Origin of the sequence: Duganella rivi (assembly GCF_009857435.1) — a bacterium.
GTDB lineage: Bacteria > Pseudomonadota > Gammaproteobacteria > Burkholderiales > Burkholderiaceae_D > Rugamonas > Rugamonas rivi.
The window spans coordinates 112,930-170,600 of record NZ_WWCK01000006.1 but is presented as its reverse complement, the minus strand read 5'-3'; the positions used below and the strand labels follow the sequence as shown (position 1 = coordinate 170,600).

Here is a 57,671-nt window from a genome sequence, read left to right as displayed (position 1 = left end):
TGTCGTCGCGGTGGTGGCCCAGTGCGATTTTGTTGCAGCCCAGTTCGTCGGCCACCCGGTACAAGATGCCGCGGCGCAGGCGCGAGCACAGCGAACAAGTGGTTTTGCCTTCCGGGATCAGGCGCTTGACGATGCTGTAGGTGTCCTGGTTTTCGATGTGGAACGGCACGCCCAGTTTTTCCAGGTAGACCGGCAGGATGTCGGCCGGGAAGTTCGGCTGCTTCTGATCCAGATTCACTGCCACGATCTCGAAGTTGATCGGGGCGCGCTCGCGCAGCGTCATCAGGATATCGAGCAGCGCGTACGAGTCTTTGCCGCCGGACAGGCAGACCATCACCTTGTCGCCGTCTTCAATCATGTTGAAGTCGCCGATGGCTTGGCCGACCAGGCGGCACAGGCGCTTGTGCAGCTTGTTGTTTTCGTGGGCGATTTTTTCAGCGCTCTTGGCGCTGATCTCTTCAATAACGGCGTTCATGCTGCTTCCTTAATTTTGAATACTTCCACGCCCACGCCTTCGCAATCCGGGTAGACGTCCGGCTTCATGGTCGACACGCGCGCGGCGCGCACGCTTGGGTGCTCCAGCATCGAGCGCACGATGTCGTCGCACAGGGTTTCTTGCAGCTGCACGTGGCCGCGCGCCATGCGCTGGGCGATGGTGTTGCGCATGAAGTCGTAGTCCACCACTTCTTCCAGCTGGTCGTGGGTCGGCGACGATACCGCCAGCGGGATGTACAGGTCGACGTTGATCAGCAAGCGCTGCTCGCCTTTTTTCTCGAACTCGTAGACGCCGATGTTGATCATGACTTCGTAGTTGCGCAGGAACAGGCGGCGGCAGTCGTTCAATTGCGGGTGGATCAGGGCGGACAGCATGAAGAACCTTCTTTCAAATCGAATTAAATTATTTGGCCAAAAACATCACGTCGCGCGACAGCGGCTGCAAGTGCTGGCCGCCATCGACCAGCAGCGTGGTGCCGGTCAGGGCGCGCGCCGACGCGGCATACAGCACGGCGTCGACGATGTCTTGTGGGGTGCTGGAACGGCCCAGCGGCGTTTGCTGGTGCGCGTTGGCGAAACCGGCTTCGGTCTGGTCGCCGGACACCATGGTGATGCCCGGCGCTACGCCGACCACCCGGAGCTTGGGCGCCAGCTGCTGCGCCAGCATGGTGGTGGCGGTGTGCAGCGCAGCCTTGGACAGGGTGTACGACAAAAAATCAGGATTGAGATTGTACAGCTTCTGGTCCAGCAGATTGATCACCACGGCTTGCCCGCCGTGCGGCGTGGCCGCGTGCAGCGCTTGCGCCAGCAGCAGCGGCGCGGCGACGTTGGCGCGCATGTGGGCGTCCAGCCTGGCGCTGGTGAAGTCTTCGGCGCTGTCGTAGTCGAACAGCGAGGCGTTGTTGACCACGCAGTGCACCGCGCCCAGCGCAGCTACGGCGCGCGGCAGCAGCTCGCGTACCGCCGCTTCGTCGGCTAGCTCGCATTGCAGCAGCATGGCGCGGCGGCCGAGCGCGATGATCTGGTCGGCCACTTCACGCGCTTCGGCTTCGGATGCGCGGTAGTGCACGGCCACGTCCCAGCCGGCTTGCGCCATGCCGAGTGCAATGGCGCGACCGATGCGGCGGCCGGCGCCGGTGATCAAGACGGCGCGTGCGCCGGATGTTGAGTTGTCCTTGGCTGTCATCATTTTGAACTGGATATAATGCCGGGATGTCCTTACCCGTACCTTCTAGCGACGCGCTGGCCGCGTCCCACGCCCTGCAGAACCTGATCGCCGCCGAGATCGAACGCAATTCAGGTGCTATTTCCTTCGCCCGCTACATGGAGCTGGCCCTGTACGCGCCCGGTTTGGGCTACTACAGCGGCGGCTCCGCCAAATTAGGCAAAGATGGCGATTTTACAACTGCTCCCGAGCTGTCGCCCTTGTTCGGCGCGGCGCTGGCGCAGGTTGCAGCCGCTATTATCGCCCAAAGCGCGCCGGTCATCCTCGAATTCGGCGCCGGCACCGGCAAGCTGGCGTTCGATATCCTGACTGAGCTGGCTGCCGCCGGCGTCAAGGTGGAGCGTTACAGCATCGTCGAACTGTCCGGCGAACTGCGCGGCCGCCAGCAGGAAAAGCTGCGCGGCTTCCCGCAAGTGGAGTGGCTGGACAGCATGCCGGAGTCGTTTGACGGCGTGGTGTTTGGCAACGAGGTGCTCGATGCGATGCCGGTGCACCTGGTGATCAAGAATCCGCAAGGCTGGCAGGAATTGCAGGTAACGGTCAGCGACGGCCGCTTCCAATATCTCGAAGTGCCGGCCAGCGTGGAACTGCTGGCGCAAGTCGAGCGCCAGATTCCCGAGCATGAAGCGCTGCCGGTCGGCTACGTGACCGAGCTGCACGGCGTAGCCTGCGGCTTCATGGCAACGCTGGGGCGCATGATGGGCAAGGGCGCCGCCTTCCTGTTCGACTACGGCTTCCCGGCGCGCGAGTATTATTTCGACCAGCGCGCCACCGGCACCCTGATGTGCCACTACCGCCACCACGCCCACCCGGATCCGTTCTATTACCCGGGCCTGCAGGACATCACCGCCCACGTCGATTTCACGGCGATGGCGCTGGCGGCGCAGGATGCGGGCGCGGACGTGCTGGGTTATCTGAACCAGTCCGGCTTCCTGCTCGGCGCCGGCATCGGCGAGCTGTTGCTGCGCACCGACCCGGCCGACGCCGTCAACTACCTGCCGCAGGCGCGCGCCATGCAAAAGCTGGTGTCGCCGGCCGAGATGGGGGAGCTGTTCAAGGTGCTGGCGGTGGGCAAGGGCGTCGAGCTGCCCGATGCCATCGTCGCCCAGGATCGAACGCATCGCCTGTAGACGGAAAAACACAATAGGCAGAAAAGCAAGTCAATTCCGTGCATGCTCCGCGAGTTGCATGCGTTAAGATGGGCTATGATGACTGATTTCGCGTCAATTTCCGTTTATGGCCAAGATACATACTCACTATGACAACCTGAAAGTGTCGCGCATGGCGCCGCAGGAAGTCATACGGGCTGCGTACAAGGCGCTGAGCCAAAAATACCACCCTGATAAGAATCCGGGTGATGAGAAGGCTGCGCGCATCATGGCCATTCTCAACAGCGCCTACGAGACCTTGTCCGACGCCCAGCGCCGCAAGGAGCACGACGAGTGGATCGCCTCCGAGGAATGGGAAATCGAATGGCTGGAGAGCACCCGCAACGAGGACGGCCACGGCCACGCGCACCGGCACGACAAGCACAAGCACGAGCGCGACTGGCATCCCGAACACGTCAATGAAACCGCGCGTCCGCGCGCGCCCCGGCGCGACTGGAAAGTCTGGGCCGGCCTGGCCGTGTGCCTGGCGCTGGGCTGGGCCGGCGGCGCCACCATGGTGGCCGAGCCGCAACTGCTGTCGAATATGCTGAGCGCCGCGTGGGGCGGCAAGGGCGGCATCAACGCCAACGCCGCCACGCCGGACAGCATCGCCGCGCGCAGCACGCACGACCCGCGCGCCGACGCCAAGGCTGAACTGCGCGAAGCATGGGCCACGGTGCGCCTGGTGGACGCCCACGTCGCCAAGCCGACCCCGATCAAGGTGGTCGCCATGTCGCAAGTGGTGCTGCCCGCGGCCGGCACCGAGTGCGATAGCGAAACCCCGACCCAAACGCTGGTGGCGCCGAACGGCGAGCCATGGCCGGCCCGTTCCGGCTATATGGAAGGCTTCCCGGTCGGCAATCGCGGCGACGACATGCAACTGACGCTCGACAACGCCGGCAACGCCTCGCCGGTGTTCATCAAGGTCTACGACATGGAGCGCCGCGCCAACGTGCGCTACGCCTACGTGCAGGCGCACGACAAGCTGCTGGTCGACAAGTTGGCCAACGGCAAATATGAAATTCGTTACCAAAACCTCGATGCCGGCGCCAATCCCGGCGCGTGCGGCGCGGCCAGCCGCACTGCCGTGGCCGGGGCGGAAGCAGGGGCGTCCCCGGTCAACAACTAGGGCTTCTGGCGACGCCGATAAGAGTTGTCACAGGGGGGGATTCTGATTATCCTAGGGTAACAACAGGAGATTGCGCATGACCGATTCCAACGCCGCAGACGACAACTGGTTGATCGACGAAGACGAGGACGAGCTTCCTGCAAGCGGCCTCGGCGCGCCAGACCAGCGCCTGTGGCGGGTGCTGATCGTTGACGACGACGTCGATGTCCACGCGGTCACGCGGCTGGCGCTGCGCAATGTCAGCTTCAAGGGCCGCGAGCTGGAGCTGTTCTCGGCCTACAGCGGGCGCGAAGCCTACGACATCCTGCGCGACACGCCGGACATCGCGCTGGTGCTGCTGGACGTGGTGATGGAAACCGACGACGCCGGCCTGCTGCTGGCACGGCGCATCCGCGAAGAGCTGCACAACTCCATCGTGCGGGTGGTGCTGCGCACCGGCCAGCCGGGCCAGGCGCCGGAGCAGCGCGTCATCATTGAATACGACATCAACGACTACAAAGCCAAGACCGAGCTGACCACGCAAAAGCTGTTCACTACGGTGATCTCGGCGCTGCGCGCGTACGAGAGCTTGAACATGCTGGAGCGCAGCCGCATCGGTCTCGGCAAGATCCTGGCTGGCGCCACCAATCTGTACCAAATCCATTCGCTGCGCGAGTTTGCCTCGGGCGTGCTGAACCAGGTCAGCGCCATCCTCGACGTCGGCTCGGACGGCGTGCTGTGCCTGATGCAGGGCGACACCGGCGTCACCACCGTGGTGGCGGCGACCGGCAACTACGCCACCCTCAACGAAGCCGAACTGATGCCGACCACGCACCCGCTGTGGCCGACCATCTGCAAAGCTTTCGCGGAGAAGAAATCGCAGTTCGAGCATCCGGCCAACGTGCTGTTCATCCACACCCAGGAAAACCGCGAGGTGGCGATTTCGGTGACGCCGCCGTGGCCACTGGCGCAGATCCAGCGCGACTTGCTGGAAGTGTTCTGCCAGCGCATCGCGGCCGCGTTTGACAACCTGTACATGTTCGGCCAGCTGCGCAAGGCGCAGGAAGCGACCGTGGTGGCGCTGGCCGACCTGGCCGAGTTCCGCGACAGCGGCACCGGCGGCCACGTGCGGCGGGTGCAGATGCTGTCGTCAACGCTGGCGCAGCGCTTGCACGAGCGCGGCTCGTACCCGGACGAGGTGACGCCGCAGCTGCTGGAAATGATCGGCCTGGCCTCGATCCTGCACGACGTCGGCAAGGTGGCGACGCCCGATCACATCCTGCTCAAGCCGGGCATCCATACGCCGGAAGAACGCGCCGAAATGCAGCAGCATGCGGCGGTCGGCAAGACCATCCTGGAGCGCGCCGCCAATATGGTGGACGGCGTGAGCTATCTGACCTATGGCGCGGAAATCGCCGGCGGCCATCACGAGCATTGGGATGGCAACGGCTATCCGAACCAGCTGAAGGAGCGGGCGATTCCGATTTCGGCGCGGATCGTGGCGGTGATCGACGTATTCGATTCGCTGCTGCACGAGCGCCCGTACAAAGAGCCGTGGCCGCACACCGAGGCGGTGGCTTACATCAAGGATCGCGCCGGCAAGCAGTTCGATCCCGAGGTGGTGGCGGCCTTGCTGGAGATGATCGAGCGCGATCCCTCGATCGGCCGCACGCCCGACTAAAACCGGGGTCAGTTCTGCCAAACGGACACGGGCTCTACCGTAGCGGTCGCTACGGTAGAGCCCGTGTCCGTTTGGCAGAACTGACCCCGAATTATGCGGCGGCGGCGGTGGCGTTACGCACCATCGCCTCGAACTGCGCCACCGGCATCGGGCGCGCGAACAAATAGCCTTGTGCTTCGTCGCATTGCTTGGCGCGCAGGAAGTCGCGCTGCGCTTCGGTTTCCACGCCCTCCGCAATCACCTCCAAGCCCAGCGAGTGCGCCAGCGCAATCGTGGCGGCCACGATCACCGCATCGTTAGGATCGCTCTCGATGTCTTTCACGAAACCGCGGTCGATTTTGATGCGGTCGATCTCGAACAGTTTCAGGTAGCTCAGCGACGAGTAGCCGGTGCCGAAGTCGTCAATCGCTACTTTGATGCCGCGCGAACGCAGTTCGATCAGCAGCGCGCGGCTGCGTTCTGGATCTTGCATCGCGGCCGATTCGGTAATCTCCAGTTCCAGCAAGGCCGGATCGATGCCGTGGCTGTGCAGCATGCGATCCAGATGCGGCAGCAGGCCGGGACCGTGGCACTGGCGCGCCGACAAGTTCACCGCCAGGCGCAGGTGCGATAGCTCCGGCGTGCGCCACGAATCCAGCAAACTGGTTGCCCGCTGCAAGACCCAGTCGCCCAGCGGCAGGATCAACCCGGACTCTTCGGCAATCGGAATGAAGCGGTCCGGCCCCACCATGCCCAGCTCGGGATGGTGCCAGCGCAGCAGCGCCTCGGCGCCGATGATGCGCTGGGTCGCCAGTTCGATTTGCGGCTGCAGGTACAGCTCGAATTCGTTTTGCTCCAGCGCTTGCCACAGGCGGTTTTCCAGCATCAGGCGTTCATGGGTGGCGCTGTTCATTTCTTCCGAGAAGAACTGGAAGTTGCCGCGCCCCTGGCTCTTGGCCGCGTACATGGCGGTGTCGGCGTGGCGCATCAGGGTGCCGGCGTCTTCGCCGTCGTCCGGGAACATGGCGACGCCCACGCTGGCGCCGCTGTGCACGGTTTTGCCTTGCAGATGGTAGGGCGCGGTCAAGGCATCGACGATGCGCACGGCGATGTTGGAGGCTTCGTCCGGCGTGATGGCGCCGTCGGTAACCACGATGAATTCGTCGCCGCCCAGGCGCGCAATGGTGTCGACTTCGCGCAGCAGTTCTTGCAGGCGCTGCGACACGGCGACCAGCAGCAAATCGCCGGTGGCGTGGCCGTGGGTGTCGTTGATTTTCTTGAAGTGGTCAAGGTCGATGAACAGCACCGCCGCTTGGCCGCCGCTGCGGCGCGTTTGCGCCAGCAACTGCTCCAGTCGCAGGTTCAGCGACAGGCGGTTGGCCAGGCCGGTCAGGGTGTCGTGGTGGGCCAGGCGGTGGATGCGTTCTTGCGCCAGGTGCTGCTCGGTCAGGTCGTGCAGGATGGCGACGAACAAATGTTCGTCCGGTAGTTCCACTTCCGACACCGACATCGCCAGCGGGAATTCGCTGCCGTCACTGCGCCAGCCCGGCAGTTCGTATTCGTGGGTGACGCCGCAGGCGATCATACGCAGCAAACCTGCTGCATCAAGGCCCGCTGCTTCGCCGATGCCGACCGGGATCAGTTTGTCGAGCGGCAGCGCGGTCATTTTTTCCGGCGCATAGCCGAACAGGCGGCCGGCGGCGGCGTTGGCCGACATCAGCGCGCCGTTGCTGTCGATGGTGAGGATGGCGTCGGCGGCCTTGTTCAGGATCGCTTGCAGGCGCGCTTCGCGCTGGCGCAGGCGCGAGGTGGAGTCTTTGACCTCGGCCTGGATGCGCGCGCGCTCGCCGGAGATCAGCATCATCAAGGTGCCCAGCAGGCCGGTCAGCAGCAGGCCGCAAGTCAGCACTGTCCAGCTTTGCCAGCCGCGCTGCTGTTGCAGGTAGGCCGGCGTCGGCGCCAGGGTCAGCTCGTAGATGCGGCCGCCAAAGTGCAGCTGGCGCTGGTAGTCGCCAGCGTGCGCCGGGCGGCCCAGCGTGTCTTGCACCACGCGGCGCGGGCCGTCGTCGTCGGTGTCTTCAAAGCGCAGCAGGAAGTGCGGGAACTCGGAGCGCTTCAGGGCCTGGCTGAGGTAGGCCTCGAACTGCATGGCGATCAGCAGCGAACCGACCGCCTGCTTGTGGTTGTTGTTCGGGTGTACAGTTTGCAGTAACAGTAAGCCGGTGCCGGGCAGGGTGCGGGCAAATTGCAGCGGCGCGGTGGCGGTCGGCTGGCCGGACTGGATGGCGCGCTCCAGCGCGGCGGCGCGGCGTTCTTCGGACAGGAAGTCGAGGCCGACGTAGTCGCGCGCGGCCGCCGGCTCGACAAAGGTGACGGCAAAGTAGCGCTCGCGCTGGGCCGCCGCCGGCATCGGTTCGGACTGGTGGCCGAGATCGCGGATGGAAAATTTCGGATCGACTTGCTGGCGCGCCCACGCTTCAAAAGCGCCGCGCTCGCTGCCGGCCACCGGCATCAGCCAGCCCATCGACAGCAGCTCGGGGCGCTGGTCGAGGTAGCCGTGCGCGAGGTTGCTGAAATCATCGGGATTGATGCTGCGGCGCGGGTCGTTCAAGGCCTTGGCCATGGCGTAGATAAAGCGCTCGTGCTCGCTGAACTGCGATTGCAGCAAGTCGCCGGTCTGCTGCGCCTTAAGGCGGAAGGTTTGCAGCTGCTGGCTGTTTTCCCAGCGATCCGCTTGCAGGTAGATGGCAATGAAGGCGGCGGCCGACAGCATCAGCGGCAAGCCGACCAGGGTGCGGCGGCGCGCCCACAGCGCGCGCGGACGGCCGATCACGATCCAGGTCAGCGGCGCCGCCAGCAGGATGCCGATGGTGTCGCCCATCCACCACGCCAGCCAGTCGTTGGCCACGAAGTCGCGCTGGATGATGCCCAGGAACAGCATGCCGGACAGCGACACCGTGCTCGACACCACGGTCACGCCAGCCGCCAGCAGAATGAAGCGCACCACGTCGCGGCCGGAGCCGATGGCCTGGTCGATGTAGCGGCGGAACAGGGTGCTGCCGACCCACGCTTGCAGCGCGGCGCCAACCGCCGGCGCGCAGGCGCCCAGCACGGCGATACGGGTGATGCCGCTCGGGCTCAGCGCCGGCATTACCAGGTTCACCGCCAGCGAACCAAGCGCCACGGCCGGCAGCAGGCGCGCGCCGCCCACCACGCAGGCGGCCAGCGCGATACCGGCGGGGAGGAAGATGGGAGAGGCATAACCGGGCGGCAGCGCCAGTAGCAGGCCAAGACGGCCAGCAAGGAAATACACGGCCCACAGGGCCAGGTTGGCAAGCAGGAAGGTAGGCCAGCGACCGCTACGATTGTTCAAATGCACGGCTCCAAGAATCTCCAGGGACCGGACGATTGTATAGGAAAACATGCAACGTAAAAACAACACTTGCACAATCGCAGTCTGTGCGTTTAAAATCTCGCCCCGAAGCAGACGTTACTCTGTGAAACGCCGAAAAAGATTCACGCGGTGTTAAAAACAGGGTTGACGGGTCAGAAAAATTGCTTCATACTCTGCGGTTCCTCGCGGAGGGGTGGCCGAGTGGTTAAAGGCGACGGACTGTAAATCCGTTCTCTCAGAGTACACTGGTTCGAATCCAGTCCCCTCCACCAAGTTTTTGCAAAAAGACTGAGTGGCGCAGTAAGTGAAATGAATTGAACCAGTACCTCGCGGGTGTAGCTCAATGGTAGAGCAGAAGCCTTCCAAGCTTACGACGAGGGTTCGATTCCCTTCACCCGCTCCAGTGTTGTTGCAATTCAGATGCGCAAGCATCGCAGTTGTAAAGCGCAGTACCTTAAGCCCTTGTAGCTCAGTGGTAGAGCACTCCCTTGGTAAGGGAGAGGCCACGTGTTCAATCCACGTCAAGGGCACCAGAATACGCAATACGGCAGTACGGTAGCACTATCAAAGTTGGGCAGGGTTCCCTGCCAATCACACCAAAATCGTTAGGAGTCTAAAATGGCAAAAGAGAAATTCGAGCGGACCAAGCCGCACGTTAACGTCGGCACCATCGGCCACGTCGACCACGGCAAGACCACCCTGACCGCAGCAATTGCAACCGTTCTGTCGAAAAAATTCGGCGGCGAAGCTAAAGCCTACGACCAGATCGACGCTGCTCCAGAAGAAAAAGCACGCGGTATTACCATTAACACCGCTCACGTCGAGTACGAAACCTCGGGCCGCCACTACGCTCACGTTGACTGCCCAGGCCACGCCGACTACATCAAGAACATGATTACCGGTGCAGCGCAGATGGACGGCGCGATCCTGGTTTGCTCCGCCGCTGACGGCCCAATGCCACAGACCCGCGAACACATCCTGCTGGCCCGCCAAGTTGGCGTTCCATACATCATCGTGTTCCTGAACAAGTGCGACCTGGTTGACGACGCAGAACTGCTGGAACTGGTGGAAATGGAAGTGCGCGAACTGCTGTCGAAGTACGAGTTCCCAGGCGACGACCTGCCAATCGTAAAAGGTTCGGCACGTATGGCGCTGGACGGCGACACCGGCCCACTGGGCGAACAGGCGATCATGCAACTGGCCGACGCGCTGGACAGCTACATCCCAACCCCAGAGCGCGCAGTTGACGGCGCCTTCCTGATGCCAGTGGAAGACGTGTTCTCGATCTCGGGTCGCGGTACCGTGGTTACCGGTCGTGTTGAGCGCGGCATCATTAAAGTCGGCGAAGAGATCGAAATCGTTGGTATCACCGACACCGTGAAAACCACCTGCACCGGCGTGGAAATGTTCCGCAAACTGCTGGACCAAGGTCAAGCAGGCGACAACGTTGGTCTGCTGCTGCGCGGCACCAAGCGTGAAGACGTTCAGCGTGGTCAGGTTCTGGCGAAGCCAGGCTCGATCAAGCCGCACAACCACTTCACCGGCGAGATCTACGTTCTGTCGAAAGATGAAGGCGGCCGTCACACCCCGTTCTTCAACAACTATCGTCCACAGTTCTACTTCCGTACGACTGACGTGACCGGTTCGATCGAACTGCCAGCGGACAAAGAAATGGTTATGCCAGGCGACAACGTGTCGATCACCGTTAAGCTGATCAACCCGATCGCTATGGAAGAAGGTCTGCGTTTCGCTATCCGTGAAGGTGGCCGTACCGTAGGCGCAGGCGTGGTTGCTAAGATCATCGCCTAATAGGAAGCAAGATTGCCACCCGGGCGTCCGGGTGGTATAATCCGACTCCTTTGTAGTTTCAGGGTTTATGTAGGGGCGTAGCTCAATTGGCAGAGCGTCGGTCTCCAAAACCGAAGGTTGGGGGTTCGAGGCCCTCCGCCCCTGCCACCGAATCTGGTGCAGGGCACCGAAAGTAAAATATAAATGTCTAATCAATCCGTGCAGACCGTCAGCACGTCGAATGACAAGATTAAGGTTGTACTGGCCATCGCCATTGCAATCGCAGGCGTGATAGGTTTTTACTACCTGTCGGACAAACCAGCTCTGGTACGCGCAGGCGCACTTGTGGCTGGTTTGGCTTTTGCCGTTTTGATCTTGTGGACTTCGTCGACTGGCCGTGATTTCCTGAATTTCGCCAAAGAAGCCGTTCGCGAGACGAAAAAGGTCGTGTGGCCTACCCGCCGCGAAGCCGCCCAGATCACCGGCATCGTGTTTGCCTTCGTGCTGGTAATGGCGATCTTCCTGTGGGGCACGGATAAGACTTTGGAATTCCTGTTGTACGACGTCATTCTGGGCATACGAAAATAATGAGCGAAAATGTGCAAGACGACGCTCAGGGCGCGGCCCCTGAGCAAGAAGCTGGCGCAGCGCCAATCAGCGTACCGGTGAGCAACAAGCGCTGGTACGTTGTGCATGCGTATTCCGGCATGGAGAAAAGCGTGCAGCGCGCGCTGACCGAGCGCGTCGAACGCGCCGGCATGCAAGAACAATTTGGCCAGATCCTGGTGCCGACCGAAGAAGTGGTCGAAGTCCGCAATGGCCAAAAATCGGTTACCGAACGCCGTTTCTTCCCTGGCTACGTGCTGGTGGAAATGGAAATGACCGACGAAACCTGGCACCTGGTGAAAAACACCAGCAAAGTGACCGGCTTCATCGGCGGCAAATCGAACAAGCCTACCCCGATTCCTGCGCGCGAGATCGACAAGATCATGCAGCAGATGCAAGAAGGCGTCGAGAAGCCACGGCCAAAAGTGCTGTACGAAGTGGGCGAGCAAGTCCGTATCAAGGACGGCCCGTTCACTGACTTCAACGGCAACGTCGAGGAAGTCAACTACGAGAAATCGAAAGTGCGCGTCTCGGTCACCATTTTTGGCCGCGCAACGCCCGTCGAACTCGAATTCGGCCAAGTCGAAAAAGTATAAGACCGTTCGCCAGAACGGGCGACGGTGTCAAAACCCTAGTGAATTCTGGCAAAAGAGGAGCCCCGCCCTGCAGTTTCGCATGGTGGGGCGCTACTACTCATATCCAAGATAGGAGCCATCATGGCAAAGAAAATCATTGGTTTTATCAAGCTGCAAGTGCCAGCTGGTAAAGCAAACCCATCCCCACCGATCGGCCCAGCACTGGGTCAGCGCGGTCTGAACATCATGGAATTCTGCAAAGCGTTCAACGCGCAGACCCAAGGTATGGAACCAGGCATGCCGATCCCAGTGGTGATCACTGCCTTCGCGGACAAGTCCTTCACCTTCGTGATGAAGACCCCACCAGCGACCTTCCTGATCAAGAAGCACTCGGGCGTGCAAAAAGGTTCGGCCAAGCCACATACCGACAAGGTAGGCAAGCTGACCCGCGCGCAAGCTGAAGAAATCGCTAAACTGAAAACCCCTGACCTGACCGCTGCTGACCTGGATGCTGCTGTACGCACCATCGCTGGCTCGGCTCGTTCGATGGGCATCACCGTGGAAGGTCTGTAATCATGGCAAAACTGTCCAAACGCGCACAAGCCATCAAGGCCAAAGTTGACACCACCAAGAACTACTCGTTCGACAGCGCTGTTGCTCTGATCAAAGAACTGGCGACCGCCAAGTTCAACGAATCGATCGACGTGTCGGTACAACTGGGTGTGGATCCTAAGAAGTCGGACCAAGTGGTTCGCGGTTCGGTCGTGCTGCCAGCTGGCACCGGCAAAACCGTTCGCGTCGCTGTGTTCGCTTCGGGCGACAAGGCCGAGCAAGCTAAAGCTGCTGGCGCTGACGTTGTTGGTATGGAAGACCTGGCCGAGCGCGTCAAAGCCGGCGACATGCCTTTCGACATCGTGATCGCTTCGCCAGACACCATGCGTATCGTTGGTACCCTGGGTCAGATCCTGGGCCCACGCGGCCTGATGCCTAACCCGAAAGTCGGCACCGTAACCCCTGACGTCGCTACCGCCGTGAAAAACGCGAAAGCCGGTCAAGTTCAGTACCGTACCGACAAAGCCGGTATCATCCACGCGACCATCGGCCGCAAATCGTTCAGCGATGCAGATCTGAAGAGCAACCTGGTTGCCCTGATCGACGCCCTGAACAAAGCCAAGCCAGCTTCGTCGAAAGGCGTGTACCTGCGCAAAGTGTCGATCTCGTCGACCATGGGCGCCGGCGTTCGTCTGGACCAGGCTACCCTGGCAGCTTAAGTTTCAAATTTAGTCGCTGAGCTGAAAAGCTTGGCGCAGTTCTTTGGGATGGCTGCTGCGCAAGCAGCAGCCGCAATCAAAGACCGTTGGGCTAGGCGCATCAGGCAGGCGCCCGGTTAATTGAATGTTTCACCCAACGCAGATGGTGTTCCCGATCAAGTTTTGCAGTCCATTGGACTCCTAACCTCGGACGCCGTTGTTCGAACCGATGGCCGGCAATTCAGCTGGTTATCATTTAAGGAGATTGACCGTGGGTCTCAATCTGAATGACAAAAAGGCCGTTGTTGCCGAAGTTTCCGCAAAAGTAGCAACTGCGCAAACTATCGTCGTGGCCGAGTATCGTGGCATCCAGGTTGCTCACTTGACGCAACTCCGTGCCAAAGCGCGCGCTCAAGGCGTGTACCTGCGAGTGTTGAAAAACACCCTCGCACGTCGCTCCGTTGAAGGCACGCAATTTGCCGCCCTGGCAGACAGCATGACCGGTCCGCTGATCTACTCGATCTCGGATGATGCCGTTGCAGCAGCTAAAGTCGTAGCCGACTTCGCTAAAACCAACGACAAACTGGTTATCACTGCCGGTAACTACGCAGGCAAGCAGCTGGATAAAGCAGCTGTTGCAGCGTTGGCGAGCATTCCTAGCCGTGAAGTCCTCATCTCGCAGCTGTTGGGCGTTATGCTGGCTCCGGTATCGGGCTTTGCACGTGGTCTGGCTGCTCTGGCAGCGAAAAAATCCGAAGGCGCTCCAGCTGCTGAAGTTGCAGCTGAAGAAGCCCCAGCAGCGTAAAGACGCTGTTTCGACTCTCGGGTCGATGGTTTTTTCCCATCAAGTAGCATTCTGAATTAACGTATCAAAAAATTATTGGAGTTTCAAATGGCAATTAGCAAAGAAGACATCCTGAACGCAGTTAGCGAAATGTCCGTCATGGACCTGAACGAACTGGTTAAAGCATTCGAAGAGAAGTTCGGCGTTTCGGCCGCTGCAATGGCTGCTCCAGCAGCTGGCGGCGCAGCTGGCGGCGCAGCTGCTGCTGAAGAGCAAACCGAGTTCAACCTGGTTCTGTCGGAAGTTGGCGCTAACAAAGTTGGCGTAATTAAAGCAGTTCGCGAAATCACCGGTCTGGGCCTGAAAGAAGCCAAAGATCTGGTAGACGGCGCACCGAAGACCGTGAAAGAAGCTCTGTCGAAAGCTGACGCTGAAGCCGCTAAGAAGAAGCTGGAAGAAGCTGGCGCCAAGGCCGACCTGAAGTAATTAGCTGTACCGGTGGCTAAGACATGTGCTTAGCAACCAAGAGCCAAAGCTGAGAAGGTTTCCCCTTGAAAAAGGGGAAACTTTCGGCTTTGGCTCCTTTGTCGTCTGTGTCGTATTTGTAGCGTTGTAACGACGTTGCAGTTCCAATTGAATCAGCTGGAAATGGTAGAAGTTTCAGGTTTCGTCTGTGTGACAGACAGCCCGGTTCTTCCTGGAATACAGGCAAAACCTGAAATTTTTTCCCTTTCTGTCACTCACGGAGTGTCCATGCACTACTCATTTACTGAGAAGAAACGCATTCGCAAATCATTCGCGAAGCGCGCCAACGTTCACAACGTTCCGTTCCTGCTGGCTACCCAGCTCGAGTCCTATCACAGCTTCTTGCAAGAAGACATCGCACCGTCCGCGCGCAAGAACGATGGCCTGCAGTCGGCCTTTACCTCGATTTTCCCTATCGTTTCGCACAATGGTTTTGCGCGTCTCGAATTCCTGTCGTACGTACTGGGCGATCCCGCCTTTGACGTCAAGGAATGCCAACTGCGTGGCCTGACCTTCGCGTCGCCGCTGCGCGCCAAGGTTCGCCTGGTGATTCTGGATAAAGAATCGCCAACCAAGCCGGTCGTTAAAGAGATGAAGGAACAGGAAGTCTACATGGGCGAACTGCCCCTGATGACCTCCACCGGTTCGTTCGTGATCAACGGTACCGAGCGCGTTATCGTTTCGCAGCTGCACCGCTCCCCAGGCGTGTTCTTTGAACACGACCGCGGCAAGACCCACTCGTCCGGCAAACTGCTGTTCTCGGCCCGTATCATTCCTTACCGCGGTTCGTGGCTGGACTTCGAGTTCGACCCGAAAGACATCCTGTACTTCCGCGTCGACCGCCGCCGCAAGATGCCGGTATCGATCCTGCTGAAAGCCATCGGCATGACGCCAGAGCAGATCCTGGCCAACTTCTTCGTATTCGACAATTTCCACCTGCGCTCGGAAGGCGCGGAAATGGAATTCGTGGCCGAACGCCTGCGCGGCGAAGTCGCGCGCTTCGACATCGTCGATCCGAAGACCGGCAAGACCATCGTCATGAAAGACAAGCGTATCAATGCCAAGCATGTACGCGACATCGACGCTGCCGGCCTGAAACACATCTCGGTACCGGAAGACTATCTGGTCGGCCGCGTGCTGGCCAAGAACATTGTTGATGCGGACACCGGCGAAGTCATCGCCAACGCTAACGATGAGCTGACCGACGAAGTGCTGAACCGCCTGCGCGACAGCAATGTGTCGGACATCCAGACCCTGTACACCAACGATCTGGACCAAGGCGCTTACATCTCGCAGACCCTGCGCATCGACGACACCGCCGACCAGACCGCTGCCCGTATCGCCATCTACCGCATGATGCGTCCTGGCGAACCGCCAACCGAAGAATCGGTGGAAGCATTGTTCAACGGCCTGTTCTACAGCGCCGACCGTTACGACCTGTCGGCTGTGGGCCGGATGAAGTTCAACCGCCGCATCGGCCGCGATGAACTGACCGGCGCCATGACCCTGTCGAACGAAGACGTGCTGGCCGTGATCAAGATCCTGGTGGAACTGCGCAATGGCCGTGGCGAAGTCGACGATATCGATCACCTGGGCAACCGCCGCGTACGCTGCGTGGGCGAACTGGCCGAGAACCAGTTCCGCGCCGGCCTGGTACGTGTTGAGCGCGCCGTGAAAGAGCGTCTGGGTCAAGCTGAAGCTGACAACCTGATGCCGCACGACCTGATCAACTCGAAGCCGATCTCGGCCGCCATCCGCGAGTTCTTCGGTTCGTCGCAGCTGTCGCAGTTTATGGACCAGACCAACCCGCTGTCGGAAATCACCCACAAGCGCCGTGTATCGGCTCTGGGCCCTGGCGGTCTGACCCGCGAACGCGCCGGCTTTGAAGTGCGCGACGTGCACCCGACCCACTACGGCCGCGTGTGCCCGATCGAAACGCCTGAAGGCCCGAACATTGGCCTGATCAACTCGCTGGCACTGTACGCCCGCCTGAACGAATACGGCTTCCTGGAAACCCCATACCGCAAGGTAGAAGGTTCGAAAGTCACCGATCAGATCGACTACCTGTCGGCAATCGAAGAAGGCCGCTACATCATCGCCCAGGCGAATGCCAAGGTGAACGACGAAGGCCAGCTGGTCGACGAACTGGTGTCCTCGCGTGAAGCCGGTGAAACCATCCTGGTGTCGCCAGAGCGCGTGCAGTACATGGACGTTGCGCCAGGCCAGATCGTGTCGGTGGCAGCATCGCTGATTCCATTCCTGGAACACGATGACGCGAACCGTGCACTGATGGGCGCCAACATGCAACGCCAGGCTGTACCTTGCTTGCGTCCTGAAAAGGCGCTGGTCGGTACCGGTATCGAACGCACCGTTGCGGTCGACTCGGGCACCACCGTGCAAGCGCTGCGTGGCGGTATCGTCGACTACATCGATGCAGGCCGCGTGGTGATCCGTGTTAACGACGACGAAGCGCAAGCTGGCGAAGTCGGCGTGGACATCTACAACCTGATCAAGTACACCCGTTCCAACCAGAACACCAACATCAACCAGCGTCCTATCGTGCAGGTTGGTGACCGCGTCGCCAAGCACGACGTGATCGCCGACGGCGCATCGACCGACCTGGGCGAGCTGGCACTGGGCCAGAACATGACCGTGGCCTTCATGCCATGGAATGGTCTGAACTTCGAAGACTCGATCCTGATCTCGGAAAACGTCGTAAAAGATGACCGCTACACTTCGATTCACATCGAAGAACTGTCGGTGGTTGCTCGTGACACCAAGCTGGGCGCGGAAGAAATCACCCGCGATATCTCGAACCTGGCCGAGAACCAACTGGCTCGCCTGGACGAATCCGGCATCGTGTACATCGGCGCTGAAGTCCAGGCCGGCGACACCCTGGTCGGTAAAGTGACGCCTAAAGGCGAAACCCAGCTGACCCCGGAAGAGAAGCTGCTGCGCGCCATCTTCGGTGAAAAAGCATCGGACGTGAAAGACACCTCGCTGCGCGTGCCTTCGGGCATGGTCGGCACCGTGATCGACGTTCAAGTGTTCACCCGCGAAGGCATCGTGCGCGACAAACGCGCCCAGCAGATTATCGACGACGAACTGAAGCGCTTCCGTCTGGACCTGAACGACCAGATGCGTATCGTGGAAGGCGACGCCTTCCAGCGTCTGGAGAAAATGCTGATTGGCCAAGTGGTCAACGGCGGTCCGAAGAAGCTGGCCAAAGGCGCCAAGATCACCAAGGAATACCTGGCTGATCTGGACAAGTACCACTGGTTCGACATCCGCCCTGCGGACGACGCCGCTGCTACCGCGCTGGAAGCGATCAAGGAATCGATCAACGAGAAGCGCCACCAGTTCGATCTGGCCTTCGAAGAGAAGCGCAAGAAACTGACCCAGGGCGACGAACTGCAACCTGGCGTGCAGAAGATGGTCAAGGTGTACCTGGCCGTTAAACGCCGCCTGCAGTCGGGCGACAAGATGGCAGGCCGCCACGGTAACAAGGGTGTGGTCTCGCGTATCGTGCCGGTGGAAGACATGCCGCACATGGCCGACGGTACGCCGGCCGACGTGGTGCTGAACCCGCTGGGTGTGCCGTCGCGTATGAACGTGGGTCAGATTCTGGAAACCCACCTGGGCTGGGCAGCGAAAGGCCTGGGCATCCGTATCAGCGAAATGCTGGCGCAGCAGATTAAAGTGGAAGAGATGCGCAAGTATCTGACCACGGTCTACAACGAAACCGGCCGTCCTGAAGATCTGGACAAGTTCGACGACGAAGAGATCATGAAGCTGGCGCACAACCTGAAAAAAGGTGTGCCGTTCGCAACGCCGGTGTTTGACGGTGCGCACGAGTCGGAAATCCGCCGCATGCTGGATCTGGCTTACCCGGACGAGATCGCAACCCAGCTGGGCATGACCGCGTCGAAAAACCAGGTCACCATGTACGACGGCCGCACTGGCGAAGCCTTCGAACGTAAAGTGACCGTGGGCGTGATGCACATGCTGAAACTGCACCACTTGGTGGACGACAAGATGCACGCGCGTTCGACCGGTCCATACTCGCTGGTGACGCAGCAGCCGCTGGGCGGTAAAGCCCAGTTCGGTGGCCAGCGCTTCGGTGAGATGGAGGTGTGGGCACTGGAAGCGTACGGCGCATCGTACGTGCTGCAAGAAATGCTGACCGTGAAGTCCGATGACGTGAATGGCCGTACCAAAGTGTACGAAAACCTCGTCAAGGGCGACCACGTGATCGATGCCGGCATGCCGGAATCGTTCAACGTGCTGGTGAAAGAGATCCGTTCCCTGGGTATCGATATCGACCTGGAACGCAACTAAGACACTGGCCGCCGCCCCGCTGGCTTTCGCCGGCGGGGCAGTTTAAGAATTCATCACTACCTGGAGTGATACATGAAAGCACTGCTCGATCTATTCAAGCAAGTACAGACGAACGAGACCTTTGACGCGATCAAAATCGGTCTCGCTTCGCCTGAAAAAATCCGTTCGTGGTCCTACGGCGAAGTTAAAAAGCCGGAAACCATCAACTACCGTACCTTCAAGCCAGAGCGCGATGGTCTGTTCTGCGCCAAAATCTTTGGCCCAATCAAAGACTACGAATGCCTGTGCGGCAAGTACAAGCGCCTGAAACACCGCGGCGTGATCTGCGAAAAGTGCGGCGTTGAAGTGACGCTGGCCAAGGTGCGCCGTGAGCGCATGGGCCACATCGAACTGGCGTCGCCAACTGCGCACATCTGGTTCCTGAAATCGCTGCCGTCGCGTCTGGGCATGGTTCTGGACATGACCCTGCGCGATATCGAACGCGTGCTGTACTTCGAAGCATATGTCGTGACCGATCCAGGCATGACCCCGCTGAAGAAGTGCCAGATCATGTCGGAAGACGACTACGCCGCCAAGTACGAAGAGTACGGCGACGACTTCACCGCCTTCATGGGCGCTGAAGGTATCCGCGAACTGCTGCGCTCGATCGACATCCACCGCGATGCCGAGACCCTGCGCGTGGAACTGAAGGAATCGAAGTCCGAAGCCAAGATCAAGAAATACGCCAAGCGTCTGAAAGTGCTGGAAGCGTTCCAGCGTTCGGGCATCAAGCCTGAGTGGATGATCATGGAAGTACTGCCGGTGCTGCCACCGGAACTGCGTCCACTGGTGCCACTGGACGGCGGCCGTTTCGCGACCTCGGACCTGAATGACCTGTATCGTCGCGTCATCAACCGTAACAACCGTCTGAAACGCCTGATGGAGCTGCGCGCTCCAGAGATCATCACGCGTAACGAAAAGCGCATGCTGCAAGAAGCGGTAGACTCGCTGCTGGACAACGGCCGTCGCGGCAAAGCGATGACTGGCGCCAACAAGCGTCCGCTGAAATCGCTGGCTGAGATGATCAAGGGTAAGGGCGGCCGCTTCCGTCAGAACTTGCTGGGTAAGCGCGTCGACTACTCGGGCCGTTCGGTGATCGTGGTGGGCCCGCAGCTGAAACTGCACCAGTGCGGTCTGCCGAAGCTGATGGCGCTGGAACTGTTCAAGCCATTCATCTTCAACAAGCTGGAACTGATGGGTCTGGCGACCACCATCAAGGCTGCCAAGAAACTGGTTGAGATTCAAGAACCAGTGGTTTGGGACATCCTGGAAGACGTGATCCGCGAACACCCGATCATGCTGAACCGTGCACCAACCCTGCACCGTCTGGGCATCCAGGCGTTCGAGCCAGTCCTGATCGAAGGCAAAGCAATCCAGCTGCACCCACTCGTTTGCGCGGCATTCAATGCTGACTTCGACGGTGACCAGATGGCAGTTCACGTTCCGCTGTCGATCGAAGCACAGATGGAAGCCCGCACCCTGATGCTGGCTTCGAACAACATCCTGTTCCCATCGAACGGCGAACCATCGATCGTTCCTTCGCAGGATATCGTGCTGGGTCTGTACTACGCGACCCGCGAAGCGATCAATGCCAAGAACGAAGGCATGCTGTTCCCTGACGTGTCGGAAGTCATCCGTGCTTACGACAACAAGGAAGTGGAACTGACCACCCGTATTACCGTACGTATCGTTGAGCATCCAAAAGATCCAGCGACGGGCGAATTCGTTCGCACCGTGACCCGTTACGAAACCACGGTTGGCCGCGCCATCCTGTCGGAAATTCTGCCGAAAGGTCTGCCTTTCAGCGTGCTGAACCGCGCCCTGAAGAAGAAAGAAATTTCCAAGCTGATCAACACCTCGTTCCGTAAGTGCGGCCTGCGCGCTACCGTGGTGTTCGCTGACCAGCTGATGCAGTCGGGCTTCCGCCTGGCAACCCGCGCCGGTATTTCGATCTGCGTGGACGACATGCTGGTACCGCCACAAAAAGTCACCCTGATTTCGACCGCCGAGTCGGAAGTCAAACAGATCGAGCAGCAGTACGCTTCGGGTCTGGTGACCGCTGGCGAGCGTTACAACAAAGTGGTCGACATCTGGGGCAAGACTTCCGACGAAGTCGGCAAGGCCATGATGGACCAGCTGAAAGTGGAAGACGTCATCAAGCGTGACGGCACCAAGTCGACCCAGGAATCGTTCAACGCGATTTACATGATGGCTGACTCGGGCGCACGTGGTTCGGCCGCACAGATTCGCCAGCTGGCGGGTATGCGTGGTCTGATGGCGAAACCGGACGGTTCGATTATTGAAACGCCGATTACCGCGAACTTCCGCGAAGGTCTGAACGTTCTGCAGTACTTCATCTCGACCCACGGCGCTCGTAAAGGTCTGGCGGATACGGCACTGAAAACCGCAAACTCGGGTTACCTGACCCGTCGTCTGGTGGACGTGACCCAGGATCTGGTGGTGATTGAAGACGATTGCGGCACCAGCAACGGTACCGTGATGAAGGCAATGGTTGAGGGCGGTGAAGTGATCGAAGCCCTGCGCGACCGTATCTTGGGCCGTGTGGCTGGTACTGACATCGTCAATCCAGAAACCCAGGCTACCCTGTACGAAGCCGGCACCCTGCTGGACGAAGACATGGTGGAAGAGATCGAACGCGTTGGTATCGACGAAGTCAAAGTCCGTACCCCGCTGACTTGCGACACCCGCTACGGCCTGTGCGCCAAGTGCTACGGCCGTGATCTGGGCCGCGGCCTGCTGGTCAACGCCGGCGAAGCAGTTGGTGTGGTGGCAGCGCAGTCGATCGGTGAGCCGGGTACCCAGCTGACCATGCGTACCTTCCACATCGGTGGTGCGGCATCGCGTGCAGCAGTGGCGTCGTCGGTGGAAGCCAAGTCGAACGGCACCATCCGCTTCACCTCGACCATGCGTTATGTGACCAACGGCAAAGGCGCGCAAATCGTCATTTCCCGTTCGGGCGAAGTCCTGATCACCGACGACCACGGCCGTGAGCGCGAGCGCCACAAAGTGCCGTACGGCGCGACCCTGATCGTCAAGGATGGCCTGGCCGTTAAAGCCGGTACCGCCCTGGCAACCTGGGATCCGCTGACCCGTCCGATCATTACCGAGTACGCCGGTACGGTGCGTTTCGAGAACGTCGAAGAAGGCGTGACCGTAGCCCGTCAGGTGGACGAAGTGACCGGTCTGGCGACCCTGGTGGTCATCGACGCGAAACGTCGCGGTTCGCTGACCAAGACCATGCGTCCGCAGGTGAAACTGCTGAACGAAGATGGCCACGAAGTGAAGATTGCCGGCACCGAACACGCTGTGGCGATCGGTTTCCAGGTTGGCGCACTGATCATGGTGAAAGACGGCCAGCAAGTGTCCGTGGGTGAGGTTCTGGCGCGTATCCCGACCGAATCGCAGAAAACCCGTGACATTACCGGTGGTCTGCCACGCGTTGCCGAGCTGTTCGAAGCACGTTCGCCGAAAGATGCGGGCATGCTGGCGGAAGTTACCGGTACTGTTGCCTTCGGTAAAGAAACCAAGGGTAAGCAGCGTCTGGAAATCACCGACATGGACGGCAACAAGCACGAGTTCCTGATTACCAAGGATAAACAAGTGCTGGTGCACGACGGCCAAGTGGTGAACAAAGGTGAGATGATTGTTGACGGCCCGGCCGATCCACAAGACATCCTGCGCCTGCTGGGTATCGAAGCCCTGGCGCGCTACATCGTTGACGAAGTGCAGGACGTGTACCGTCTGCAGGGCGTGAAGATTAACGACAAGCACATCGAGGTGATCGTTCGCCAGATGCTGCGTCGTGTTCAGATCACCAATGCTGGCGACACCAACTACATCGTTGGCGAGCAAGTGGAGCGTTCGGAACTGCTGGAAGAAAACGATCGCGTTAATGCAGAGAATAAGATCCCTGCAACGTACGAAAACGTGCTGCTGGGTATTACCAAAGCATCGCTGTCGACCGATTCGTTCATTTCGGCTGCATCGTTCCAGGAAACCACCCGTGTTCTGACCGAAGCTGCAATTATGGGCAAACGCGATGGTCTGCGTGGTCTGAAAGAAAACGTGATTGTGGGTCGTCTGATTCCAGGCGGTACCGGTCTGGCATTCCACCGCGCTCGTAAAGAGAAAGAGCAGTGGGAAGTCGAAGAGCGTCAAGCTCTGCTGGCAGCTGAAAAAGCCGCCATGTCCGGCGCCGACGTGGAAACCACCGAAGTGGCTCCACACAGCGACGAAGCGTAATTAATCTGCGCTAAATAAAAACGGCACCTGCGGGTGCCGTTTTTTTATTCTCGAATATATTAATTGGTGCGCAAAGCAGATTAATATCTCTTTTAAATATTTAGATAAGTCGCGTCTCGATTTACGGCCGCGTACGTCAGCGGTGTTGCGATGGCATGCTCAATAATTGAGCAGTAGCGTGGCAAGGGCTTGTCGCAGGGAAAGAGATGCCGCTTGTTGCGTGATGATACATTGTGAATCCGCTTCTTTTACATGCCAGCAAATAGTTCGTTCATGCTAAGATTTGGCTCATGATTGCTCAAGCCCTCTTCACTCCCGCCCAGCAGAAACTGCTGGGCTTGCTGTTTGTACGTGTCAATCAAGGTTTCCACTTGAATGAGATCATGCGCCTCACCGGACTGGGCAGCGCATCGGCGCAGCGCGAGCTGAAGCGGCTGCACGAGTCGGGCGTGATCGTGTCTGAGCGCATCGGCAATGTGCGTCGGTTTAAGCCGAACAAGGATTGCATCGTATTCGGCGAATTGAGCGGCCTGGTGAAAAAAACCTTCGGCCTGGTCAGCGTGTTGAATTCGGCACTGGCCCCTTTGCAGCACGTGTTGAATGTGGCCTTTGTTTATGGCGCCACCGCCAAGGAACACGAAGGCATGGATACTGCCGTTGAATTACTGCTGATCGGCGATAACACCAGCTACGGCGAGTTATTATCGCGCCTGCCGGTCGCTGAACGTTTATTGCGCCGTAAAATCAATCCCAACCTTTATTCTATTCCCGATTTTAAACGCCGCCTGCGCGAACAACAGCCATTTATTCTGGAGGTTTTGCGCGGTCAAAAGATTTATGTTTTGGGCGATGAAACGGATTTGGAAAAAGTCAGCGGCGACGATTTAAATCAATTGGCCGGGTAGGAAACGATAAAGCAAAGCGCGTATATTTTCCCGCCTGTGATTCACATTGAATATTGCCGCCAAACGCAGTAATCACTTTCCGGCAAAACGCCAATCCCAATCCAGTTCCGCCGGTGCTATAAAACGGTTCAAATACATGGGGCAATATATCGTCGGGAATACCCACGCCGGTGTCCGTTACCGTTAATTGCCGGCCCATTAAACGAATCTCCACTTCGCCCCGGCCCGCCGCTTTAATCGCGTGCAAGGCATTCTTGAACAGGTTGTACAGCACGTACACCAGCAGCACGTCCGAGCCGAAAAAGGTGAAGTCTTCACCGCCGCGCACCCGGACTTTTTCCCGCATCGACGTTTCAAACGGATAACTGGCCAGCGCCTCGTCCACGCATTTCTTGATTGAATGGTTGGCAAAATCGCTACGCGCCAGCGTGCCGGCGCGCGCCGAGGCCAGCATCATGTCGACGATAAAATTGGAGCGGCTGATCTCGGTTTCGATGTGCTGATTAAACTGATGCAAGTATTGCAACTGCGCTGCCGACAGCGTCGGCGCCAGCAATTGCTGCTCAACCGCCCGCTGGTAGCCTGCCAACAATTCCGGCAAGCACCGGCTGAGTACGCGCGACTGGTTGCGGATGGTCGCCAGCGGCGTGCGCATCTCGTGGGCGATGGTGGCCGCAACCTCCAGCGGATCGGCCAGCAAGTTGTAGCGCACCATGGCCTGGGCAATCAGGCCGAGGCTGGTGGCGACAAACAGCACGCCCGGCGGGTAAAACTGCACGCCGTAGTTGCACAGGTAATCAACCGAGGCAAAAAAGTAGATCAGTAAGCTGACCAGGCAATAGCGCAGCCGGGTGCGCTCGGTGGAAACCGCCATGCGCTGACGCCGGTACAGCAGCCACAGCCCGCGCCCGACCACCAGCGCAGTTTGCAGCAAGTGCAAGGGATGCAGCAGGCCGGCCTTAGGGTAGTAGCCGAAGAAATATGGATACAGCCCGGCCACCACCCAGTCCGTGGTCAGCAGCAGCAGACCCAGCACCCCGGCCATGCCATAGGACAGCGCTACCCAGCGCCCCTCGCCGCGCTGTGCCGCCAACTCCGAGATGAAGTGGTACAGCGTGGTCGGCAGGAACAAGATCATCAGGTAGCCGAGCTTGGCCAGCGACAGCGCCTCGTGCGCGTCATGCATCTGGAACAGGATGGCCCACGTGAATTGCCAGCAAAAGGTGGTGCTGCACAGCAGGAAGAAGGTCAGGCTGATGCGGCTGACCCCGCGCGAGTGCAGCACGTAAGCGCCGTAGCACAGGAACAGCAGGGAGACCACGGCGGGCAGAAGGGAGTGCATGATGCTGGTTCCAGACAAGTTGAGAGGTCAGACAAGTATTGCGCTTGCTGAACAGCCTCGCTTGTTTTTCGTAACAGCCTTTGCGCCAGATCAAACTTCCTTCACGCCAACTCCCGCGTAGTGGTGCTGCCCGGTTGCCGGGTAACCATCCAACTACTTAAGGAGTCTCATCATGCTGATGCAAGTGACCAACCAAACCTTCACCCATTCCCTGACCATCTACCTGAAGGACTCTAATGCCTATGGCAACACCTATTTCGCCCGCTACTTCGAATGGCAAGGTATCTGCCGCGAAAAGTGGTTCTTCGAGTGTATTTCGCGCGACATGCTGCAAAACGAAGGCGTATTCATTACCAAGCACGCGGAGCAGGACTATTTGCACGAGACCTTCCCGTTCCAGGACATCGCTTGCGAGTTGAACGCCTATGACGTGAAGAAGTGCTCCTTTTGGCTGGAGTTCCGGTTTTTTGCGGGCGGCAAGCCGGTGTCGGTGGGGCGTCAGCAAATCGTGTTTGCCAACCATGCCAAGCAAATCACCGCGCTGCCGGAGGCGGTGATCGCCAGCATTAAGCGTTACGTGAAGTAAGCGTGGAGGAGGCGGGCCGAACAGCCCGCCTTTTCAGATGACTGCTTTATTGCTGAGAAGCGATCCAGCGATCAACCTTTTGCTCCAGCAGGGCCAGCGGCACGGTGCCGTCGCCCAGCACCACCGCGTGGAAGGCCGGCAGGTTGAACTTGTCGCCCAGCGCCTTCTGAGCACGCGCGCGCAGTTCCTGGATCTTCAGCGAACCTACTTTGTAGCCCAGCGCCTGACCCGGCCAAGCCATGTAGCGCTCGGTCTCGGTCTTGGCCACCACGTCATAGCCCAGCGTATCTTTCATGTACTGGATGCTTTGCTCGCGAGTCCAGCCCTTGGCGTGCATGCCGGTGTCCACCACCAGACGCACGGCGCGCAGCATCTCATCATTCAGGTGGCCGAAGTACTGGGCCGGATCTTCAAACAAGCCCATTTCCTTGCCCAAGGTTTCTGCGTACAGCGCCCAACCTTCAGTGAAGGCGTTGTTGCCGCCGAATTTACGGAAGTTCGGCAGATTCAATTCCTGCGTCAGGGCGATGTGGAAGTGGTGGCCCGGCTTGCCTTCGTGCAGGAACAAGGTGGTCATGCCGGTGCTGCCGTACTTGCTTGGATCATTGACCACCGACCAGAACACGCCCGGGCGCGAACCATCGCCGGCCGGTGCGGTGTAGTGGTCGGAAGCGGTGGCGCGGCTCAGTTCCGGCTCAAGGCGCAGATCCAGCTTGGCTTTCGGCAGCAGGGTGAACATCTGCGGCAGCTTGGTGTCGAGCACATCGCTGAGCTTGTGGTAGACCGCTTGCACTTCCTCTTCCGTCTTGAACGGGTAGAACTTGGCTTGCGCCGCCACCCACACCGGCAAGCCGGCGGCCGGGCCGGTGTAGCCCAATTTCGGGCCGAGCACGGCAAATTCCGACTGAATGCGCGCGACTTCTTTCAGGCCGATCGCGTGGATTTCTTCCGGTTTAAGCGAAGTTGTCGTCGCGTTGGCGACACGCGCCTGATACCAGGCTGCGCCGTCCGGCACTGCGCTCAGGCCGGTCGTGGTGCGGCAAGCCGGCAAGTAGTCGTGCTCGATGAAGTTAGCGAGGCGCACCAGCGCCGGCATCACTTTATCGTTGATGGTGTTGCGGTAGGCGGCCGTCAAACGCGGCTTGTCGGCATCCGGGAACGACGCCGGCAGCTTGGTGATCGGCGTGTAGTAAATACTGGCTTCCGGCGTTGCACTCAGCAATTGCTTGAACTGGGGCAGGGCCGACACCATCAGCGGCTTCGGCTGGGTCACGCCTTTTTTCATGCCCTCGCGCATATTGGCGATGGCTTGGTCGATCCACGCCGGCAGTTGCGACACGCGGCTCAGATAGGCCTCGTATTCCTTGACAGTGCCGATCGGCTGCGACGCTTCGCCGCCCGCGTAATTGGCCAGCGTCACCGGCATGCTGTCCATCTGGCTCAGCGGCAGCAGGTGCTCGGGGAAGCGTTCCATGGCGATCAAGCCGTTCAGCTCGTATTGAAGGATGTCGTAGTTGATGCGGTCGCTCTCGACCAGTTGCTCGCGCTTGACGGCCTTCAGGCGCTGCGCGAACTGGCGGTACAGCTTGAATTGCGCTGCGCGCTTCACCGGCGAAATGCTCATGCCCAGCTGATCGTCAAAACGGTTGTCGCCATTCTCTGTCGCGCCGATAGGCTCGAAGCGCGCAGCGGCATCGTAGTACTGATCTGCAATGGCCAGCAGGGCTTTGTGGCCTGCTTCGGCGACTTCGGCGCTGACCTTGGCGGCCGGTGCGGCAGTGGCAGCGCCCAGCGGCGCGAAGGCCAGCGCGACGGCGGCGGCCAGTGGAGCGATGATGTTGCGGCGATACGTCATGTAGAAATCCTCGGTGTAACAAAGTTGGCCGACAGCATAAGCCATCAAGGGGCTAGCGCGGGGACAATTTTTGTATCAGCGACACATTGTTTTGTAGCGGTAATAGTTGCTACCAGATTGCCATTTAATTTGTCGATTGGCTATCAGATGAGGAGTAATATGGGTTCCTGCGGCACCAACAAAAAAAACTTCGGGGGACATATGAACGGGTTGAAGAACAAGCGATAAAAATAGTGTGCCACGTCATTGGCCGCGCCTTGTGCGCGGCCTTTTTTATGCGGCCGCTTCGGCGAAGCGGCTTTCGTAGAGCGCCGCCAGCAAGTCCGATTGGGTAACGATGCCGACAAATCGCTGCTCTTGGTCGACGATGGGGATGTGATGGAAGCCTGAGTCCGCCATCAGAGGCACCAGGTCGACGATGGGCGTATCGATGCGCGCAGTGGTTGGATGGGCGCTCATGATCTGGCCCACCACCTCGGCTTTTTCCGTATGCGTTACGCCGCTCTTGCGCAAGAAGCGTTGGAGTTGCTGGCGGATGCTGCCGTAGTCGTCCAGCCCGCCGTGCTCGAGGAAATCGCTCTGGGTGACAATGCCGATTACGCGCCGCGCGCGGTTCAGCACCGGCAGCGCCGCCACGCGGTGCGTGCGCATTTGCGACCACGCTTCTGCCAGGCCAGTGCCGAACTCGGCGCTGATCACATCGCGCGACATGATGTCGGCGCAATGGATGATGCCGAAGCGGCGGTTGTAAGCGCGCTGCTCGGTCTGCATGAACAGCGATTCCAGGTCGTCGCGGCTAATGTCCAGCACTTGGTTGTGCTGTTGCAGCACCGCGTCCAGGTCTTCCGGCTTGAAACCAAGCCGCACGGTCGGCACCGCGTCCTTGGTGGCGTGCGGGTTGATGTGCGCGGCTTGCTGCACGTGCGGATAGCTGCGCCCGGTCAGATTGTTGTAAGTGATGGCCATCAGCACCAGCAGCACGGTATCGGCCAGCACCGTCATCAGCACGAATTCAAAGCCGGCCGCCTGTACCGCCGCGCCGCCGATCACCGTGGTCAGCGCCACCGCGCCGCCGGGCGGATGCAGGCAGCGCAGGGCGAACATGGCGGCAATTGCCGCGCCGCAAGCCACGCCTGCAAGTAAGGGCAGCGGCAGGCTGTGGCCTAGCCAGCGCACGCACGCCACGCCCAGCAATCCGCTGATGACGTTGCCGCCAATGGCAGACCACGGCTGCGCCAGGGGACTGGACGGCAGCGCAAACAGCAGCACCGAGGAGGCGCCGATCGGCGCGACGAGGAAGGCCGCCGCATGGGTTGATTTCAGCAGCGCTTGGCTGAGCAGGGCGGTCAGCACGATGCCGAGCAGGGCGCCGGCGGCGGCGCGCAATTGTTCTCGGCGGTTGGCAGTGGCAGGGCTGGGCAGCCAGCTGGCAAAGAAGGCGCGCATGGACTTAATCCAGTATTTTAAAGATGCATTATCGCATTTATTGGTGCGACAGCAGGCCTAGCGGCAGAGAGGTGGTGATCTTGATCTGCTCCATGGAAAACGCCGACGACACGCCGGTGAGTTTCACGGATTTAATCAACTTCTTGTAAAATCGGTCATATCCTTCGATATCGGTGGTAACCACCTTTAAAAGATAGTCCACGTCGCCGCTCATGCGGTGAAACTCCTGGATTTCCGGCAGGGCCGCCACGGCGTCGGCAAAGCGCGCGAACCAGCTTTCATCGTGCTGGGTGATGCGGATGCTGACAAATACCGTCACCGGCAAGCCCACTTTACGGCGGTTGATGATGGCCACGCGGTTCTCGATATAGCCTTCCTCTTCCAGCCGGCGCAGCCGTTTCCAGCATGGCGTGGAGGACAGGCCGACCTGCTCGCTTAGCTGGGCAACCGACAGCGTGCCGTCGCGTTGCAGGGCGTCGAGAATGGCGTAATCGTAGCGGTCAAGTTGGTTCATTCTAACATTCCGTAAATGGGAGTATAAAACAACTACATCTTAGGCTTGCAAGCGTAATTTTGGTACGTTTATTTCAGCTTCAGTGCGTAAGCTATACGGATGACTACCGAAATCTACCTCGACAGCAACGCCACCAGCGTTGTGCTCCCCGCCGCCATCGCCGCGGCCATCGACGCCATGGGCCAGCGCTACGGCAATCCGAGCAGCACCCACGCGACCGGCCTCAAGGCTAAAGTGATCCTCGACGACGCCCGTGCCTGCGCCGCGCGTCTGCTGGGCGTGGGTCAGGGCCGCCTGATGTTCAACAGCGGCGCCACCGAGGGCATCCAGACCGCCGTGCTGTCGGCATTGGTCGCATTGCGCGAACGCCGCGACGCGGGCGAGGCCATCGGCTCGCTGCTGGTCTATGGCGCTACCGAACACAAAGCCGTGCCGGAAAGCCTGGCGCACTGGAATCGCCTGCTGGGCCTGAACCTGGCGCTGCACAAGCTGCCGGTCGGCCACGACGGTGTGCATGACCTGGCAGCGCTGCGCGAGGTGGCGCCGCAAGCGGCCATGGTCTGCACCATGGCCGCCAACAACGAAACCGGTGTCGTCAGCGACCTCATTGGCATTGAAGCGGTGCTGGCGCAAACCAATACCGCAGCCCTGTGGATGGTCGACTGCGTCCAGGCGCTGGGCAAGCTCAAGCTGGATCTGTCGTCTACCCGCATCGATTACGCGCCGTTCTCCGGCCATAAACTGTATGCGCCAAAAGGCATCGGCATGCTGTACGTGCGCGCCGGCGCGCCGTTCACGCCGCTGATCATGGGCGGCGGGCAGGAGTCGGGCCAGCGCTCCGGCACCGAGAACATGGCCGGCATCGCCGCGCTGGGCGCCGTGCTGTCCGCACTGGAACGCGGCGACACCTTCCGCACCCAAGCCGAGCTGTGCGCCTTCCGCGCGCGTCTCGCCGACAGCCTGCGCGCCGCACTGCCGGGCGTGGTTTTCAACAATCCTTTCGACAAAGCGCTGCCAACCACGCTGAACTTCGCCGTACCGGGCCTCTCCAGCCGCGAGCTGATGGACGTGTTCGACGCCGCCGAGGTGCGCGTCAGCGCCGGCAGCGCCTGTTCCTCGTCCAAGGCAGCGCCGAGCTACGTGCTGGACGCCATGGGCTTGCCGCTGTGGCGCAGCGCCGGCGCCATCCGTATGTCGTTCGGCCCGCTGGCCGACGAGGCCACCATCGCCGCCGCCTGCGCCCGCATCGAACGTTGCGGCGCTGCGTTGCGCGCGAGCTGTCTGATCCCATCCGAACGCACCGCCGTGCCGCATGACGGCTTGTTGCAACTGGGCGTGGAGGGCGCGTGCAGCTGGATGGTGCTGGACGCCGCCAGCCGCAGCTGCATCGTCATCGATCCGCTGCCCGATCACGTGGCCCGCATCGAATCCTATGTGCGCTGCCAGAATTACCAGGTGCAAGCCATCGTCAGCACCTTGCCGAACGCCGGCCGCGCCATGCTGATCGAGGCGCTGGGCCGCCATTTCAACCGCCACGCCGATGCCGACGAGTATGGCTGGCCGCTGAACGCCGCTGCCGGCCTTGTGCTGGAAAACGGCAGCGGCGCCGCCAGCATCAAGCTCGGCCAACAAGTGCTGGCCTGCGTGCACTGCGGCACCGGCGACGAACTGCGCGCCTATCTGCTGGGCACGCCGCAAGGCGCGACGCTGCCGGCCGCATCGGTACGCTTCGCCTTCAGCGCCCACCCGGTGCAGCAAGCGCTGCACGCGGTAAGCACCGCGCAGACCCTGCTGTGCCCAACGCGTGACGAGCACAACCAGTTCTGCACCGTCGCTGCACCGCAGGCAACGCTCGCTGCCGACGCGCAACTCGACAGGAGCGCGCTCGACGCCTTCCTGCAAGCGCATCCAAACGCGCGCCTGGTCGATGTGCGCGAGCCATACGAGTTTGCCGCCGCCATCGCGCCAGCGCTGGCCGGCCGCGTGGCGCTGAGCGTGCCGCTGAGCCGCTTGGCTGAGCACGCTAGTGGCTGGCTGCGCGCCGAACAGGCGCCGCTGGTGTTCTTCTGCCGCAGCGGCAACCGCAGCATGAAGGCCGCGCAATGCCTGCGTCGCCTTGGTCACCAGCAGGCGTACAGCCTCAGCGGCGGCCTCGCGCTGGCCCCGCCGCTTCCTCTCGCCGCATAGCGTATTCCGGGCCGCAACTGCGGCCCATTTCTTTTGCTGACCTCGTATGTACGTCAGCGCACAGTCGCATGCCGTGCGCCCCAGTACGATTTCCTGACCCATACTGCCGTGCGCAGAACAGAAGCGAGGTCAAAGTTGAATACCCCCCATCCCCTGCTGCCTGAGCTCGCGCTCGGCTTTCGCGAATCGCCGTCCGGCGCCATGCTCTCCGACGAAGACGATGAGGATTTGCCGCTGCGGGCAGAATTGTTCAGCGCTGCCCAAATGGCGGCGCACGGCAAGACGCTGGCGCGGCATCACGAGTTGAGCAAGCGCGGCGGGCGTGACCGCCTGTTGTCGCGGCTCTCGGAAAACGCCGCCATTATCGACTCCACCTGCGACGAGCTGACCGCCGCCGTCAAGGCCGGGCGCCAGATCACGCCAGCCTCAGAGTGGCTGCTGGACAATTTCTATTTAATCGAAGAACAAATCCGTATTGCCCGCCGCCACCTGCCCAAGGATTACAGCAAGGAATTGCCGCGCTTGGGCAAGGGCGCGTGGGATGGCTGCCCGCGCGTGTACAAAATCGCGCTGGAAATCATTTCCCACGGCGATGGCCGCGTCGATCCCGAATCGCTGTGCCGCTTTGTCGACGCCTACCAAGAAGTCGCCACGCTCAAGCTGGGCGAATTGTGGGCGATTCCTATCATGCTGCGGCTGGCGCTGATCGAGAATCTGCGCCGCGTGGCCGCGCGCATGGCCGAGAACCGCATCCAGCGCGACCTCGCCAACACCTGGGCCGACCAGATGACCGAGATCGCGGACAAGAATCCGAGCGGCTTGATCTTGATGGTGGCCGATATGGCGCGTTCCAATCCGCCCATCACCAGCGCCTTCGTGGCCGAGCTGGCGCGCCGCCTGCAAGGACAAAGCCCCGCGCTGACCCTGGCGCTGACGTGGATCACGCACCGCCTCGCAGAAAGCGGGCAGACCATCGAGCAGCAGATCCAGGCCGAGATTCAATTGCAGGCAGCGGAGCAGGTATCGATCGCCAACAGCATCGGCAGCCTGCGCTTCCTCGGCACCATGGACTGGCAAGAGTTTGTCGAGACCATGAGCGTGGTCGAACAAACGCTGCGCCAGGATCCGGCCGACGTCTACGGCAAAATGGAATTCGCCACGCGCGACCAGTACCGCCACGCGATTGAAAAAATCGCCAAGCGCTCGCGCTTCAGCGAAGTGGAAGTCGCGCAGCAAGCCTTGCAGCTGGCGCTCAACCATCACGGCAAGGGCGATGCGCGCCATGGCCACGTGGGCTTCTATTTAATCGGCGGCGGCCTGCCGCTGCTGGAGCATCAAGCGGGCATGCGCCGTCCGTGGCTGGAGGCCTTGCAGCAAACCTCGCGCGCCTCGCCGCTGACTTCCTACCTCGGCGCCATCGCCGCGATAGCGCTGGTGTGCACCGCGCTGCTGCTGGAGCGCGCCGCCTTCCACGGCGTGCATGGTCTGGTGCTGGTGGTGCTGGGCGTGCTGGCGCTACTGGGCAGCAGCCAGCTGGCGCTGAGTCTCGTGAACTGGTTTGCCACTTTGGTCACGCGGCCCAATCCCTTGCCGCGCATGGACTACAAGGACGGCATCCCGGCCGATGCGCGTGCGCTGGTGGTGGTGCCGACACTGGTCTACAGCAAGGAAAACATCGAAGACCTGTTCGAGCAAATGGAAGTGCGCTTCCTCGCCAACCGCGATCCGAATTTGAAGTTTTGCCTGCTGACCGATTTCGCCGACGCCCGCGCCGAGAAGCTGCCGACCGATGATGCGCTGATCGAGCAGCTGAAACGCTGCGCCACCCACCTCAATCACAAGTACGCCGAAGACCAGCCCTTCCTGCTGCTGCATCGCCCGCGCCTGTGGAATCCGCAGGAAGGCGTGTGGATGGGCTATGAGCGCAAGCGCGGCAAGCTGGAAGACCTGAACCGCTACCTGCGCGGCGGCGCGCGCGACAAATTCTCGGTGGTGGTGGGCGATACCAGCGAATTGGCAAGCATCCGCTACGTCATCACGCTGGACACCGATACCCAATTGCCGCGCGATGCGGCCGCCCAATTCATCGCCACCATGCAGCATCCGCTCAACCGCGCGCGTATCGATATGCAGCGCGGCCGCGTGACCGAAGGCTACGGCATCCTGCAGCCGCGCGTGGCGGTCAGCCTGCCGAGCGAAAATGCCTCGCGCTATGAAAAACTATGCGGCGGCGAACCGGGCATCGATCCCTACACCCGCACCGTGTCGGACGTGTATCAAGACGTATTCTTCGAAGGCTCCTTCATCGGCAAGGGCATCTACGACGTCGACGTGTTCGAGCAAGTGCTGGGCGGCCGCCTGCCGGAAAACAAAATCCTCAGCCACGACCTGCTGGAAGGCTGCTACCTGCGCGCCGGCTTGCTGAGCGATGCACAACTCTACGAAGCCTATCCCGCGCGCTACAGCGAAGACGTCAGCCGCCGCCAGCGCTGGATCCGCGGCGACTGGCAGCTGATAGGCTGGCTGGCCGGCCGTGTGCCGGGCCGCAGCGGCAAGCGCGAAAAGAATCCGCTGTCGCTGCTGTCGCGCTGGAAGCTGTTCGACAATCTGCGCCGCAGCCTGACCGCGCCGGCCCTGGTGCTGTCGCTGATCACCGCGTGGCGCTGGCTGCCCGACCCATGGCTGTGGACTGGCGCCGTGCTTGCCGTGATCTTCCTGCCACCGCTGGTGAGCATGACGCACGACCTGTGCCGCCGTCCGCGCGACACCTTGTGGAGCCAGCATATCCGCGCCGCGCTGCGCCGCGCCGGCATGCAGTTCTCGCACGCGATACTGATGCTGGTTTTCCTGCCGTACGAAGCCTACTTCAGCATGGACGCCATCTCGCGCAGCCTGTGGCGCTCAGTGGTATCGCATCGCCGCCTGCTGGAGTGGCGAGCATCGGCGCTGGTACGCCAGGCCGACGGCGCGGCCAGCACGTGGCGCACCATGTGGATCGCGCCGGTGCTGGCGCTGTTCGTCGGCGGCGCGCTGCTCGGATGGAAACCTGCTAGTTTGCCGCCCGCCGCGCTATTCCTGCTGGCGTGGCTGGTCGCGCCAGCGGTGGCCGATTGGATCAGCCGCCCGATCGCGCGCAAATCCGCGCAACTCACGCCGGAGCAAAATCAATTCCTGCAGCAACTGGCGCGCCGCACCTGGGCTTACTTCGACCGCTTCGTCGGCCCGGAAGACAACTGGCTGCCGCCAGATAATATGCAGGAGCACCCCGTGCAAGTGGTGGCGCACCGCACCTCGCCCACCAACATCGGCCTGGCCTTGCTGGCGAATTTGACCGCCGTCGATTTCGGCTATATCACGGTGGCGCAAATGATGACGCGCGTCGCCAACACGTTGGACACGATGGATAAGCTGGAGCGCCATCAAGGCCACTTCTACAACTGGTACGATACGCAGACCCTCAAGCCGCTGCAGCCGATCTACATCTCGACGGTGGACAGCGGCAACCTCGCCGGCCACTTGCTGACCTTGCAGCCCGGCCTCACCGGCCTGTACGACCAGCCGGTGATCGGCCCGCAAATTGTCGACGGCATCACCGCCACCGCGCGCGTGCTGGACGAAACACTGTCCGATACCGCCACCCACAAAGCCAGCGCCTTGCTCAACGCGCTGACGCCAACGCCGGATGCATCCAATCTTCAGCAACTGTACGCATGGCTGCTGCGCGTTGCCGCCGCCGTTGATGACCTGCTGCCGCACGCCACCGCCCACAGCGAAGCCGGCGCCGCATGGGCGGCATCGCTGGAGCAGCAATGCCGCGCCGCGCTGGATGAGTTGAATACGCTGGCGCCATGGTCTGCGCTGTCGGGCGATTTGGTGTACGACACCAGCATGGCGCGTATGCCGACCCTGCGCGAACTGGCCGGCCTGTCCCGCGCCAGCGCTGCCGTCGCGGCCAGCGACTTGGCGCCGGCTGAGCGCGAGCGTCAAAACCAACTGGCGCGGCTGTTTGAACAAGGCAGTCTCGCTGCGCACGAACGCATGCGCGCGCTGGCCGATCTGGCGCAGCGCTGCGGCGCATTCGCACAGATGGAATACGGTTTCCTCTACAACCAGACCACCAACTTGCTGGCCATCGGCTACAACGTCACCGAGCGCCGCCTGGACGCCAGCTACTACGATTTGCTGGCATCGGAAGTGCGCCTCGCCAGCTTCGTCGCCATCGCGCAAGGGCAGCTGCCGCAAGAGCACTGGTTCGCGCTGGGCCGCCAGCTGTGCATCGTGGCAGGCAAGCCGGTGCTGCTGTCGTGGAGCGGCTCCATGTTCGAGTACCTGATGCCGCTGCTGGTGATGCCAAATTATCCCAGCACCCTGCTCGACCAAACCTACCACTCGGTAATCGACGCGCAAATCGATTACGGCAAGCGCCGCAGCGTGCCGTGGGGGATTTCCGAATCCGGCTACAACACGGTCGACGCCAGCCTCAATTACCAGTACCGCGCGTTTGGCGTGCCGGGACTGGGTCTCAAGCGCGGTCTGGCCGACGATCTGGTCATCGCGCCTTATGCCAGCATGATGGGATTGATGGTGGAGCCGGAAGCCTCCTGCGCCAATCTGCAAAAGATGGCGGAACTGGGCTTCATGGGCCGCTACGGCTTCTACGAAGCGATCGACTACACCACCTCGCGCCTGCCGCGCGGCCAGAACTACGCCGTGATCCGTTCGTTCATGGTTCACCATCAGGGCATGGGCTTACTGTCCCTGAGCTACCTGCTGCACGACCGGCCGATGCAGCGCCGGTTTGAATCCGACCCGCTGCTGCAATCGACGCTGCTGGTGCTGCAAGAACGCAGCCCGCAAGCAGGCGCCTTCTACTCCAACACCGCTGAACTGGCGGCGATCCGCACCAACACGGTAGAGCAGTCGGCGCCGATGCGGATACTGACGCAGCATTCCACGCCAGTGCCGGAAACGCAGTTGCTGTCGAATGGCCGCTATCACGTCATGGTCACCAACGCCGGCGGCAGCTACAGCCGCTGGAAGGACTTGGCCGTGACGCGCTGGCGCGAAGACAGCACGCGCGATAACTGGGGCAACTTCTGCTACGTGCGCGATGTGGAAGATGGCGAATTCTGGTCTACCACCTATCAGCCTACGCTGGTCGATCCGCGCAAGTTTGAAGTGATCTTCTCCGAAGGCCGCGCCGAGTTCCGGCGCAGCGACCGCCATATCGACCTGTACACCGAAATCGTGGTCTCGCCGGAAGACGATATCGAATTGCGCCGCACCCGCATCACCAACAAGAGCGACCGCGTGCGCACCATCGAAGTCACCAGCTTTGCCGAAGTGGTGATGGCGCCGGCCGCCGCCGACAATGCGCATCCGGCCTTCAGCAAGCTATTCGTGCAGACCGAAATCCTGCGCGACGAAAACGCCATCCTGTGCACGCGCCGTCCGCGCGGGCAGGGCGACATCATGCCGTGGCTCGTGCACTCGATGATGGTGCACGATGCGCCGGTGGTGAACGTATCGTTTGAAACCGACCGCTCGCGCTTCATCGGCCGCGGCAACACGGCGCAGGCGCCGCTGGCCATGCTGAATCGAGGCCCGCTCAGCGGCGGCGAAGGCTCGGTGCTCGATCCGGTGGTGGCAATCCGCTACACCATCACCTTGCAGCCCGACCAGTTTGCGACGGTGGATATCGTCACCGGCATGACCGAGCAGCGCGACACGGCGCTGCACCTGATCGACAAATACCAAGACCGCCATCTGGCCGACCGCGTATTCGAACTGGCGTGGACGCATAGCCAGGTCGTGCTGCGCCAGCTGAACGCCAGCGAGGCCGATGCGCAGCTTTACGGCCGCCTCGCCAACTCGGTGATCTATCCAAACGCAGCCCTGCGTGCCGACGCTTCCACGCTGATTAAAAACCAGCGCGGCCAATCCGGCCTGTGGGCGTACGCGATTTCCGGCGACCTGCCCATCGTGCTGCTGCAAATCAAAGACCCGGCCAATATCGAACTGGCGCGCCAGATGGTGCAGGCGCACGCCTACTGGCGCTTGAAAGGGCTGGTGGTGGACCTGGTGATCTGGTACGAAGACCAATCCGGCTACCGCCAGGCCTTGCACGACCAGATCATGGGCCTGATCGCCTCCGGCATCGACGCGCAGGCGATTGACCGGCCGGGCGGCATCTTTGTGCGCCTGGCCGACCAGATTGCGAATGAAGATCGGGTGCTGCTGCAATCGGTGGCGCGCGCCATCATCAGTGATGCGCGCGGCACACTGGCCGAGCAAATCAAACGTCCCGCGGCACCGGCCATGCGCATGCCGCCGTTGATGGCCGACAGCCGTGGCGAGTATGCGGACGCCGGCCCGGTCACGCATCCGGCCCGCGGGCTGGTGCTGGAAAACGGCATTGGCGGCTTCACGCCGGATGGCCGCGAATACGTCATCACCACCAGCCACGCGCAGCGCACACCGGCGCCATGGTCTAACGTGCTGGCCAACCCGCAATTCGGCACGGTGATTTCGGAAAGCGGCCAAGCCTACACATGGCACGAGAATGCGCACGAATATCGCCTGACGCCGTGGAACAACGATCCTGTCAGCGATGCCAGCGGCGAGGCCTTCTACCTGCGGGATGAGCAAAGCGGCCAGTTCTGGTCGCCGACCGCCTTGCCGGCGCGCGGCAACGGCGACTACATCACCCGCCACGGTTTTGGCTACAGTGTGTTTGAGCATATCGAAGCCGGCATCCATAGCGAGATGACCACCTTCGTCGCCGTCGATGCGCCGATCAAATACACCGTGCTGAAAGTGCGTAACGATTCGTCGGTGCCGCGCCGTTTGTCGGCCTTCGGCTACGTCGAATGGGTGCTGGGCGATATGCGCTCCAAGTCCGGCATGCACATCATCACCGAGGCTGATCCGGTCAGCGGCGCGCTGTTCGCCAAGAATGCCTACAACACGGAGTTCAGCGGCCGCGTGGCCTTCTTCAATTGCGACGCGGCGCAGCGCACCTTCACCGCCGACCGTACGGAGTTCGTCGGCCGCAACGGCACGCTGGCGTCGCCGGCTGCGCTGCGGCGCGCGCGCCTGTCGGGCAAGATCGGCGCGGGCCTCGATGCTTGCGCGGCGATCCAGGCGCCGTTTGATCTGCTGCCGGGGCAGGAGCGCGAGATTGTGTTCGCGCTCGGCGTGGGCGGCCGCCGCAATGCTGACGCCAGCAGCTTGGTGCAAAAACACCGCAGCGCCGGCGCCGCGCAGGAAGCGCTGGCCGCAGTGCACGCACATTGGGAGCAAGCGCTGGGCGCCGTGCGCATCGAAACGCCGGAGCCCGAGCTGGATGTCATCGCCAACGGCTGGCTGATGTACCAAACCATCGCCTGCCGCATCTGGGCCCGCAGCGGCTACTATCAATCCGGCGGCGCATTCGGCTTCCGCGATCAGCTGCAAGATGCAATGGCGACCATCCACACGCAGCCGCAGCTACTGCGCGATCAACTGCTGCTTTGCGCCGCGCACCAATTCCTTGAAGGCGACGTGCAGCACTGGTGGCATCCGCCGTCGGATCGCGGCGTGCGCACGCACTGCTCGGATGATTATCTGTGGCTGCCGCTGGGTACATGGCGCTACGTCGCCAGCACCGGCGACATGGCCATCCTCGATGAAAGCGTGCCTTATCTGGAAGGCCGCCCGGTCAAGCCGGAAGAGGATTCTTACTACGATCTGCCGGCGCGCTCCGGCGAGCAAGGCTCGCTGTACGATCACTGCGTGCGCGCGATCCGCAATGGCCTGCGCTTCGGCCAGCACGGCCTGCCGCTGATCGGCTCCTGCGACTGGAACGACGGCATGGATAAAGTGGGCGAGCATGGCAAGGGTGAGAGCGTGTGGCTGGCCTTCTTCCTGTGCGAAGTATTGAAGCGCTTCGCCGAGGTGGCCGACCTGCGCCACGATCAAGCCTTTGCCGCCGAGTGCCGCGAGCACGCGCGCCGCATCGCCGCCAACGTCGAACAGAACGCGTGGGACGGCGAGTGGTATCGCCGCGCCTATTTCGATGATGGCACGCCGCTCGGTTCGCATACCAACGAGGAATGCCAGATCGATTCGATTTCGCAGAGCTGGGGCGTGCTGTCCGGCGCCGCCGATCCGGTGCGCGTGCGCGGCGCCATGGAGCAAGTCAATCAGCGCCTGGTACGGCGCGATTCCGGCATCATTCAGTTGCTTGATCCGCCGTTCGATAAAGCGGGGCCGAATCCCGGCTACATCCGTGGCTATGTTCCGGGCGTGCGCGAGAACGGCGGGCAGTACACCCACGCCGCTATCTGGACTGCGATGGCCTTTGCCCACTTGGGCGAAACCGAGCGTGCATGGGAATTGGCGCGCATGATCAACCCGGTCATGCACGGCCGCACGGCGGAAGGTTCGGCCATCTACAAGGTGGAACCTTACGTGGTCACGGCCGACGTCTACGCGGTGCCGCCGCACGTCGGGCGCGGCGGCTGGAGCTGGTACACCGGTTCGTCCGGCTGGATGTACCGCTTGATTATTGAATCGCTGCTCGGCCTCACGCGTACCGCGCAGCATCTCAAGCTGGAGCCGCGCATGCCGCAGGGCTGGACGCACTTTACGCTGACCTACCGCTATCAAAGCACCTCGTACCACATCCGCGTGGTGCAGTCGGCAGCGGAGGCGCCGCAGCTCACCGTGGACGGCGTGCCGCAGCGTGACCAGATGATCGAACTAAGTGACAGCGGCGGCGTGCGGCAAGTGGAATTGCTGCTGCCAGCGCTGCCGGCTGCATCAGACGCCCAGGCTGGCGCCGGCGCCTAACAAGGTCGCCACGCCCAGCGCTGCGAAAATCAGCGCGGCGATGCCGTGCACCAGCTTGAGCGAGACCTTGTTGGCGATCTTGTCGCCGAAGTACACGGCCGGCACGTTCGCCAGCATCATGCCCAGCGTGGTGCCGCACACCACGGCGACGATGCCGTGATAGCGCGCCGCCAGCGCCACGGTGGCGACTTGCGTCTTGTCGCCCATCTCGGCGATGAAGAAGGCGATCAGGGTGGTGAGGAATACGCCGTACCTGGCCAGTTCGGTGTCCTCGTCGTCGAGCTTATCGGGTACCAGCGTCCACGCGGCCATGGCGAGGAAGGACGCGCCAAGCACCCAGCGCAAAATCTCCGGGCCCATCAAGCTGGTGATCCATGCACCGATGGCGGCGGCAAAGGCGTGGTTGGCAATGGTGGCGACGAAGATACCGGCAACGATAGGCAAGGGACGGCGGAACCGGGCGGCGAGTACAAACGCGAGCAGCTGGGTTTTGTCGCCGATTTCTGCGAGGGCGACGATGCCGGTAGAGACGAGGAAGGCTTCCATGTAGATGTATAAAGGTTAGCGGGCCGGATACGAAAAACCAATGAACATGGCGCGGCTCCGGCCCAACATGGCCGCGCAATGATCATGGTCTCGTCAAGCCTTACAGCCACCTGCACCACGGTCTGCCGACCGATTATGTTGACACAGGTTCTTGCGCCGGGGAGGCGCAAGCCGACTACTCCCCAATTACCGGCCGGATTCTAACACATGTCAGAAACATGGCTGTGCTATTCTGCTCGGCGACTCAGTAAAACATTGAAAGTATTACCATGATCAAGAAGACCTTAGCCGCCTTCGTGCTATCCGCATGCATGTCGCTGGCCGCTCACGCCGATCCGTTGAGCTACGCCCGTTACGATCAAGTCCGCACCACCGATTTGTACCTCGATCTGAAGGCTGACTTCAGCCACAAGATCTTGTCCGGCTACGCCGAGCTGACCCTGAACTGGATCGACAAATCCGCCCGCACGCTGGTGCTGGATACGAATGAACTGAACATCGCCAAGGTGCAGGTGCTGGCCGCCAATGGCAAATGGACTGCCGCCTCCTTCATGCTCGATAAACTGGACGTGGAGAAGGGCCGCGCGCTGCGCATCGCCTTGCCGTTCCAGCCGCAGAAAGTGCGCGTGTACTACCGCACCGCGCCGTCGGCCGCCGCGCTGCAATGGATGTCGCCGGAGCAGACCATGTCCGGCAAGCGTCCGTTCATGTTCAGCCAGTCGCAAGACATCAACGCCCGCTCGTGGGCGCCGATCCAGGACACGCCAGCCGTGCGCTTCACCTACAGTGCCCGGGTTGATGCACCGGCCGGCCTGCGCGTGGTGATGAGCGCCGAGAACGACCAGCAATCGACCGGCGCCGGCGGCTGGAAATTCAAAATGGCGCAGCCGATTCCGTCCTACCTGCTGGCCATCGCCATCGGCGAAATCGAAGTGCGCAACCTCGGCCCGCGCACCGCCGTCTATGCCGAACCTGCGCGCATCAACGCCGCGGCCTACGAACTGGCAGACACCGAGAAAATGATCGACGCAGCGGAAGGCCTGTACGGCCCATATCGCTGGGAGCGATATGACATGATCGTGTTGCCGCCATCGTTCCCGTACGGTGGCATGGAAAACCCGCGCATGACCTTCCTCACGCCGACCATGATCGCGGGCGATCGCAGCCTCAATGATTTGATCGCGCACGAACTGGCGCACTCGTGGTCTGGCAATCTGGTGACCAACGCCTCGTGGAAGTACACCTGGATGAACGAAGGCTTCACCACCTACGTCACCACCCGCATCGTTGAAAAACTGTATGGTGCCGAGTTCGCGCAGATGCAGCAGCAAGTGGAGCAAGAACAGGCATTGGCTTCGCTGGCCACCATCCCTGCGGCCAAACAGGCCTTGGCGACGCGCGGCCCGGACACCGATCCATCGGTCTACGCCGACGGCAGCCTGATTTATCCGAAGGGCGCATGGTTCCTGCACACGCTGGAACAGCGCGCCGGCCGCGAAGTGTTCGATCCCTTCCTGCGCGGCTGGTTCGACTCGCACGCCTTCCAGTCGGCTACCACCGACCAATTCGTCGACTATCTGAAGAAAAACCTGCTGGATGGCCGTCCAGAAATCATGTCGGCTTCCGAGCTCGATGAATGGCTGTACAGCCCTGGCATTCCGGCCACCGCCAAGCGCGAAGCTTCGCCGCGCTTTGCTGCAGTCGATACGCAGCGCACCGCGTGGCTGAAAGGCGAACTGCCGACCGCACAGCTGGATGCGAAAAATTGGGTGGCGCTGGAGTGGATGCACTTCCTGAACGACATCGACGGCAAAGCCACCGCTGCGCAGATGCAGGAACTCGATCAGAGCTTCGGCTTGGGCAAGAGCGGCAACAACGAAATCGCCTACCGCTTCTACCTGTCGTCGGTGAAGGCCGGCTATAACGTGCGCGAGCCGCTCGGTAAATTCCTGATGAGCGTCGGCCGCCGCCTGTACGTGGTGCCGCTGTACAAGGCGCTGCTGGCTAATCCGAACGAGAAGGACTGGGCCAAGACCTTGTACAGCAAGGCGCGCTCGCACTATCATCCGATCACCCAAGTCGCTGTCGATAAGGCATTCAAGAAGCAATGAAACTGAAACAGACCTTTGTGGCGGCCGCGTTTTCGCTGGCGGCCGTGGGCAGCTACGCTGCCAGCGTTCCCGCATTTAATCTCGACGCCGATGTGAACCGCGCGCTGAAAACCTTCGACGTGCCGGGCATGGCCATTGCCATCGTCAAAGATGGCAAAGTGGTGGTGGCCAAAGGCTACGGCGTGCGCAAGCTGGGCGAGCCGGCGCCGGTCGATGGCAAGACGCTGTTTGAAGTGGCGTCCAACTCCAAGGCCTTCACCGCTGCCGGTCTGGCGATGCTGGTCGACGAAGGCAAAATCGCGTGGGACGATCCAGTCACCAAGCACCTGCCGGGCTTCCAGATGTACGACTCCTACGTCACCGGCCAGATGACGGTGCGCGACCTGCTGACCCACCGCAGCGGCCTTGGTCTCGGCGCCGGCGATTTGCTGTGGTGGCCGAGTACCACCTTCAGCACGGATGAAATCATTGCCAAGCTGCGCCACGTCAAACCAGCCACCAGCTTCCGCGCCAGCTACGCGTATGACAATCTGCTGTACATCGTGGCCGGCAAAATCATCGCCGAGAAGGCCGGCAAGCCGTGGGGCGAGGCGATGCAGGAGCGCATCCTCACGCCGCTGGGCATGACCGGCACCAAGACCAGCGTGGCCGAGATGCTGGCCACCAGCGACTACTCCGCGCCGCACAGCAAAATCAATGACAAGATCGCGGTCGTGAAGCCGATGCCGGTGCCGAATGCAGTGGGCGCCGTCGGCATCAACACCAACGCCGAGGACATCGCGCGCTGGATGACGGTGCTGCTCAATCAAGGCAAGATGGCAGACGGTAAGCAGCTGTTCAGCGCCAAGCAAGCGGCCGAGTTGTGGACTGAGCAAACGCCGATGCGCATTCGCGAACCCAAGCCTGCGCTGGCCGCGACCAAGCCTAATTTCTATGCCTACGGCCTGGGCTTCCAGCTGCGCGACTACAAGGGCCGCAAGATCGCCATGCACGGCGGCGCGCTGCAAGGTTTCTATTCGACGGTGCTGATGGTGCCGGAAGAGAAGCTCGGCATCGCCATTCTGACCAACGCCGAGAACAGCCCGGCCATGGCCTCGCTGTACTACCGCATTCTGGATCAGTACCTGAAGGTGCAGCCGTCCGACTGGATCCAGCTGTACGCGGATCAGGAAGCGGCGTCGCACAAGGAAGAGCTGGAGCGCCAAGGCAAAGAGCACACGGCGCGCGCGGCGGAATCGACGCCATCGCTGCCACTGGCTTCGTATGATGGCGAGTACGAAGACGCGTGGTACGGCAAGGTAAGCATCCGCGAAGAAGGCGGCAAGCGCATCATGCGTTTCGAGCGCACGCCGGATTTGAGCGGAGAACTGGAGCACTTCCAGTACGACAGCTTCATCGTGCGCTGGCAAGAGCGCAACTTCAACGCCGACGCTTACGTCACCTTCGCGCTCAATCCAGACGGCAGCATCGAGCGCATGAAGATGGCGCCGATCTCCACCGAAACGGACTTCAGCTACGACTTCCGCGATTTGAACTTCATGCCAGTGAAGGCCAAGCCTTAACTATGTAGCCGCGCACCCTTGAGGGCCAGCAGGTCCGGCTCGGCTTCGCGACCGCGCTCGCTCTCCACCGAGCGAATGCGGGCGGTAGCCAGTAGATTGTGTTTGGTCTCAAGGATGTGCTTTTCCAGCAGCGATGCCACTTTCTCGCCGTCGCGCTGTTTGCACGCATCGAGAATCTGGTAGTGGTCCGACTGCGGGCCTTCCTTGCCGGTGGCGATTGACATCATCTCGTGCGTGTAGCGATCCGTATTCAAGCAAAATTCTTCAATCAGGCGGCGCAGCCGGCGGTTGTTAGCGGGCGCGCTGAGCGCAAGGTGGAAGCGGCGGTTGTATTCCGCCCACTCTGCCACCGACTCCGACGCGTTGTACGCAGCCAAAATCTTGGTCAACTGATCGATATCGTGCTGCACCATGTTCGGCACGCCGATACGTGCCGCGTAGCATTCCAGCGCCACGCGAATGTCCAGCAATTCGCAGATTTGATCGACTTCCATCCCCGCCACTACTGCGCCTCTGTTGCGCAGATACGTCACTAAGCCTTCCGATTCCAGTTGGCGAAGCGCTTCGCGCACCGGCAAACGGCTGGTCTGGAAGCGTTCGGCCAGCGCGTCTTGGCGCAGCTGCGTGCCCACCGGCAGCGTGCCACTGAGGATTTCATAGCGGAGTTGGTCTCGAATTACCTCGGGCAAGCCCTTGGTGGCGGATTTGTTACGGCTTTCTGGCGTCGGCATGAGGGAAAGTTGCACGGGCTGTCTCGTTGTTCAAGTTTCTATTGTGCCTCAAGTTGGCCGATGCTACACTGGATCCAACTTTTACAGATTGGATCCAATCTTAACTTACATTTACACAATGATGAGCAATAAATATCCAAATGCGATCAACGAACCGATTTTTTCCTATTTGGCAGGCAGCCCGGAGCGCGCTGCTCTGAAAGCTGAACTCGAAGCGCAGCGCGCTGCCGTGCGCGAGATTCCCGCCATCGTCGGCGGTCAGCGCCTGTTCAGTGGCGTGACTGTGCCGGTGACAGCACCGCACGAACATCAGCTCGTGTTGGGCAAGGTCCACCAAGCCGATAGTGCCGTGGTGCAGCAAGCCATCGATGCCGCGCTGGCCGCGCAGCCGCAGTGGAGCAGCTGGACGCTGGAGCAGCGCGCGGCCGTATTCCTGAAAGCCGCCGACCTGCTGGCCGGCCCATGGCGCCAGCGCCTTAACGCTGCCACCATGCTGGGACAGAGCAAGACCGCGTATCAGGCCGAAATCGATTCGGCCTGCGAGCTGATCGACTTCTTGCGCTTCAATGTGCAGTTTGCGTACGAGATCGCGGCGCAGCAGCCGCTGTCGGCGGCCGGCATCCGCAACCGCTTGGAGTACCGCCCGCTGGAAGGTTTTGTATATGCGGTTACGCCGTTCAACTTCACCGCCATCGGCGGCAACCTCGCGGTGGCGCCTGCGTTGATGGGCAATGTGGTGCTGTGGAAGCCGGCCGCCACTGCCGCCCTGAGTAACTACCTGATCATGGAATTGCTGGAAGAAGCGGGCTTGCCGCCAGGCGTGATCAACTTCGTTCCGGGCGATGCGCAGGCCGTCAGCGCGGCTGCGCTGAACCACCCGTCGCTGGCCGGCGTACATTTCACCGGCTCCACCGCCGTCTTCGATACGATGTGGGGACAGGTGGGCAGCAACGTTTCCAAGTTCCGCAGCTACCCGCGCTTGGTCGGCGAGACCGGCGGCAAGGACTTCGTGCTGGCCCACGCATCGGCCGATGCAGCGGCAGTCGCCACCGGCCTGCTGCGCGGCGCGTTTGAATACCAAGGCCAGAAGTGCAGCGCCGCCTCGCGCGCTTACGTACCGGCTTCGCTGTGGCCTGCCGTGAAAGAACGCCTGCTGCAAGATATCGCCACGATCCGCATGGGCGACGTAGCCGACTTCAGCACCTTCATGGGCGCGGTGATCGACCGCCGCGCTTACGACCGCATTGAGGGCTATTTGGCGAAAGCGCGCGATGATCAATCCGTGACCATCCATGCCGGCGGCCGCGGTGACGACAGTATCGGCTACTTCATTCCGCCGACCCTGATCGAAGTGCAGGATCCGCATCACCCGCTGATGGAAAACGAAATCTTCGGCCCGGTGCTGTCGGTCTATGTGTATGCGGACGCTGAGTGGGACGCCACGCTCAAGCTGGTCGACAGCACGAGCCCTTACGCGCTGACCGGTGCCGTGTTCGCCACCGAGCGCGCCGCGCTGGAGCAGGCCAGCTACGCTTTGCGTAACGCGGCCGGTAATTTCTACGTCAACGACAAGCCGACCGGTGCGGTAGTCGGCCAGCAGCCGTTCGGTGGCGCGCGCCGCAGCGGCACCAACGACAAGGCAGGTTCGGCGCTCAACTTACAGCGCTGGGTATCGCCGCGCACCGTGAAAGAGACTTCGGTGCCGCCGCGCGAATACGCCTACGCCTACATGAGCAACTGAGAGTTTTACCCAGCAGCGTTCGTCCCTCTATAACAAAATCAGGAGTAAGAAATGACTTACAAGAGCAGCTTGTTGTTTGCATTGATGTTGTCCTCAGCCTTGCCCGTGTTGGCGCAGGATCCAATCCGCATGGGCGCGGTGCTGTCGCTGACCGGCGCCAACGCCACCGTGGGCGAAGATGTGCGCCGTGCAGTGGACATGGCGGTGGACAAGGTGAATAGCCAAGGCGGCGTGCTGGGTAAAAAATTCGCCGTGACGGTGGAAGATTCGGGCGGCAATCCAACCACCGCGCTGAATGCAGCGCGTAAGCTGGTGAGCGTGGACAAGGTGCCGGTGGTGATCGGCGAGTACTCGTCCGGCATCAGCATCCCGCTGGGCCAGTACTTGGTAAAGGAAGGCGTGGTGCACATCAATATCGCGTCGACCAGCATCAAGCTGCGCGAACTCGGTGCGACCGCCTACAACGTGATTGGTCTGGAAAACTACGGCAACAAGTTCTCGGCGGCCGATACGTGGGCGCTTGGCTACCGCAAGGTGGCGATCATTGCGCCGAATAATGCGTATGGCCAGGGCGTGGCGAAGGGCTTCAAAGAAGAATTCGAAAAGCTGGGCGGCAAGGTGGTAACGGACGTGCTGTACACCGCCGGCCAATCGACCTATCGCCGCGAGTTGCAGCAGATTGCGCGCAGCGCGCCGGATGCTTACATCTACACGGCCTATGGCCAGGAAGCGTCGATCATCAACCGCGAGGCGTATGAACTGGGCCTGCGTAAGACGCCTTGGTACGGCATCTTGCTTAGCATGTGCCTGTCCGATACGCCGGCTGAAATTGCAGCCGGCCAGTTGGGCATGGAAGTGGGTTCGGTTGATGGCGCGGCAGGCAAGGCGTATGCGGAGACATTCAAAGCGCGCTACAAGGACGGGATGAAAACCTCGTACACCGGCTATGCATACGACGCGATCCTGATGACGGCGGCGGCCATCAACAAGGCCAAGTCCACCGAACCGGCTGCCGTTGCTGCCGCCTTGAAGGAGATCGGCAATAACTACGCTGGCGTTACCGGTGCGATCAGTTTCGACGCGGATCGCCAGCGCCTGAATCCACCCTACGCCAAGCTGAAGTCCGAAGGCGGCAAGGTCGTTCCACGCTAAGCAAAGCTGCGGCACCTAGCCTTGCGGGGCTGGCGCCGCAATGACGGAGATATTTTTAGATGTTCCAATTTTTGATAGACACGCTGGTCCGCACCTCCGACCTTGCGCTGATCGCGCTGGGCCTGAGCATGGTGTACGGGCTGGTGAAGTTCCCCAATATCGCGCACGTTCAATATGCGATGCTGGGCGCATATTTGAGCTACTGGCTGCATGCTGCCGGAGCGCCGCTGGTGCTGGCTGTGCTGCTGTCATGCGCCGCCACCGGTGCATTAACCTTGCTGCTGCACGTGCTGGTGTTCCGCCGCTTACTGGCTTCCGGCCCTGCCATCACCATGATCGGCTCCTTGGCGGTGTCGATGCTGGTGGTTGCGATTACGCTGGGCCTTGCCGGCTCGTTCCCGAAAATGTTCACGCTGCCGATGACCGCACCGCTGGAATTCGGCGAGGTCCGCCTCGGCCACACGCAGCTATACGCGCTGATCGCCACGGCCTTGCTACTGGTGCTGTTTTCGCTGCTGCTGTTTTACACCCGTACCGGCCGCGCCATGCGCGCGCTGTCGTCGAATCGGGCACTCGCCGCAGCATCGGGCTTGAATGCAGAAGGCGTCACCCACCTCGTCAACTTCAGTAGCGGGGCCTTGGCTGCACTGGGCGGCACCATGCTGGCCCTGACCAGCGGCGCCCACGTCAACCTCGGTCACGACATGCTGCTGCCGGTGTTTGCGGCGGCGATTCTCGGTGGCCTAGGCAATCCGCTAGGCGCGGTGGCCGGTGCGCTGCTGATCGCGCTTACCGAAACCGCCGTCACCAATTTGAATTTCGGTCCGCTGCTGGGGCAGGAACTGGCTTTCCTGCCGGTGTCCTATATCAGCGCGGCTTCCTTCCTGATCCTGCTGCTGGCATTGTTGATTAAGCCTTACGGCCTGTTCGACCGCGAGGTGCGACGTGTATGATTTTCTGATTTACTCCGTAACCATCGCGGCCATCTACGGCTTGATGGCGATCGGTCTCAATATGCAGGCCGGCTACGCGGGCTTGCTCAACTTCGGCCACATCGCCTTCGCTGGCGTTGGCGCATACGCGACCGCGATTTTGACGGCGGCCGGCTATCCGCCGCTGGCCGGCATGGCTGCCGGCGTACTGGTGGCCGTGGCGTTGGGCTGGTGCATAGCGCGCCTTGGCCGCAAGCTGGCTTCCGACTACTGGGGCATCGCCACGCTGGCGATTGCGGAAATCCTGCGCACCGTCGCCACCAATGAAGAATGGCTGACCGGCGGCGCGCAAGGCATTAGCGCCGTGCCTGCGCTGTTCGGCAATCTGGCTAAACCGTGGGGCGGTCTGGCTTTCCTCGCGCTGGTGCTGGCGATTCTTGCGGCCGGCGCTGTCGCCGCCAACCGGGTCGGCAATGGCCGCTTCGGCCGCGCGCTGCGCTTGATGCGCGAACAGCCGCAGCTCGCATCGTGCATGGGCTACAACCTGCGTACGCTGAAAACGCGCGCCATCATGTCCGGTGCGGCCATCACGGCGCTGGGCGGTTCGCTGTACGCGCACTACATGAGCTTTGCCGGCCCGGACTACCTGCTATCGTCCGAGACCTTCCTGCTGTGGACCATGCTGCTGATCGGCGGCATGGGCAACATGTGGGGCGTGCTACTCGGCGTGGTGCTGGTGCAGGCTGCATATGCGCTGGTGCCGTTTGCGAAAGATGCGTTCCACTTCAGTTCCGATTTGTCGGGCGCTCTGCGTCTCGGTTTGATCGGTGCGATTTTACTGGCGTCGCTGTTGTGGCGCAGCGAAGGACTGGTTCCAGAAAAAGTAAGGAAGATGCCATGACTAACACTACTCCTCTGCTGCGTGTACAGTCGCTGGCCAAGGCATTTGGCGGTAACAAGGTGCTGCAAAATGTGAGCTTTGACATCCAGCCCGGTGAGATCGTTGGCCTGCTTGGGCCTAACGGTTCCGGCAAAAGCACGCTGCTCAACATCATCACCGGTTTTGAGAGCGCGGACCGAGGCGTGATTGCATATCGCGGCAACGCGATTCAAACCCTGCCTGCGCACCGCATCGTGGAAGCGGGCATCGCCCGCACCTTCCAGCTGCCGGCCATGCCGGAAAAGATGTCGGTGATGGAGGTGGCCATGGCCGCGTCCACCACCCATCACGGTTTCTGGGAAACACTGCTGGGCACCGGCGGCGTGCGCGCCGCCGAGCGCCAGGCGCACGCCAAGGCCACGGCGCTGCTGCACGAACTGCTGCTGGCGCACGTGCGCGATCTTCCTGCATCGGCCTTGTCGGGCGGGCAGAAGAAACTGCTAGGCATCGTCTGCGCACTGATGGGCGCCCCTAAGATGGTATTCCTCGATGAGCCGACGGCGGGCGTGCACCCAAACCTGCGCAACGACATTGTGTCCGCGCTCAAGCGTTTGAACCAGCAAGGCATGACGCTGGTGATCGTGGAGCACGACATGCACTTCATCCGCGAAGTGTGCAGCCGCTGCATCGTACTTGATCGCGGGCATATCGTCGCCAGTTGCTGCCCGGACGAACTGTCGTCCAATGAACGTGTGCTGCAAGCCTATCTGGGCGGCGGCGCGGAAAATGATGCGGTGTTGGAGAAGCAGGCATGATCGTTGTTGATAAGGTAGTCGCCGGTTATTCGGCGGAGGTGGATATCCTCAAGGGCATGACGTTGCGCGCAGAGCAGGGCGAAATCGTCACGCTGCTTGGACCTAATGGTTGCGGCAAGTCGACGCTGTTGAAAACCATTGCCGGTTTTCTGCGTCCGCGCAGCGGCAGCATCACGCTCAAGGGCGCGGATGTGTCGGCGCTGCCGGTGCATCACAAGATACGCCATTGCGGCATCGGCTTTGTGCCGCAGACGGAGAATATCTTCAGCGCCTTGACCATCCGCGAGAATCTACTGGTGGGCGGGCATTATATGAATAAGGCGGATTGCGCGGCGCGCATGGCGGAGTTGTGCACGCTGTATCCGATCTTGCACCGCAAATTCAATGACCCGGCGGCATCGATGTCGGGCGGCGAGCGGCAGATCTTGGCGCTGGCGCGGGCGTTGATGCCGCGTCCAGGCTTGCTGCTGCTGGATGAACCGTCGGCTGGCTTGTCGCCCAAGGTGTTGAAGGAAGTGTTCCAAGCCATCGTTACCGTCAATAAGGAGGAGGGCGTGACGATGCTGATGGTGGAGCAGAATGCGATTGAGGCGTTGCGCATGTCGGACCGGGCTTACGTGTTGTCTATGGGAGCGGTGGCGCTGCATGGCGATGCGGATCAGCTGATGGATGATCCACAGGTGCGTGAGCTGTATTTGGGCGGCCGGGCGGCGTAAGTCAACATGGCGAAACGCGAGGGTCTGCACCTGATACGTGGCGCGCGCGCCGGAAGCGCCGACGCGCAGTTGGCCTTGGCGCGCTGTTATCTAGATGGTGCTGCGGGCCTGCCGGCGAATTTGCCGACGGCTTTGTATTGGCTGGAGCGCGCCGCGCAACAGGATTGCGCGGAGGCGTCCTTGCTCATGGTCGACGCGCGCCGCAAGCTGGCCGAGCATCAGGCACAAGCCGTGCAGGCGGCGCCGATGACGGCGGACTCGCTGGAACAGGCATGGCAGGATGGCGAGTACCTGACCTATCTAGCGCACACCCTGCCACGTGCCCGCGCGCTGTGGAAAACCCATGGTATTCCGCAGCGCCGTACGGCCGCGGAGGGGCCGCTGTTGCTGCCGGTGGCAGATGCACGGCTGATGACGCGTTGCGGGCTAGGCTTGCAGTCGGCCGGTGCTGCGGCAGGCGCGGACGCCGCAGCGGAAATGTATCGCTACTTTCAACTGGCTGCGCGCAGCGGCGACGCCGAGGCGCAGTTGGCGCTTGGCCTGCTGCTGGCCCGCATGGGACCAGATGGCCGCCGCTTGCTCGATTCGCCGCACCGCGTGAACAGCAAGCTGGCAGTGCGTTGGATGACGCAGGCCGGCAATCAAGGCATGTCGCAAGCGTGGTTTATGCTGGCGCGCTTGCACAGCCGCTGCGATCTCGCGCAGCGCAGTCCGGCCGATGTCGATGCCTGCCTAGAAAAAGCCGCCGCCCTCGGCCACGTCGAAGCGCAACTCGAATGCGGCGCCCGCGCATGGCGTGCACGCGGTGCCGCGCCAGACAACGATGTGCGTGCTGCGTACTGGCTACTCCTGGCTGCCAAACAGGGCTGCGCCAGCGCCGCCGCACTGCTGCGCAAAGTTTCACCAGCGCGCGGCGCACGGCAATGGACCCAGCCGCCGCCACCGCCGCAAGATGGCACGCACCGCTTGGCTGATTGTGAAGTGATGCTGTCCGCGCGGTTGGAATTGGCAGCGCAATTCAACCTCTCGCGCGTGGAGACGTTAATGATCGATCCGTCGGAGGCGGACCACGGCCATTGCCTCGTGCTGCGTATTTACGGCGCGTATGGCCGCAGCAAGCGCCGGCTGGTGCTGGTGCAGACCGACGCCCAGCGCGAAGTGCTGGACCGCGTCTCGCGCTTATTCCGCAATATCGACTGTGGCCCGGACGGCCCGGAAGGTAGCTACCGCAAGCGCCTCTACCGTCTCAACGCCCGCTGCCGTGCAACCGTTTAAGCCGCGCCCTCGACACAATTACGGCCTTTGCGTTTAGCGCGGTACAGCGCCAGGTCGGCCGCATGCAGCAGATCGTCCAGCGCCGCTTGCGGGCCGCAGGGGCTGGCGACGCCGAAGCTGGCGGTCACGCGCAGGATATGGCCGTCGGTCAGTGTCAATGGCTCTTGCGCGATGGCGTTGCGCAGCCGCTCGGCCAGCACCCACGCATCATGGGTGATGTGCGCCAGCATCCCCAGCACCAGCAACGCCAGCACGGCGGTGGACAAGCTGAGCAGGCGCGAGAGTTTCATGAAAATAGTTGAAGGCTTTTACTAGAGTCAATATGCCACAAAGCAAACTCCAGCGGGAGGCTGATGATACAATGCCCGCCTCGCGTCGCTGCCTTTGCGTGGACAGGATGCAAAGTTTGAATGATTACTATCGAGGGAAGAAGACTATGCAACGTATTATGCTGCGCTCCAAGCTGCACCGCGTGACGGTGACCCAGGCCGACCTGAACTACGAAGGCTCGTGCGGGATCGACGTGGATCTGCTGGAAGCGGCCGACATCAAGGTCAACGAGCAGATCGAACTGTATAACGTGAACAACGGTGAGCGCTTTGCCACCTACGCTATTCCTGGCAAGCGCGGCAGCGGCGAGATTTCGCTGAACGGCGCCGCCGCCCGCAAGGCGCAGCTGGGCGACCTGCTGATCATCTGCACCTACGGCCCGATGACCGACCAGGAAATCGAGACCCACGTGCCGAAGCTGGTGTTCGTCGATGAAAACAACAAAATCAAAAGCGTGAAGAAGTAATTCAGGCTGACCCAAAACGAAAGGCGCTCCATGGAGCGCCTTTCGTTTTTTTTAAGTACAGCTGTTTTTATTTGCTGCCGTCCTGGCGCAGCAATTGCGACATGTACTGCGGCGTGATGCCGAGGAAAGACGCCACCACCTTCTGCGAAATGCGCTGCTCCAGGCCCGGATATTCGCGGCGGAAGGCGTTCAGGCGGCCCTGTGCCGGCGAGGCGTTCAGGTACAGGCGGCGGCTTTGTTCCATGATGCTGTTCTGCGCCGCGGCCAGGTAGTAGTCGCGCAAGTGGCTGTTCTGCTGGTAGGCCGCGCTCACTTCCGCCCAGTCCAGGCGGTAGCCGTGCAGCGCGGTTTCGGCCACCACGAAGTTCATGGCCGGCTGGGCATCGCGCGCGCGCAACAGATCGTCGTGCGCCGCTACTGGCTCGCCGTCGGTCTGGAAGTGCAGCGTGACTTCGTTGCCGGTCTCGGTGATGAAGCCGGTGCGCGCCACGCCGCTATGCAGCCAGTGCACATACTGCGCCGGCACGCCGATGCGCTGCAGGTACTCGCCCTTGCGCAGGCTGAATGGCGTCGCCAATGGCGCCAGCAGGCGCGAGGCTTCATCGTACAGTTCGGGAGTGACGCCGTAGCGGCGGGATACGACTTCGCGGTATTTGGCGCGGTGTTCTAGGAATGCGTTGCTCATGACTCAGTGGTTTAGGAGTGCGGATGGCCGAACGGACAATGTTGTATTTCAAATCCAGCTATGTAAACGTCCGTACAAGTGTAATTCGAAAGTGTAAACGTTTTCACACGAGCTGGTGCAATATTTGTTGCAGATTAGAATGGAAATTAAAATATATTTTAAACTTCAAGCAGTTGAACAAGTGTTCAAGTAGTGCAGTTCGCATCAGGTTCGCGTTACTATTGAAGAACAATTTGATAGAGGAGGCGGGCATGAAAATCTCTGATCTCAGCATCGGCAGGCGGATGTCTTTCGGCTTTGCCGTCATCCTCGCCATCCTTATCCTGAATACCGGCCTGGGCATATATCGCCTGCAAGGTGTGGCCGAAGCGACACGCGCCATGATGGCGCTGCCGCTGGCGAAGGAGCGCCTGATCTCGGATTGGTATCGCGTGGTGTTCTCCGGTATCCGCCGCACCACGGCGGTGGCCAAGAGCGCCGACCCGTCGCTGGCCACGTTCTTTGCCGAGGAGGCCAAGGCCACCACCACCTACGCGCAAGGCCTGATCAAGAAGATCGAGGAATTGTCCAACGAAGGCGACAAGCCCTTGATGGCCGAGCTGGTCGAGACGCGCAAGACCTACGTCAGCTCGCGCGACGGCTTGATGAAAGCCAAGGCGGCCGGCGATGCCGCCGAGGCCACCCGCCTGCTGGAACAAGTGTACCTGCCCGCGTCCAAGGTGTACGAAGGCATGCTGCAGCGTATCCTCGATCACCAGCGCAAGGAAATCGACGCCGCCGCCAAGAAGATTGAGGACGTAGCCGAGCAGAGCCGCAACCAACTGGTATTACTGGCCTTGCTGGTGGTGGCGTTCGGCGTCAGCTTCGCGTGGTGGCTGACCACCGGCATCACGCGTCCCATCAACGAGGCCGTGGCGCTGGCGGAATGCGTGGCGGAAGGCGACCTGGTCGACCATAGCCACCGCTCGCCCAGCGACTACAGCAAGGATGAGCCGGGCAAGCTGCTGCATGCGCTGAGCCGCATGTCGAGCGGACTGGTACGCATCGTCGGCGATGTGCGCAATGGCACCGACACCATCACCACCGCCTCGTCGGAAATCGCGGCCGGCAATATGGACTTGTCGTCGCGCACCGAGCAGCAGGCCAGCTCGCTGGAAGAAACCGCCTCGTCGATGGAAGAGTTGACCACCACCGTCAAGCAGAACGCCGAGAATGCGCGCCAGGCCAACCAGCTGGCCGCCAATGCGGCCGAGGTGGCGCAGCGCGGCGGCGCCGTGGTGTCGGATGTGGTGCAGACCATGGCTTCCATCGATGAGTCGTCGAAAAAAATTGTCGACATCATCGGCGTGATCGACGGCATCGCGTTCCAGACCAATATCCTGGCCTTGAACGCGGCGGTGGAAGCGGCGCGCGCCGGTGAGCAGGGACGCGGCTTTGCCGTGGTGGCCTCCGAGGTGCGCAGCCTGGCGCAGCGCTCGGCCAGCGCCGCCAAGGAAATCAAGGTGCTGATCGACGACTCGGTCGGCAAGGTGGAAGCGGGCACGCGGCTGGTGGGGCAAGCGGGCAGCACCATGGAGGAAGTGGTGTCGAGCATCCGCCGCGTTACCGCCATCGTCGGCGAGATCAGCAACGCCAGCATCGAGCAGACCCACGGCATCGAGCAAATCAACCTGGCGATTTCGCAAATGGATCACGTCACGCAGCAGAACGCGGCGCTGGTGGAACAGGCCGCCGCAGCTGCGGGATCGATGCAGGAACAGGCCGCCAGGCTGGCCGATGCGGTCAGCATTTTCAAGCTGGAGGATGCTGCGCCACAGCGCCCGGCCTTGCGCGGCGCAGTGCGCCGGCAACTGGCTTAGCCGTCTCGGTTGTATTGGTGCAACAGCCTTAGTAATCGCTACTGGATGATGATCCGGTGGCGTATTTCTGCGCTACAGTTGGATACCCGGAGGCGCGGCCTGAGCGGCGCCCGGACACTACAGTGGGGTGGCATCCAGTGAATAATCAAAGCATGCTGAGTAGCAAAATGCTAGTACCGTTTGGCTTCGCCATTGCCGGCGCCTTGGGCACCGTGGTGGCAGGCTGGAGCGCGTGGGGTTGGTACACGCTGATCTGGGCCGTGCTGTTGTTGGGCGCCGCCGCATGGCTGACGCGCGATTCTGGTTTCAGTCCGGTTAGCGCTACCGGCGACAATGCCATGATCGACGACTACCTCGCGGCGCGCCAGCACTTCGGCGAGACAGTGCTGCCGGTGTGGTGCCGGCACATTGAAAACTCGCGCAGCCAGATGGAAGATGCGGTGTCCGACCTGGCGTCGCGCTTTTCCAACATCGTCGATAAATTGGACAACGCGGTGCACGTCTCCAGCGCCAACAACCAGGACGGCGCATCGATCACCGAGGTGTTCGCGCACAGCGAGCAGCGGCTTGGCTCGGTGGTCAAGTCGATGAAATCAGCGATGTCCTCCAAGCAGGCCATGCTGGCGCAAATCAAGGATCTGGAACGCTTCACGCGCGAGCTGCGCGGCATGGCTGAAGGCGTGGCCAGCATCGCGGCGCAAACCAATCTGCTGGCGCTGAACGCGGCGATTGAAGCGGCACGCGCCGGCCCCGCAGGCCGCGGCTTCGCGGTGGTGGCCCAGGAAGTGCGCCAGCTGTCGATGCGCTCCGCCGAAACCGGCAAGGAAATCACCAACCGCGTGGGCTTGATCAGCAGCGCAATTCTGGCTGCCAGCCAGGCGGCCGACCAGTCCAGCGAGGCGGAAGACAAGTCGATGCAGTCGGCCGAGGGCATGATCGATGCGGTGCTCAGCGCATTCCGCGGCATCACCGACGCGCTGGTGCAATCGTCCGAACTGCTCAAGC

Annotated in this window: 41 protein-coding genes, 4 tRNA genes and 1 riboswitch (2 of these 46 only partly in view); of the genes, 33 read left to right on the top strand and 12 right to left on the bottom strand. The window is 61.3% G+C overall.

What is annotated here, in order from left to right; genetic code table 11:
• The 3 genes in view from ttcA to GTP45_RS20265 are tightly spaced (at most 28 nt apart) and all read right to left on the bottom strand, a layout consistent with a single transcriptional unit that may run on beyond the window.
• On the bottom strand, nt 1-475 hold the 5' portion of the coding sequence (ttcA, locus tag GTP45_RS20275; protein WP_161015678.1) for a tRNA 2-thiocytidine(32) synthetase TtcA. The gene continues 443 nt to the left of window position 1, outside the view; the window shows 475 of its 918 coding nt (coding positions 1-475); it begins with the start codon at nt 473-475; the stop codon falls past the left edge of the window.
• The gene (locus GTP45_RS20270; RefSeq protein ID WP_161015677.1) at nt 472-870 is read right to left on the bottom strand and encodes a dihydroneopterin aldolase; all 399 of its coding nucleotides are present in this window, start codon (nt 868-870) and stop codon (nt 472-474) included. Before GTP45_RS20270 ends, ttcA begins: the two co-directional genes overlap by 4 nt.
• 28 nt (nt 871-898) lie before the next feature.
• Nucleotides 899-1,684 (bottom strand): SDR family oxidoreductase, encoded by a 786-nt coding sequence (locus GTP45_RS20265; RefSeq protein WP_161015676.1) that lies wholly within the window; start codon nt 1,682-1,684, stop codon nt 899-901.
• Nucleotides 1,685-1,707: 23 nt separating this feature from the next.
• Here GTP45_RS20265 and GTP45_RS20260 point away from each other — a divergent pair, with 23 nt between their 5' ends.
• From GTP45_RS20260 to GTP45_RS20250, 3 genes are all read left to right on the top strand, one after another.
• Nucleotides 1,708-2,850, top strand: a complete 1,143-nt coding sequence (locus GTP45_RS20260) for a class I SAM-dependent methyltransferase (protein WP_161015675.1) — start codon at nt 1,708-1,710, stop codon at nt 2,848-2,850.
• 106 nt (nt 2,851-2,956) lie between these two features.
• Entirely contained in the window at nt 2,957-3,997 is a 1,041-nt protein-coding gene (locus GTP45_RS20255; protein WP_161015674.1) for a J domain-containing protein, read from the top strand.
• 76 nt (nt 3,998-4,073) lie between these two features.
• On the top strand, nt 4,074-5,657 hold the full coding sequence (locus tag GTP45_RS20250) for a DUF3369 domain-containing protein (protein ID WP_161015673.1): 1,584 nt from the start codon (nt 4,074-4,076) through the stop codon (nt 5,655-5,657).
• Nucleotides 5,658-5,748: 91 nt separating this feature from the next.
• Here GTP45_RS20250 and GTP45_RS20245 read toward each other — a convergent pair whose 3' ends face one another.
• On the bottom strand, nt 5,749-9,009 hold the full coding sequence (locus GTP45_RS20245) for an EAL domain-containing protein (RefSeq protein ID WP_161015672.1): 3,261 nt from the start codon (nt 9,007-9,009) through the stop codon (nt 5,749-5,751).
• A gap of 208 nt (nt 9,010-9,217) precedes the next feature.
• On the opposite strand from GTP45_RS20245, the gene GTP45_RS20240 reads away from it, so the two are divergent.
• The 14 genes from GTP45_RS20240 to GTP45_RS20175 all read left to right on the top strand — a co-directional run bounded on the left by GTP45_RS20240 (nt 9,218) and on the right by GTP45_RS20175 (nt 24,103).
• Nucleotides 9,218-9,302 (top strand) — tRNA-Tyr (locus GTP45_RS20240).
• 57 nt (nt 9,303-9,359) lie between these two features.
• Nucleotides 9,360-9,433: transfer RNA gene (locus GTP45_RS20235), tRNA-Gly, on the top strand.
• Nucleotides 9,434-9,488: 55 nt separating this feature from the next.
• Nucleotides 9,489-9,563 (top strand) — tRNA-Thr (locus GTP45_RS20230).
• An 85-nt stretch (nt 9,564-9,648) separates the two neighbouring features.
• On the top strand, nt 9,649-10,839 hold the full coding sequence (tuf, locus tag GTP45_RS20225) for an elongation factor Tu (RefSeq protein WP_161015607.1): 1,191 nt from the start codon (nt 9,649-9,651) through the stop codon (nt 10,837-10,839).
• Nucleotides 10,840-10,910: 71 nt separating this feature from the next.
• Nucleotides 10,911-10,986: transfer RNA gene (locus GTP45_RS20220), tRNA-Trp, on the top strand.
• A gap of 36 nt (nt 10,987-11,022) precedes the next feature.
• Nucleotides 11,023-11,406, top strand: a complete 384-nt coding sequence (secE, locus tag GTP45_RS20215) for a preprotein translocase subunit SecE (protein WP_161015671.1) — start codon at nt 11,023-11,025, stop codon at nt 11,404-11,406.
• The gene (gene nusG / locus GTP45_RS20210; protein WP_161015670.1) at nt 11,406-12,020 is read left to right on the top strand and encodes a transcription termination/antitermination protein NusG; all 615 of its coding nucleotides are present in this window, start codon (nt 11,406-11,408) and stop codon (nt 12,018-12,020) included. Before secE ends, nusG begins: the two co-directional genes overlap by 1 nt.
• A gap of 120 nt (nt 12,021-12,140) precedes the next feature.
• A complete protein-coding gene (gene rplK / locus GTP45_RS20205; protein ID WP_072789258.1) occupies nt 12,141-12,572 on the top strand; it encodes a 50S ribosomal protein L11 in 432 nt (143 codons plus the stop codon).
• A gap of 2 nt (nt 12,573-12,574) precedes the next feature.
• Nucleotides 12,575-13,270 carry a 50S ribosomal protein L1 gene (rplA, locus tag GTP45_RS20200; protein ID WP_161015669.1) on the top strand — a complete coding sequence of 232 codons (696 nt, stop codon included), beginning with the start codon at nt 12,575-12,577 and terminating at the stop codon, nt 13,268-13,270.
• Nucleotides 13,271-13,520: 250 nt separating this feature from the next.
• Nucleotides 13,521-14,054 (top strand): 50S ribosomal protein L10, encoded by a 534-nt coding sequence (rplJ, locus tag GTP45_RS20195; protein WP_161015668.1) that lies wholly within the window; start codon nt 13,521-13,523, stop codon nt 14,052-14,054.
• A gap of 87 nt (nt 14,055-14,141) precedes the next feature.
• Nucleotides 14,142-14,519: a 50S ribosomal protein L7/L12 gene (gene rplL, locus GTP45_RS20190; RefSeq protein WP_161015667.1), complete on the top strand. Its 378-nt coding sequence runs from the start codon at nt 14,142-14,144 to the stop codon at nt 14,517-14,519.
• A gap of 267 nt (nt 14,520-14,786) precedes the next feature.
• Nucleotides 14,787-18,896 (top strand): DNA-directed RNA polymerase subunit beta, encoded by a 4,110-nt coding sequence (rpoB, locus tag GTP45_RS20185; RefSeq protein WP_161015666.1) that lies wholly within the window; start codon nt 14,787-14,789, stop codon nt 18,894-18,896.
• A gap of 72 nt (nt 18,897-18,968) precedes the next feature.
• Entirely contained in the window at nt 18,969-23,198 is a 4,230-nt protein-coding gene (rpoC, locus tag GTP45_RS20180; protein WP_161015665.1) for a DNA-directed RNA polymerase subunit beta', read from the top strand.
• Between the two features lie 290 nt (nt 23,199-23,488).
• Nucleotides 23,489-24,103 carry a helix-turn-helix domain-containing protein gene (locus tag GTP45_RS20175; protein WP_161015664.1) on the top strand — a complete coding sequence of 205 codons (615 nt, stop codon included), beginning with the start codon at nt 23,489-23,491 and terminating at the stop codon, nt 24,101-24,103.
• Here GTP45_RS20175 and GTP45_RS20170 read toward each other — a convergent pair.
• Complete coding sequence (locus tag GTP45_RS20170; protein WP_161015663.1) at nt 24,069-25,445, bottom strand: sensor histidine kinase; 1,377 nt, start codon at nt 25,443-25,445, stop codon at nt 24,069-24,071. The two genes, GTP45_RS20175 and GTP45_RS20170, sit on opposite strands and share 35 nt — an antisense overlap.
• 172 nt (nt 25,446-25,617) lie before the next feature.
• Between GTP45_RS20170 and GTP45_RS20165 the strand changes: the two genes are divergently transcribed.
• The gene (locus GTP45_RS20165; RefSeq protein WP_161015662.1) at nt 25,618-26,031 is read left to right on the top strand and encodes an acyl-CoA thioesterase; all 414 of its coding nucleotides are present in this window, start codon (nt 25,618-25,620) and stop codon (nt 26,029-26,031) included.
• A 46-nt stretch (nt 26,032-26,077) separates the two neighbouring features.
• Here GTP45_RS20165 and GTP45_RS20160 read toward each other — a convergent pair whose 3' ends face one another.
• The 3 genes from GTP45_RS20160 to GTP45_RS20150 all read right to left on the bottom strand — a co-directional run bounded on the left by GTP45_RS20160 (nt 26,078) and on the right by GTP45_RS20150 (nt 29,846).
• Nucleotides 26,078-27,886: a DUF885 domain-containing protein gene (locus tag GTP45_RS20160; RefSeq protein ID WP_161015661.1), complete on the bottom strand. Its 1,809-nt coding sequence runs from the start codon at nt 27,884-27,886 to the stop codon at nt 26,078-26,080.
• Nucleotides 27,887-28,159: 273 nt separating this feature from the next.
• Nucleotides 28,160-29,332 carry an HPP family protein gene (locus GTP45_RS20155; protein ID WP_161015660.1) on the bottom strand — a complete coding sequence of 391 codons (1,173 nt, stop codon included), beginning with the start codon at nt 29,330-29,332 and terminating at the stop codon, nt 28,160-28,162.
• Nucleotides 29,333-29,369: 37 nt separating this feature from the next.
• The gene (locus GTP45_RS20150) at nt 29,370-29,846 is read right to left on the bottom strand and encodes an Lrp/AsnC family transcriptional regulator (protein WP_161015659.1); all 477 of its coding nucleotides are present in this window, start codon (nt 29,844-29,846) and stop codon (nt 29,370-29,372) included.
• 99 nt (nt 29,847-29,945) lie between these two features.
• Here GTP45_RS20150 and GTP45_RS20145 point away from each other — a divergent pair, with 99 nt between their 5' ends.
• Both GTP45_RS20145 and GTP45_RS20140 read left to right on the top strand, forming a co-directional pair.
• The gene (locus GTP45_RS20145) at nt 29,946-32,033 is read left to right on the top strand and encodes an aminotransferase class V-fold PLP-dependent enzyme (protein WP_161015658.1); all 2,088 of its coding nucleotides are present in this window, start codon (nt 29,946-29,948) and stop codon (nt 32,031-32,033) included.
• A gap of 201 nt (nt 32,034-32,234) precedes the next feature.
• Nucleotides 32,235-40,865, top strand: a complete 8,631-nt coding sequence (locus GTP45_RS20140) for a glycoside hydrolase family 94 protein (RefSeq protein ID WP_161016152.1) — start codon at nt 32,235-32,237, stop codon at nt 40,863-40,865.
• Here the strand turns inward: GTP45_RS20140 and GTP45_RS29435 are convergent.
• Complete coding sequence (locus GTP45_RS29435; RefSeq protein ID WP_503826745.1) at nt 40,836-41,072, bottom strand: TMEM165/GDT1 family protein; 237 nt, start codon at nt 41,070-41,072, stop codon at nt 40,836-40,838. The two genes, GTP45_RS20140 and GTP45_RS29435, sit on opposite strands and share 30 nt — an antisense overlap.
• On the opposite strand from GTP45_RS29435, the gene GTP45_RS29430 reads away from it, so the two are divergent.
• The 3 genes from GTP45_RS29430 to GTP45_RS20125 all read left to right on the top strand — a co-directional run bounded on the left by GTP45_RS29430 (nt 41,022) and on the right by GTP45_RS20125 (nt 45,084).
• Nucleotides 41,022-41,423 carry a hypothetical protein gene (locus GTP45_RS29430; RefSeq protein WP_503826746.1) on the top strand — a complete coding sequence of 134 codons (402 nt, stop codon included), beginning with the start codon at nt 41,022-41,024 and terminating at the stop codon, nt 41,421-41,423. The genes GTP45_RS29435 and GTP45_RS29430 overlap by 51 nt on opposite strands.
• Before the next feature lie 5 nt (nt 41,424-41,428).
• Nucleotides 41,429-41,608, bottom strand: a riboswitch (yybP-ykoY riboswitch).
• Nucleotides 41,609-41,680: 72 nt separating this feature from the next.
• Complete coding sequence (locus GTP45_RS20130) at nt 41,681-43,522, top strand: M1 family metallopeptidase (protein ID WP_161015656.1); 1,842 nt, start codon at nt 41,681-41,683, stop codon at nt 43,520-43,522.
• On the top strand, nt 43,519-45,084 hold the full coding sequence (locus GTP45_RS20125) for a serine hydrolase (protein WP_161015655.1): 1,566 nt from the start codon (nt 43,519-43,521) through the stop codon (nt 45,082-45,084). Before GTP45_RS20130 ends, GTP45_RS20125 begins: the two co-directional genes overlap by 4 nt.
• On the opposite strand, the gene GTP45_RS20120 is transcribed toward GTP45_RS20125, so the two are convergent.
• The gene (locus GTP45_RS20120; protein ID WP_371874486.1) at nt 45,081-45,830 is read right to left on the bottom strand and encodes a GntR family transcriptional regulator; all 750 of its coding nucleotides are present in this window, start codon (nt 45,828-45,830) and stop codon (nt 45,081-45,083) included. The genes GTP45_RS20125 and GTP45_RS20120 overlap by 4 nt on opposite strands.
• Nucleotides 45,831-45,936: 106 nt before the next feature.
• Between GTP45_RS20120 and pruA the strand changes: the two genes are divergently transcribed.
• From pruA to GTP45_RS20085, 7 genes are read left to right on the top strand one after another with little or no spacing between them, the layout of a single operon-like run.
• Nucleotides 45,937-47,556: an L-glutamate gamma-semialdehyde dehydrogenase gene (gene pruA, locus GTP45_RS20115; protein ID WP_161016150.1), complete on the top strand. Its 1,620-nt coding sequence runs from the start codon at nt 45,937-45,939 to the stop codon at nt 47,554-47,556.
• Nucleotides 47,557-47,607: 51 nt separating this feature from the next.
• Nucleotides 47,608-48,708: an ABC transporter substrate-binding protein gene (locus GTP45_RS20110; protein ID WP_161015654.1), complete on the top strand. Its 1,101-nt coding sequence runs from the start codon at nt 47,608-47,610 to the stop codon at nt 48,706-48,708.
• 59 nt (nt 48,709-48,767) lie between these two features.
• Complete coding sequence (locus GTP45_RS20105; protein WP_161015653.1) at nt 48,768-49,661, top strand: branched-chain amino acid ABC transporter permease; 894 nt, start codon at nt 48,768-48,770, stop codon at nt 49,659-49,661.
• Complete coding sequence (locus GTP45_RS20100) at nt 49,654-50,541, top strand: branched-chain amino acid ABC transporter permease (protein WP_161015652.1); 888 nt, start codon at nt 49,654-49,656, stop codon at nt 50,539-50,541. The genes GTP45_RS20105 and GTP45_RS20100 overlap by 8 nt, the downstream gene beginning before the upstream one ends.
• On the top strand, nt 50,538-51,335 hold the full coding sequence (locus tag GTP45_RS20095) for an ABC transporter ATP-binding protein (protein ID WP_161015651.1): 798 nt from the start codon (nt 50,538-50,540) through the stop codon (nt 51,333-51,335). The genes GTP45_RS20100 and GTP45_RS20095 overlap by 4 nt, the downstream gene beginning before the upstream one ends.
• Nucleotides 51,332-52,051: an ABC transporter ATP-binding protein gene (locus tag GTP45_RS20090; RefSeq protein ID WP_161015650.1), complete on the top strand. Its 720-nt coding sequence runs from the start codon at nt 51,332-51,334 to the stop codon at nt 52,049-52,051. Before GTP45_RS20095 ends, GTP45_RS20090 begins: the two co-directional genes overlap by 4 nt.
• 6 nt (nt 52,052-52,057) lie before the next feature.
• Complete coding sequence (locus GTP45_RS20085) at nt 52,058-53,326, top strand: SEL1-like repeat protein (RefSeq protein ID WP_161015649.1); 1,269 nt, start codon at nt 52,058-52,060, stop codon at nt 53,324-53,326.
• On the opposite strand, the gene GTP45_RS20080 is transcribed toward GTP45_RS20085, so the two are convergent.
• Nucleotides 53,323-53,616 (bottom strand): diguanylate cyclase, encoded by a 294-nt coding sequence (locus GTP45_RS20080; RefSeq protein ID WP_229258561.1) that lies wholly within the window; start codon nt 53,614-53,616, stop codon nt 53,323-53,325. The genes GTP45_RS20085 and GTP45_RS20080 overlap by 4 nt on opposite strands.
• Before the next feature lie 146 nt (nt 53,617-53,762).
• On the opposite strand from GTP45_RS20080, the gene panD reads away from it, so the two are divergent.
• Nucleotides 53,763-54,122, top strand: a complete 360-nt coding sequence (panD, locus tag GTP45_RS20075; protein ID WP_161015648.1) for an aspartate 1-decarboxylase — start codon at nt 53,763-53,765, stop codon at nt 54,120-54,122.
• Nucleotides 54,123-54,189: 67 nt separating this feature from the next.
• Here panD and GTP45_RS20070 read toward each other — a convergent pair whose 3' ends face one another.
• Nucleotides 54,190-54,807: a Crp/Fnr family transcriptional regulator gene (locus GTP45_RS20070; protein WP_229258560.1), complete on the bottom strand. Its 618-nt coding sequence runs from the start codon at nt 54,805-54,807 to the stop codon at nt 54,190-54,192.
• Between the two features lie 251 nt (nt 54,808-55,058).
• Here GTP45_RS20070 and GTP45_RS20065 point away from each other — a divergent pair, with 251 nt between their 5' ends.
• The gene (locus GTP45_RS20065) at nt 55,059-56,666 is read left to right on the top strand and encodes a methyl-accepting chemotaxis protein (protein WP_161015647.1); all 1,608 of its coding nucleotides are present in this window, start codon (nt 55,059-55,061) and stop codon (nt 56,664-56,666) included.
• Nucleotides 56,667-56,833: 167 nt separating this feature from the next.
• A protein-coding gene (locus GTP45_RS20060; protein ID WP_229258559.1) for a methyl-accepting chemotaxis protein crosses the window boundary here: on the top strand, nt 56,834-57,671 show its 5' portion. It continues 296 nt past the right edge of the window; only the first 838 of its 1,134 coding nucleotides appear in the window; its start codon is at nt 56,834-56,836; its stop codon lies off the right edge, out of view.

Bases quoted from the DNA above. Each gene is read 5' to 3' on its own strand.
- secE (WP_161015671.1), top strand. From the start codon at position 11,023: ATGTCTAATCAATCCGTGCAGACCGTCAGCACGTCGAATGACAAGATT.
- GTP45_RS20175 (WP_161015664.1), top strand. From the start codon at position 23,489: ATGATTGCTCAAGCCCTCTTCACTCCCGCCCAGCAGAAACTGCTGGGC.
- rpoC (WP_161015665.1), top strand. From the start codon at position 18,969: ATGAAAGCACTGCTCGATCTATTCAAGCAAGTACAGACGAACGAGACC.
- GTP45_RS20110 (WP_161015654.1), top strand. From the start codon at position 47,608: ATGACTTACAAGAGCAGCTTGTTGTTTGCATTGATGTTGTCCTCAGCC.
- rplA (WP_161015669.1), top strand. From the start codon at position 12,575: ATGGCAAAACTGTCCAAACGCGCACAAGCCATCAAGGCCAAAGTTGAC.
- GTP45_RS20080 (WP_229258561.1), bottom strand. From the start codon at position 53,616: ATGAAACTCTCGCGCCTGCTCAGCTTGTCCACCGCCGTGCTGGCGTTG.
- GTP45_RS20265 (WP_161015676.1), bottom strand. From the start codon at position 1,684: ATGATGACAGCCAAGGACAACTCAACATCCGGCGCACGCGCCGTCTTG.
- GTP45_RS20090 (WP_161015650.1), top strand. From the start codon at position 51,332: ATGATCGTTGTTGATAAGGTAGTCGCCGGTTATTCGGCGGAGGTGGAT.
- tuf (WP_161015607.1), top strand. From the start codon at position 9,649: ATGGCAAAAGAGAAATTCGAGCGGACCAAGCCGCACGTTAACGTCGGC.
- GTP45_RS20155 (WP_161015660.1), bottom strand. From the start codon at position 29,332: ATGCGCGCCTTCTTTGCCAGCTGGCTGCCCAGCCCTGCCACTGCCAAC.
- GTP45_RS20095 (WP_161015651.1), top strand. From the start codon at position 50,538: ATGACTAACACTACTCCTCTGCTGCGTGTACAGTCGCTGGCCAAGGCA.
- GTP45_RS20105 (WP_161015653.1), top strand. From the start codon at position 48,768: ATGTTCCAATTTTTGATAGACACGCTGGTCCGCACCTCCGACCTTGCG.
- GTP45_RS20085 (WP_161015649.1), top strand. From the start codon at position 52,058: ATGGCGAAACGCGAGGGTCTGCACCTGATACGTGGCGCGCGCGCCGGA.
- GTP45_RS20165 (WP_161015662.1), top strand. From the start codon at position 25,618: ATGCTGATGCAAGTGACCAACCAAACCTTCACCCATTCCCTGACCATC.
- rpoB (WP_161015666.1), top strand. From the start codon at position 14,787: ATGCACTACTCATTTACTGAGAAGAAACGCATTCGCAAATCATTCGCG.
- GTP45_RS20170 (WP_161015663.1), bottom strand. From the start codon at position 25,445: ATGCACTCCCTTCTGCCCGCCGTGGTCTCCCTGCTGTTCCTGTGCTAC.
- panD (WP_161015648.1), top strand. From the start codon at position 53,763: ATGCAACGTATTATGCTGCGCTCCAAGCTGCACCGCGTGACGGTGACC.
- GTP45_RS20140 (WP_161016152.1), top strand. From the start codon at position 32,235: ATGCTCTCCGACGAAGACGATGAGGATTTGCCGCTGCGGGCAGAATTG.
- GTP45_RS20065 (WP_161015647.1), top strand. From the start codon at position 55,059: ATGAAAATCTCTGATCTCAGCATCGGCAGGCGGATGTCTTTCGGCTTT.
- GTP45_RS20250 (WP_161015673.1), top strand. From the start codon at position 4,074: ATGACCGATTCCAACGCCGCAGACGACAACTGGTTGATCGACGAAGAC.
- pruA (WP_161016150.1), top strand. From the start codon at position 45,937: ATGAGCAATAAATATCCAAATGCGATCAACGAACCGATTTTTTCCTAT.
- rplK (WP_072789258.1), top strand. From the start codon at position 12,141: ATGGCAAAGAAAATCATTGGTTTTATCAAGCTGCAAGTGCCAGCTGGT.
- GTP45_RS20260 (WP_161015675.1), top strand. From the start codon at position 1,708: ATGTCCTTACCCGTACCTTCTAGCGACGCGCTGGCCGCGTCCCACGCC.
- GTP45_RS20145 (WP_161015658.1), top strand. From the start codon at position 29,946: ATGACTACCGAAATCTACCTCGACAGCAACGCCACCAGCGTTGTGCTC.
- GTP45_RS20270 (WP_161015677.1), bottom strand. From the start codon at position 870: ATGCTGTCCGCCCTGATCCACCCGCAATTGAACGACTGCCGCCGCCTG.
- nusG (WP_161015670.1), top strand. From the start codon at position 11,406: ATGAGCGAAAATGTGCAAGACGACGCTCAGGGCGCGGCCCCTGAGCAA.
- GTP45_RS20160 (WP_161015661.1), bottom strand. From the start codon at position 27,886: ATGACGTATCGCCGCAACATCATCGCTCCACTGGCCGCCGCCGTCGCG.
- GTP45_RS20125 (WP_161015655.1), top strand. From the start codon at position 43,519: ATGAAACTGAAACAGACCTTTGTGGCGGCCGCGTTTTCGCTGGCGGCC.
- rplL (WP_161015667.1), top strand. From the start codon at position 14,142: ATGGCAATTAGCAAAGAAGACATCCTGAACGCAGTTAGCGAAATGTCC.
- GTP45_RS29435 (WP_503826745.1), bottom strand. From the start codon at position 41,072: ATGGGCGACAAGACGCAAGTCGCCACCGTGGCGCTGGCGGCGCGCTAT.
- GTP45_RS20130 (WP_161015656.1), top strand. From the start codon at position 41,681: ATGATCAAGAAGACCTTAGCCGCCTTCGTGCTATCCGCATGCATGTCG.
- GTP45_RS20255 (WP_161015674.1), top strand. From the start codon at position 2,957: ATGGCCAAGATACATACTCACTATGACAACCTGAAAGTGTCGCGCATG.
- GTP45_RS20150 (WP_161015659.1), bottom strand. From the start codon at position 29,846: ATGAACCAACTTGACCGCTACGATTACGCCATTCTCGACGCCCTGCAA.
- GTP45_RS20070 (WP_229258560.1), bottom strand. From the start codon at position 54,807: ATGAGCAACGCATTCCTAGAACACCGCGCCAAATACCGCGAAGTCGTA.